This window comes from Microvirga vignae (genome assembly GCF_001017175.1).
Lineage (GTDB): Bacteria > Pseudomonadota > Alphaproteobacteria > Rhizobiales > Beijerinckiaceae > Microvirga > Microvirga vignae.
Window position 1 is genome coordinate 114,431 of the sequence record NZ_LCYG01000037.1, and the last position, 57,671, is coordinate 172,101.

At 61.0% G+C, this 57,671-nt stretch carries 49 protein-coding genes and 2 pseudogenes (2 of these 51 running past the window's edge); 19 read left to right on the forward strand and 32 right to left on the reverse strand.

The annotated features are described in order from the left end of the window. Positions 1–1,408, forward strand: the 3' portion of a protein-coding gene (locus AA309_RS15260) for a bifunctional rhamnulose-1-phosphate aldolase/short-chain dehydrogenase (protein WP_047189876.1). It extends 698 nt beyond the left edge of the window; the window shows 1,408 of its 2,106 coding nt (coding positions 699–2,106); its start codon lies beyond the left edge, outside the window; the stop codon is at positions 1,406–1,408. Between the two features lie 21 nt (positions 1,409–1,429). Further along, positions 1,430–2,725 (forward strand): L-rhamnose catabolism isomerase, encoded by a 1,296-nt coding sequence (gene rhaI, locus AA309_RS15265; protein ID WP_047189877.1) that lies wholly within the window; start codon positions 1,430–1,432, stop codon positions 2,723–2,725. A gap of 25 nt (positions 2,726–2,750) precedes the next feature. Here rhaI and rnk read toward each other — a convergent pair. Continuing rightward, positions 2,751–3,178 (reverse strand): annotated as a pseudogene (gene rnk / locus AA309_RS15270) (nucleoside diphosphate kinase regulator). Positions 3,179–3,217: 39 nt separating this feature from the next. Further along, positions 3,218–3,379: a hypothetical protein gene (locus tag AA309_RS35225; RefSeq protein ID WP_160310471.1), complete on the reverse strand. Its 162-nt coding sequence runs from the start codon at positions 3,377–3,379 to the stop codon at positions 3,218–3,220. A 753-nt stretch (positions 3,380–4,132) separates the two neighbouring features. Here AA309_RS35225 and AA309_RS15275 point away from each other — a divergent pair. Next, the gene (locus tag AA309_RS15275) at positions 4,133–6,484 is read left to right on the forward strand and encodes a 3-hydroxyacyl-CoA dehydrogenase/enoyl-CoA hydratase family protein (protein WP_047189878.1); all 2,352 of its coding nucleotides are present in this window, start codon (positions 4,133–4,135) and stop codon (positions 6,482–6,484) included. 13 nt (positions 6,485–6,497) lie between these two features. Here the strand turns inward: AA309_RS15275 and AA309_RS15280 are convergent, their stop codons facing one another. The 10 genes from AA309_RS15280 to AA309_RS15325 form a co-directional block, all read right to left on the reverse strand. Next, positions 6,498–7,181: a transglutaminase-like domain-containing protein gene (locus AA309_RS15280; protein ID WP_047189879.1), complete on the reverse strand. Its 684-nt coding sequence runs from the start codon at positions 7,179–7,181 to the stop codon at positions 6,498–6,500. A gap of 34 nt (positions 7,182–7,215) precedes the next feature. Next, a complete protein-coding gene (locus tag AA309_RS15285) occupies positions 7,216–7,932 on the reverse strand; it encodes a TetR/AcrR family transcriptional regulator (RefSeq protein ID WP_047189880.1) in 717 nt (238 codons plus the stop codon). Between the two features lie 96 nt (positions 7,933–8,028). Continuing rightward, complete coding sequence (gene bktB, locus AA309_RS15290; RefSeq protein ID WP_047189881.1) at positions 8,029–9,210, reverse strand: beta-ketothiolase BktB; 1,182 nt, start codon at positions 9,208–9,210, stop codon at positions 8,029–8,031. 27 nt (positions 9,211–9,237) lie between these two features. Continuing rightward, positions 9,238–11,070 (reverse strand): AMP-dependent synthetase/ligase, encoded by a 1,833-nt coding sequence (locus tag AA309_RS15295; protein WP_047189882.1) that lies wholly within the window; start codon positions 11,068–11,070, stop codon positions 9,238–9,240. Between the two features lie 8 nt (positions 11,071–11,078). Further along, complete coding sequence (locus tag AA309_RS15300; RefSeq protein ID WP_047189883.1) at positions 11,079–11,888, reverse strand: ABC transporter ATP-binding protein; 810 nt, start codon at positions 11,886–11,888, stop codon at positions 11,079–11,081. Between the two features lie 4 nt (positions 11,889–11,892). After that, positions 11,893–13,074, reverse strand: coding sequence for an ABC transporter substrate-binding protein (locus AA309_RS15305; protein WP_047189884.1), 1,182 nt, complete (start codon positions 13,072–13,074; stop codon positions 11,893–11,895). 21 nt (positions 13,075–13,095) lie between these two features. Further along, positions 13,096–14,136, reverse strand: coding sequence for a branched-chain amino acid ABC transporter permease (locus AA309_RS15310; RefSeq protein ID WP_047189885.1), 1,041 nt, complete (start codon positions 14,134–14,136; stop codon positions 13,096–13,098). Then, complete coding sequence (locus tag AA309_RS15315; protein WP_084731270.1) at positions 14,136–15,014, reverse strand: branched-chain amino acid ABC transporter permease; 879 nt, start codon at positions 15,012–15,014, stop codon at positions 14,136–14,138. Before AA309_RS15315 ends, AA309_RS15310 begins: the two co-directional genes overlap by 1 nt. Continuing rightward, on the reverse strand, positions 15,014–15,853 hold the full coding sequence (locus tag AA309_RS15320) for an ABC transporter ATP-binding protein (protein WP_047189887.1): 840 nt from the start codon (positions 15,851–15,853) through the stop codon (positions 15,014–15,016). Before AA309_RS15320 ends, AA309_RS15315 begins: the two co-directional genes overlap by 1 nt. Before the next feature lie 3 nt (positions 15,854–15,856). Then, positions 15,857–16,645: an enoyl-CoA hydratase/isomerase family protein gene (locus AA309_RS15325; RefSeq protein WP_244470369.1), complete on the reverse strand. Its 789-nt coding sequence runs from the start codon at positions 16,643–16,645 to the stop codon at positions 15,857–15,859. A gap of 472 nt (positions 16,646–17,117) precedes the next feature. Here AA309_RS15325 and AA309_RS15330 point away from each other — a divergent pair, with 472 nt between their 5' ends. Then, positions 17,118–18,266, forward strand: a complete 1,149-nt coding sequence (locus AA309_RS15330; protein ID WP_047189889.1) for an acyl-CoA dehydrogenase family protein — start codon at positions 17,118–17,120, stop codon at positions 18,264–18,266. A 35-nt stretch (positions 18,267–18,301) separates the two neighbouring features. Here AA309_RS15330 and AA309_RS15335 read toward each other — a convergent pair whose 3' ends face one another. Further along, positions 18,302–18,835 (reverse strand): lytic transglycosylase domain-containing protein, encoded by a 534-nt coding sequence (locus AA309_RS15335; RefSeq protein WP_084731272.1) that lies wholly within the window; start codon positions 18,833–18,835, stop codon positions 18,302–18,304. A 228-nt stretch (positions 18,836–19,063) separates the two neighbouring features. On the opposite strand from AA309_RS15335, the gene AA309_RS15340 reads away from it, so the two are divergent. Both AA309_RS15340 and AA309_RS15345 read left to right on the forward strand, forming a co-directional pair. Beyond that, positions 19,064–19,825 carry an SDR family oxidoreductase gene (locus tag AA309_RS15340; RefSeq protein ID WP_047189890.1) on the forward strand — a complete coding sequence of 254 codons (762 nt, stop codon included), beginning with the start codon at positions 19,064–19,066 and terminating at the stop codon, positions 19,823–19,825. Between the two features lie 75 nt (positions 19,826–19,900). Continuing rightward, on the forward strand, positions 19,901–20,440 hold the full coding sequence (locus AA309_RS15345; RefSeq protein WP_047189891.1) for a calcium-binding protein: 540 nt from the start codon (positions 19,901–19,903) through the stop codon (positions 20,438–20,440). On the opposite strand, the gene AA309_RS35230 is transcribed toward AA309_RS15345, so the two are convergent. Continuing rightward, positions 20,437–20,574 (reverse strand): hypothetical protein, encoded by a 138-nt coding sequence (locus tag AA309_RS35230; RefSeq protein WP_160310472.1) that lies wholly within the window; start codon positions 20,572–20,574, stop codon positions 20,437–20,439. The genes AA309_RS15345 and AA309_RS35230 overlap by 4 nt on opposite strands. 330 nt (positions 20,575–20,904) lie before the next feature. Here AA309_RS35230 and ku point away from each other — a divergent pair. From ku to AA309_RS15365, 3 genes and pseudogenes are all read left to right on the forward strand, one after another. Further along, a pseudogene (ku, locus tag AA309_RS15355) lies at positions 20,905–21,797 on the forward strand (non-homologous end joining protein Ku). Between the two features lie 16 nt (positions 21,798–21,813). Continuing rightward, positions 21,814–24,426: a DNA ligase D gene (ligD, locus tag AA309_RS15360; RefSeq protein ID WP_342027951.1), complete on the forward strand. Its 2,613-nt coding sequence runs from the start codon at positions 21,814–21,816 to the stop codon at positions 24,424–24,426. Between the two features lie 180 nt (positions 24,427–24,606). Next, on the forward strand, positions 24,607–24,891 hold the full coding sequence (locus AA309_RS15365; RefSeq protein ID WP_047189893.1) for a DUF6894 family protein: 285 nt from the start codon (positions 24,607–24,609) through the stop codon (positions 24,889–24,891). 116 nt (positions 24,892–25,007) lie between these two features. On the opposite strand, the gene AA309_RS15370 is transcribed toward AA309_RS15365, so the two are convergent. The 9 genes from AA309_RS15370 to bglB form a co-directional block, all read right to left on the reverse strand. Beyond that, positions 25,008–25,235 (reverse strand): hypothetical protein, encoded by a 228-nt coding sequence (locus AA309_RS15370; protein WP_244470370.1) that lies wholly within the window; start codon positions 25,233–25,235, stop codon positions 25,008–25,010. A gap of 461 nt (positions 25,236–25,696) precedes the next feature. Further along, complete coding sequence (gene kduD / locus AA309_RS15375; RefSeq protein ID WP_047189895.1) at positions 25,697–26,455, reverse strand: 2-dehydro-3-deoxy-D-gluconate 5-dehydrogenase KduD; 759 nt, start codon at positions 26,453–26,455, stop codon at positions 25,697–25,699. Between the two features lie 51 nt (positions 26,456–26,506). Next, positions 26,507–27,583, reverse strand: coding sequence for an ABC transporter ATP-binding protein (locus tag AA309_RS15380; RefSeq protein ID WP_047189896.1), 1,077 nt, complete (start codon positions 27,581–27,583; stop codon positions 26,507–26,509). 28 nt (positions 27,584–27,611) lie between these two features. Continuing rightward, the gene (locus AA309_RS15385; protein ID WP_047189897.1) at positions 27,612–28,664 is read right to left on the reverse strand and encodes a carbohydrate ABC transporter permease; all 1,053 of its coding nucleotides are present in this window, start codon (positions 28,662–28,664) and stop codon (positions 27,612–27,614) included. Further along, positions 28,661–29,692, reverse strand: a complete 1,032-nt coding sequence (locus tag AA309_RS15390) for a carbohydrate ABC transporter permease (RefSeq protein ID WP_047189898.1) — start codon at positions 29,690–29,692, stop codon at positions 28,661–28,663. The genes AA309_RS15385 and AA309_RS15390 overlap by 4 nt, the downstream gene beginning before the upstream one ends. 16 nt (positions 29,693–29,708) lie before the next feature. Beyond that, entirely contained in the window at positions 29,709–30,980 is a 1,272-nt protein-coding gene (locus AA309_RS15395) for an ABC transporter substrate-binding protein (protein ID WP_047189899.1), read from the reverse strand. 28 nt (positions 30,981–31,008) lie between these two features. Continuing rightward, on the reverse strand, positions 31,009–33,561 hold the full coding sequence (locus AA309_RS15400; RefSeq protein WP_052954748.1) for a hypothetical protein: 2,553 nt from the start codon (positions 33,559–33,561) through the stop codon (positions 31,009–31,011). Positions 33,562–33,563: 2 nt separating this feature from the next. Further along, positions 33,564–34,397 (reverse strand): 5-dehydro-4-deoxy-D-glucuronate isomerase, encoded by an 834-nt coding sequence (kduI, locus tag AA309_RS15405; protein WP_047189900.1) that lies wholly within the window; start codon positions 34,395–34,397, stop codon positions 33,564–33,566. Further along, positions 34,394–35,497 carry a beta-galactosidase BglB gene (gene bglB / locus AA309_RS15410; RefSeq protein WP_047189901.1) on the reverse strand — a complete coding sequence of 368 codons (1,104 nt, stop codon included), beginning with the start codon at positions 35,495–35,497 and terminating at the stop codon, positions 34,394–34,396. The genes kduI and bglB overlap by 4 nt, the downstream gene beginning before the upstream one ends. 94 nt (positions 35,498–35,591) lie before the next feature. On the opposite strand from bglB, the gene AA309_RS15415 reads away from it, so the two are divergent. Beyond that, on the forward strand, positions 35,592–36,644 hold the full coding sequence (locus tag AA309_RS15415; RefSeq protein WP_047189902.1) for a LacI family DNA-binding transcriptional regulator: 1,053 nt from the start codon (positions 35,592–35,594) through the stop codon (positions 36,642–36,644). 340 nt (positions 36,645–36,984) lie between these two features. Here the strand turns inward: AA309_RS15415 and AA309_RS15420 are convergent, their stop codons facing one another. The 5 genes from AA309_RS15420 to AA309_RS15440 form a co-directional block, all read right to left on the reverse strand. After that, positions 36,985–37,878: an NAD(P)-dependent oxidoreductase gene (locus tag AA309_RS15420; protein ID WP_047189903.1), complete on the reverse strand. Its 894-nt coding sequence runs from the start codon at positions 37,876–37,878 to the stop codon at positions 36,985–36,987. A 54-nt stretch (positions 37,879–37,932) separates the two neighbouring features. After that, entirely contained in the window at positions 37,933–39,447 is a 1,515-nt protein-coding gene (locus tag AA309_RS15425; protein WP_047189904.1) for a tripartite tricarboxylate transporter permease, read from the reverse strand. A gap of 25 nt (positions 39,448–39,472) precedes the next feature. Continuing rightward, a complete protein-coding gene (locus tag AA309_RS15430) occupies positions 39,473–39,952 on the reverse strand; it encodes a tripartite tricarboxylate transporter TctB family protein (RefSeq protein WP_047189905.1) in 480 nt (159 codons plus the stop codon). A gap of 83 nt (positions 39,953–40,035) precedes the next feature. After that, positions 40,036–41,031 (reverse strand): Bug family tripartite tricarboxylate transporter substrate binding protein, encoded by a 996-nt coding sequence (locus tag AA309_RS15435; protein ID WP_084731275.1) that lies wholly within the window; start codon positions 41,029–41,031, stop codon positions 40,036–40,038. A 58-nt stretch (positions 41,032–41,089) separates the two neighbouring features. Next, the gene (locus AA309_RS15440; RefSeq protein ID WP_047189948.1) at positions 41,090–42,112 is read right to left on the reverse strand and encodes a 4-hydroxythreonine-4-phosphate dehydrogenase PdxA; all 1,023 of its coding nucleotides are present in this window, start codon (positions 42,110–42,112) and stop codon (positions 41,090–41,092) included. 208 nt (positions 42,113–42,320) lie between these two features. On the opposite strand from AA309_RS15440, the gene AA309_RS15445 reads away from it, so the two are divergent. The 6 genes from AA309_RS15445 (at position 42,321) to AA309_RS15470 (ending at position 48,347) form a co-directional block, all read left to right on the forward strand. Next, positions 42,321–43,022, forward strand: a complete 702-nt coding sequence (locus AA309_RS15445) for a GntR family transcriptional regulator (RefSeq protein ID WP_047189949.1) — start codon at positions 42,321–42,323, stop codon at positions 43,020–43,022. 58 nt (positions 43,023–43,080) lie between these two features. Next, the gene (gene otnC / locus AA309_RS15450) at positions 43,081–43,794 is read left to right on the forward strand and encodes a 3-oxo-tetronate 4-phosphate decarboxylase (RefSeq protein ID WP_047189906.1); all 714 of its coding nucleotides are present in this window, start codon (positions 43,081–43,083) and stop codon (positions 43,792–43,794) included. Between the two features lie 3 nt (positions 43,795–43,797). Beyond that, a complete protein-coding gene (locus tag AA309_RS15455) occupies positions 43,798–44,607 on the forward strand; it encodes a hydroxypyruvate isomerase family protein (protein WP_047189907.1) in 810 nt (269 codons plus the stop codon). Continuing rightward, a complete protein-coding gene (gene otnK / locus AA309_RS15460; RefSeq protein WP_047189908.1) occupies positions 44,604–45,869 on the forward strand; it encodes a 3-oxo-tetronate kinase in 1,266 nt (421 codons plus the stop codon). The genes AA309_RS15455 and otnK overlap by 4 nt, the downstream gene beginning before the upstream one ends. An 85-nt stretch (positions 45,870–45,954) precedes the next feature. Further along, positions 45,955–47,343: an NAD(P)H-dependent oxidoreductase gene (locus AA309_RS15465; RefSeq protein ID WP_047189909.1), complete on the forward strand. Its 1,389-nt coding sequence runs from the start codon at positions 45,955–45,957 to the stop codon at positions 47,341–47,343. A 29-nt stretch (positions 47,344–47,372) separates the two neighbouring features. Continuing rightward, positions 47,373–48,347 carry a bile acid:sodium symporter family protein gene (locus tag AA309_RS15470; protein WP_047189910.1) on the forward strand — a complete coding sequence of 325 codons (975 nt, stop codon included), beginning with the start codon at positions 47,373–47,375 and terminating at the stop codon, positions 48,345–48,347. Positions 48,348–48,628: 281 nt separating this feature from the next. On the opposite strand, the gene AA309_RS35670 is transcribed toward AA309_RS15470, so the two are convergent. The 3 genes from AA309_RS35670 to AA309_RS33150 form a co-directional block, all read right to left on the reverse strand. Continuing rightward, positions 48,629–50,569, reverse strand: coding sequence for a choice-of-anchor Q domain-containing protein (locus tag AA309_RS35670; RefSeq protein WP_052954749.1), 1,941 nt, complete (start codon positions 50,567–50,569; stop codon positions 48,629–48,631). A 507-nt stretch (positions 50,570–51,076) separates the two neighbouring features. Further along, positions 51,077–51,814, reverse strand: a complete 738-nt coding sequence (locus tag AA309_RS15480) for a Crp/Fnr family transcriptional regulator (protein ID WP_047189911.1) — start codon at positions 51,812–51,814, stop codon at positions 51,077–51,079. 119 nt (positions 51,815–51,933) lie between these two features. Continuing rightward, positions 51,934–52,173 carry a hypothetical protein gene (locus tag AA309_RS33150; RefSeq protein WP_084731291.1) on the reverse strand — a complete coding sequence of 80 codons (240 nt, stop codon included), beginning with the start codon at positions 52,171–52,173 and terminating at the stop codon, positions 51,934–51,936. A 176-nt stretch (positions 52,174–52,349) separates the two neighbouring features. Here AA309_RS33150 and AA309_RS15490 point away from each other — a divergent pair, with 176 nt between their 5' ends. From AA309_RS15490 to AA309_RS15500, 3 genes are all read left to right on the forward strand, one after another. Further along, the gene (locus tag AA309_RS15490; protein WP_047189913.1) at positions 52,350–53,384 is read left to right on the forward strand and encodes a chemotaxis protein CheB; all 1,035 of its coding nucleotides are present in this window, start codon (positions 52,350–52,352) and stop codon (positions 53,382–53,384) included. A gap of 108 nt (positions 53,385–53,492) precedes the next feature. Then, complete coding sequence (locus AA309_RS15495) at positions 53,493–57,113, forward strand: CheR family methyltransferase (RefSeq protein WP_244470375.1); 3,621 nt, start codon at positions 53,493–53,495, stop codon at positions 57,111–57,113. Beyond that, complete coding sequence (locus AA309_RS15500) at positions 57,085–57,480, forward strand: response regulator (RefSeq protein WP_047189914.1); 396 nt, start codon at positions 57,085–57,087, stop codon at positions 57,478–57,480. Before AA309_RS15495 ends, AA309_RS15500 begins: the two co-directional genes overlap by 29 nt. 96 nt (positions 57,481–57,576) lie before the next feature. On the opposite strand, the gene AA309_RS15505 is transcribed toward AA309_RS15500, so the two are convergent. Beyond that, positions 57,577–57,671: the 3' end of a hypothetical protein gene (locus AA309_RS15505; protein WP_047189915.1), read on the reverse strand. Its footprint extends 103 nt past the window's final position; 95 of the gene's 198 nt are visible here — the last part of the coding sequence; the start codon falls outside the window, past its right edge; the stop codon is at positions 57,577–57,579.

A 57,671-nucleotide genomic window follows, 5' to 3' on the forward strand; every position in this document is an offset into this window, starting at 1 on the left:
GACAGCCGGCAAGCCGGCCTTCGGCGGCGCCGTGACCACCAGCCTCTCCCGCGATGAGCGTCGCAAGATCGCGGCACACCTGATGCCTGAAATCCGCGGTAAGATCGGCCAGGCGGAGCGTAAGCTGGGACATTTCGACGATCAGGACGCGGTGCTCGAATTCGTCAACTCGTCCGACCTCAAGCCGCTGGCTCATCTCGGCACCAGCTGCCCGGATCACTTCCTGCGCACCAAGATCCGCCCCCTCGTTCTCGACTTCGACCCTAAGTCGCCGAATATTGACGCCGTGGTCGCCAATCTCGATGCGGCGTTGGAGGCCTATCGCGCCGACTACACGCGCTACTACGAGCAGTGCAGGCATCCGAACAGCCCGAAGATGCGCGATCCGAATCCGGTGATCTTCCTGATCCCTGGCGTCGGCATGCTGTCCTTCGCCCGCGACAAGGCCACAGCCCGCATTGCCAGCGAGTTTTATGTGAATGCCATCAACGTCATGCGCGGCGCTTCCTCGGTCTCCGAGTACCAAGGACTTCCCGAGCAGGAGGCGTTCGACATCGAGTACTGGCTGCTCGAGGAGGCGAAGCTCCAGCGCATGCCCAAGCCGAAGAGCCTTGCGGGCCGCGTGGCCTTCATCACCGGCGGCGCGGGCGGCATCGGACGCGCCACGGCCGAGCGGCTGATGGCCGAGGGCGCCTGCGTGGTTCTGGCCGATATCGATCAGGAATCGCTCGACAGCACGGTCGGCGATTTCGGGAAGCGCTTCAGCAACGACGTGGTGCGTGGTGTGAAGCTCAACGTCACGAGCGAGGACGAGATTCTTTCCTCCTTCATCGAGGCGTCAGTCGAATTCGGCGGCATCGATATTCTTGTGTCCAATGCCGGCATCGCCTCTTCGGCCCCCGTCGAGGACACCGATCTCGCCATGTGGAACAGGAACATCGACATCCTGGCGACCGGCTATTTCCTCGCCTCCCGCGAGGCCTTCCGCCTGTTCCGCCGCCAGAAGCTCGGGGGCAACATCGTCTTCGTGGCGTCCAAGAACGGTCTCGCCTCGTCGCCGAACGCGTCGGCCTATTGCACAGCGAAGGCCGCCGAGATCCACCTCGCCCGCTGCCTCGCACTCGAAGGCGCGGAGGCCGGTATTCGCGTCAACACGGTCAACCCGGATGCGGTGCTGCGCGGATCGAAGATCTGGTCCGGCGAATGGCGCGAGCAGCGTGCAGCCTCGTCCAAGCTCGCTGTCGACGAGCTCGAGGAGCATTACCGCAAGCGCTCCCTGCTGAAGCTGAACGTTTTCCCGGAGGACATCGCGGAAGCCATCTGCTTCCTCGCCTCCGACGCTTCGGCGAAGTCCACCGGCAACATCATCAACGTGGATGCCGGCAACGCCATGTCGTTCACGCGCTAAGATCAGGCCGGGGAGGAAACCATGGCAGAACAGAGAATCCGGGCTGAGATCATTGCCGTCGTCAACGAGAAGCATTCAGTCGCTCTTAAGGCCGATTACGATGCTCTCGGGGCAAAGCTCGCCCGCGAGGGCATCGATATCGATGCGATCACAGAAAAGGTCGGGAAGTTCTTCGTGGCCGTCCCGTCCTGGGGCGTCGGCACGGGCGGAACCCGCTTCGCCCGTTTTCCCGGCATCGGCGAGCCACGCAACATCTTCGACAAGCTCGATGATTGTGCGGTCATTCACCAGCTGACGCAGGCAACACCGTCCGTGTCCCTGCATATTCCATGGGACAAGGTGAACGATCCGCGGCAGCTGAAGACCCATGCGGATGCGCTGGGCCTCGGCTTCGACGCCATGAACTCCAACACCTTCTCCGATGCGCCGGGGCAGGAGCACAGCTACAAGTACGGCTCGCTCAGCCACACGGATGCGGCGACCCGCCAGCAGGCAATCGAGCACAATATCGAGTGCATCGAGATCGGCGAGGCCATTGGATCCAAGGCGCTGACGGTCTGGATCGGCGACGGCTCGAACTTCCCGGGCCAGACGAACTTAACTCGGAGTTTCGAGCGTTATATCGACGCGATGAAGGCAATCTATAAGCGGTTACCCGGGGACTGGCGCATCTTCTCCGAGCACAAGATGTACGAGCCGGCCTTCTACTCGACCGTCGTACAGGATTGGGGCACCAACTACCTGATTGCGACGGAACTCGGCGATAAGGCCTATTGCCTCGTGGACCTCGGCCACCATGCGCCGAACGTCAATATCGAGATGATCGTCGCCCGCCTGATCCAGTTCAAGAAGCTCGGCGGCTTCCACTTCAACGACTCCAAGTATGGTGATGATGATCTCGATGCGGGCTCCATCGATCCCTACCGCCTGTTTCTCGTCTTCAACGAGTTGGTGGACGCCGAGCATCGCGAGGCGGATGACTTCCACCCCGCCCACATGATCGACCAGTCGCACAATGTGACCGATCCCATCGAGAGTCTGATCCGCAGCGCCAACGAGATCCGCCGTGCCTATGCGCAGGCGCTGATCGTGGATCGGAAGGCGTTGGAGAGCTATCAGGAGTCCAACGATGCGCTCATGGCGTCCGAGACGCTAAAGGATGCTTTTCGCACCGATGTGGAGCCGATCCTCGCCATGGCTCGCCTGAAGGCTGGCGGTGCCATCGATCCCATCTCGGCCTATCGGGCGAGCGGCTACCGTGAGAAGGTGGGCAAGGAGCGCCCCGTGGTCGCCGGAGGCGGTGGCGGCATCGTCTGATGCCGCCAGTGTTCACCCTGCCTTCTCAGGCCGGCTGGCGCTCCACGAAAGTAGGCTTGCGTACTTGCAAGACGGTCAGACGCTTTGTCTCTCCCGTGCGTGTGGTCCAATCGATCGATTGGCCCACGGGAAGTCCGATCAGGGCGGTTCCAATGGGAGTGAGGACCGAGATCCTTCCTTTGGCGATGTCGGCTCATTCGGGTAGACGAGAATTACCGTCTGCACACGTCCCGCCACGTCGTCGCGGAATTCAACCTCACTACCCATGGAGACAGCGTCGACAGCATGGCGTCCCTTGGGAAGAACATGTGCCCGGTCGAGTTCTTCGCTGAGTTCGGCGGCGACATCGGGCATCGGGTTTGCAGCAGCTTCGGCAAGCTGCGACAGCCTCTCATGGTCGGTTGCGCTCAGGGTGATCCCAGGCTTTTTTCGGCCTGCAACTCTCAAAGTCATTTCATGTCTCCTGGTCTGTGTTGATGAGGTTGGTTGTTTTCACGCGGCGCTTGGGCCCGGATTGTCATCATCAGGCAATGGCGGCACGTGCGGCGTATCCGGCGCGATGCGTCGTGGGATCAGTCGGACAACCTTCCCGTCCGACTGCTCCGTGCCCTGAGGGATAGGCTCCGGCGAAGACTCGTCCGGTGTCGGGTGCATGGAAGGGCCTCCTTTGCCGCCAGAATGGTTCTGAGCGAGGGCAGATCTGAGGATTTGCGCCAGGAAGGCGGAGGATGGGTGAATTTCTTCAGGGCATGCCCCATTCAATGACCGGCCGAGATCAGGATCTGCTGGTCGAGAAGGGTGGCCCTCCGTCGTGCGGAACATGAGTTTCAAGAATTGTCGAAGCATAGCGCCGCACCGAATGCTGCTGCATCCGGCCTTACAAGATGTCCGAAGATTTCAGGTATCTTGGAGTCCCCGCGCTCTAAGCGCGGGGGCGCGTTGAGCTCGGGGCTAATTGCCCGCGATGAGGTTGCCTGACCGATGCAGGCCGCGACGGAATTGTGCAAAGCTCAACATGATGGTCAATGCTTGTCCATAATGCTGCCTTTGTCAAATCGCCTCGATGCGCCGCGTCGTCATGCCGAACGGAGGGATCGTATGTTCCGCTCGGCTGAATTCCTCGACGAGGGCAGATCACCACCTCGTGCAGCGCTGCGCCCTCACCCTGACTTGGCACGCATGCTCAAGTGCCGACGCGCCCTCTGTTGACAGATCCTACTAGGCAGTAGGAATAATACTGAACTTATAACATGATCAACGAAGGATAGGGGCGATCTCGTTCTCGGTTCGCAACCCGAAGAGGCACCCAAGTTCCTCGGAGCTCTTGGGTGGTCGGCGGCACAGAGATCGGTGCGCCGTCCTGAAGATCAGGGCTCCGATAGGGCCATCCATTTTCTCGGAGACACAATGAACGCCTTCTCCTCGTCCTCTCCTTCCATCATCGGTGCTCGAGGAACCGGCATTGCGCGAGCCGCCGTCATCGGTGCGGGATCCATGGGATCCGGCATCGCCGCGCAATTTGCCAATGCTGGCATCCCTGTGGATCTGCTCGACATTCGAGGGCCGGACTCATCTCCCAATAGTCCAGCCGAGGCAGGGATCGCACGTCAGTTCAAGGCAAACGGCTTCATGCATCCTGATGCTGCCAAACTCGTCCATGCCGGCAATATCGACGATGACCTTCAACGGCTTTCGCAGGCCGATTGGATCATCGAGGCCGTTGTCGAGAAGCTCGACGTGAAACGCGATCTTTACCGCAAGGTCGACAGCGTCAGAAAAAAGGGATCGATCGTTTCCTCCAACACCTCCACGATACGCCGTTCAGACCTGATTGCAGAACTTGGCCCCTCGTTTGAGGCCGACTTCCTGATTACGCATTTCTTCAATCCGCCGCGCATCATGCGCCTCGTCGAGATCGTCAGTTCTCCGGAGAACTCAACCAAGCTGGTGTCGCGCGCAAAGGCGGCATCGGAAGTCATTCTCGGGAAAACCGTCGTCGATTGCCACGATACGCCGGGCTTCATCGCCAATCGCATCGGCTGCTACTGGCTGGCGGTGGCTGCGCTCGAAGCAAAGATCCTAGGTCTCACTGTTGAGGAGGCAGATACGGTGATGGCGGCGCTGGGTATGCCGCGCACCGGCGTTTTCGGACTGCTCGACCTCATCGGCATCGACCTTATCCCGCACGTGTGGGGCAGCCTCATGAGCGCCCTGCCCGCTTCCGACGACATTCACGCCTATGATCTGCCCGCGGATCCGGTCGTCCAGGGCATGATCGCAGCAGGACAGCTGGGTCGAAAAGCCAAGGGCGGCTTCTACAGGATCAATGCCGACAAATCGCGTGAAGTGCTGGATCTCTCTTCAGGTCTGTACCGCCCTGAAGCGCCGGTCGATGCCGCCGCGCTACCAGGTAAGGGCCGCGATCTCGTAGCCCTTCTGCAGGCAGGCGATCCTCGCGGCCTCTATGGCTGGCGCGTGTTGTCCCGCCTCATCGCCTATACTGCCCATGTCGGCCCGGAAATCGCGAGCGACGTTGCCGCCATCGATACGGCCATGGAACTCGGCTATGCCTGGCGCGCAGGTCCGTTCAAGCTTGCCGAACGTTGCGGGATGGCAATGCTTGCGGAACGCTTGCCCCAGGGCGGGCAAGACGTGCCGTCCCTTCTTGCCTCTGCTATCCGAAACGAGGGCTTCTACGACAGGAACACAGGATCGGCACTCCGCACCGATGGCACGCGCGCGCAGCCGACAGACAAGATCGACGTTCTCACATTGTCGGCCCTCAAGTCACGCCAGCCGAAAATTCTTGGGAATGAAGGAGCCACGCTCTGGGATGCGGGCGACGGCATAGCCTGCCTCGAAGTCCATACGAAAATGAACAGCCTGACCCCTGCCGTTTTCGATGCGTTGGAGGAAGGTCTCGATAGGATCGCATCCGGGTTTCGTGGCCTCGTTATCGGCAACGACAACCCGCGCGCCTTCTCGGCGGGCGCCGATCTGTCGTACTTCGTCGATCTCTTGCGCAAGAAAGATTGGGCTGCGCTGGGGACATTTCTCTCGAGGGGTCAGAACCTCTTCCTGCGGGTGAAATATGCGCCCTTTCCTGTCGTTGCTGCCCCGGCCGGTCTCGCGCTCGGCGGCGGTTGCGAGCTGATGCTTCATTGCGATGCCATTGTGGCCCACGCGGATCTGGCGGCAGGACTTCCTGAAACGAAAGTGGGCATCGTGCCTGGCTGGGGAGGATGCACGCAGCTCCTGTGGCGCGGGCAGGAGCGAGCCAGGGACGCGGACGATCCTGTTTCCGTCGCGACAATGACATTCGAGACGATCCTCGCCGGCAATCCCTCGTCCTCGGCTCTCGATGCCTGGGGCAAGGGACTGCTGCGCTCGACCGACAGCATCGTCATGAACCGCGATCATCTGATCGGCAGAGCGATCCAGCGTGCAGCGTCCATGGCGAACGCCGGATACCATGTGCCTGACCGCTCGACGATTGTGCTGGCTGGTCCGTCAGGCAAGCACACGCTCATGGGGCTTATCGAGCAGCGCCGAGAGGCCCTTCGCTTCACTGAAACGGAAATGGCAATCGCCGAGACTCTCGCCTCGGTTCTGACAGGCGCGAACGGCATAAGCTGTGCCGCGTCCGAGGAAGACGTTCTGGCACTGGAGCGCGAGGCGGTGATTGCCCTCGCGAAGATGCCGGCCACGCAAGAGCGCATCGAGCACATGCTGGTGACCGGCAAGCCACTGCGCAATTAAAGCAGGTGTTATCTCACGAAGCCGGAGCAGATTCTCCGGCCTCCTCCTCCATGCTTTGCCCTCGATAGCCTCCGGGCCTGCAGAGGGCCGGATAGAGCCGCGCCATCTCACCCATGAGGAACTTTGCAGGCACGTCAAAGAACGTGCCGTGATTGACGACGTAGTCCATGAACGATCGCCCTTCCCCGTCGAAAGGTTGGAACAAGGCATCGCCAGTGCCGTCGAAGTCGAGCGGTTCGACACCAAGCCTGGCGCAGAGGCTCGCATTGAAGGTCGGCGTCGCCTTCAGCCACCGACCGCCGAGATGAACCTCGACATAGCCGTGATAGGAAAACAGGTCGGTGCCGACCGCCTTCAGCAGGCGGGGCGTCGCGAGATGGTTGCGCACGTCGGATAAGCCGATACGGGCCGGAATTCCGGCGGCGCGGCAGAGCGCGGCATAAAGAGCGGCCTTGCCGACGCAGTAGCCGCGACCCGCCGCCAGAACACTGCTGGCCCGGAAGGATTCAAGGTCGGTGTAGTCCACATACGGATCGTACCGGACGCTGTCGCGCACTGCTTCGTACAGCACCTTCGCGCGTTCTGCATCCCGACCAAGTCCAGCCGTCAGCTTCACGGCATGCTTGCGGATCGCAGAGTGGTCGCTGTCCACGTATTCGGCCGGGCCGAGACAAAGGCGCTGCTCGGTTGGATTCATGGCGCGGTTCCCTCTCCTGCCGGAACAAAGTCCGTCAGGAGGCTCGATTGGCGGATTTCCGGGATTGTTTTGGTGACGTGGGTGCGTTCGCAGCAGCGAGCTTCATCCCGGCCTTACCGTTTGTCTTTCTTTTTGCCTGGCCAGCACCCCCAACGCCGTTGACGAGCAGGTCGATCATCTGGTCCGCGAGTTCCTGCGGATTGAGTGGCCCGCGCGGGTCGTACCAGCGCGCGATCCAGCTCAACGCACCCGCTGCGGCAAAGGCCGCGATCTTCGGATCGCAAGGGCGGATGGAGCCGTCTTCGATACCCTCCGCGATGACGGAGCGGAACCGCTTGTCGATCCGTCCTTTCAGCGCACGCAGTTCCTTGCGCGTGCCAGGCGGAAGCGGATCCTCGCCCACGAGGATCAGGCAGCGGCCGAAATCCTCGGTGACGATCTGCACATAGACGCGCCAGAGAGCAATCAGCTTCGTAAGGCCATTGGCACTGGTTCCCTCGATCTGGGCCGAGGCATCCTCCAGCATCTCCAAACCGATGCGGACGCACTCGAACAGGATCTGATCCTTGTTCTTGACGTAGTAGTAGATCGTCGGCTTCGTGACGTTCAGGCGCTCGGCCACATCGTCCAGGGATGTCTTGTGAAAGCCGTTTTCATTGAATGCTTGAGCGGCGGCACGCAGCACGGCATCGCGCTTGACTTCGCGCTCCTTCTGCCGGTCGGCAGGCTTTTTCCAAGGGGATGCCGTCATGGGGTTCCTGAGTGATAAGGGGGGCGTAACCGCCCGCCCATGTAAGGGCCGCTCGGCAGGGCGTCCAAGGCAGGCACATCCCTCATTGGATTTCCTTTAGGCTCTCTCGATAGCCAGTGCGATGCCCTGGCCGCCGCCGATGCACATGGTGATCAGGCCATAGCGCCCACCTGTTCGTGCGAGTTCGTAAGCCGTCTTGACGGTCAGGATGGTGCCGGTGGCTCCCACAGGATGGCCAAGGGCAATGGCTCCCCCGTTCGGATTGACGCGCTCGGGATCGAGGCCGAGTTCGTTCGCCACGGCGCAGGCTTGGGCGGCGAAGGCCTCATTGGACTCGATGACGTCGAAGTCGCTGATCTTCATTCCTGTCTTCTCAAGCAAGCTCCGAACAGCGGGAACCGGCCCGATACCCATCTCACCGGGCTCCACGCCGGCATGTGCGTAGCCAACGATCCGGGCTAGCACATTCCGCCCTTCGCGCCCGGCCCGACCCTCCTCCATCAGAACGACAGCGGCCGCGCCATCGTTGATGCCGGAAGCGTTGCCAGCCGTCACCGTTCCGTCCTTGCGGAAAACAGGGCGAAGGGACGACAGACTCTCACGGGTCGTTTCGCCCTTGGGGTGTTCATCGGTATCGAAGGAAATGCTCTCCCGCCCTTTTCGCACTTCAACCGGAAGAATCTGGTCCTTGAAGCGCCCTTCCTTGATCGCGATCGCCGCACGACGCTGGCTTTCCGCCGCAAATGAATCCTGGCTGTCACGAGAGATCTGCCACTTGGATGCAACGTTCTCCGCCGTGATGCCCATGATGCCGTTCCCGAATGGATCCGTGAGGATACCGGCCAAGTGATCCACGACCAAGGCGTCTCCCATCCGCTGACCGAAGCGGGCCGTATGCAACAGGTGCGGCGAACGGCTCATCGCCTCCGCGCCACCCGCCACGGCCACCTCCGAATCGCCGAGCATGATGGACTGTGCGGCAGACACGATGGATTGGACACCGCTGCCGCACAGACGATTCACGGTCATGGCCGGCACCTCGATGGGGATACCGCCTTCGATAGCCGCGACGCGGCCGAGATAGGCATCCTTCGGCTCGGTGATGATCACGTTGCCGAACACCACGTGGTCCACATCCGCGCCTTCGAGCTTGGCTCGCTTCAACGCCTCCGCCACGCAGAGCGCGCCGAGCTGGGTGGGCGAATGGTTGGACAACGTGCCACCGAAGGTGCCGATGGCGGTCCTGACTCCCGATGCAATGACGACGCTGCGTGCCATCTTGAAAACTCCTCGAACCTGACTGTCTTATTCCGCCGCCACGGCGGGCGCTTCTCTGTAGAGCCCCTCAATCTCGGCGGCATATTTCCGATAGATATTCGCGCGCCGAACCTTCATGGTGGCCGTGACTTCATCGTCGTCGTGATCCAGCTCCTTCGTAAGGAGATGGAATTTCTTGATCTGCGCTACGGGCGCGAGCTGCCTGTTGGCACGCTCAACCTCCGCATCGATCAGTTCGCGCACGCGCCTGTTCTCCGCGAGGCTCTTGTAGTTCGTGAAGGGCACCCGGTTTTCCTCGGCCCACTTTCCGACGGTTTCCGCATCGATCTGGATCAACGCAGCCGGGTAGCGGCGCCCTTCGGCGATGACGATGCATTCCTTGATGAAGGCGCTGCTCTTGACCGTATTCTCTATCTCGGACGGACTGAGGTTCTTTCCGCCGGCAGTGATCATGATGTCCTTGAGTCGGTCCACGATCTTAACCTGACCGGCTTCGATTCTGGCCACGTCGCCCGTGTGCAGCCATCCGTCACGGATCGATGCGCGGGTCGCCTCCTCGTTGCGGTAATAGCCTTCGAAGACCATGTCGCCCCGTACGAGCAGTTCTCCGTCCGGGCCAATATCCACCTCCGCCCCATGAACCGCTGGACCGACGGCGCCCGGCAGGAGAGCGTCAAGCCGCTGGCCCGTGACCATGCCGGAGGTCTCAGTCAGACCATAGACTTCGATGAGCGGGATCCCGAGCGTGCGGAAGAAGCGAACGATCAGGGGGGAGATGGGCGCTGCACCGGTGAGCGCCACTTTGGCTCGCCGCAGGCCGATGAAATTCTGCAACGCCCGGAAGACCAGGAGATAGCAAATCCCGAATACCATCTTTTCACGTAAGCTGCGGTCGGCGGGCGCCTTCTCGGCGAAGGGCTCGCATAAGGAAACGGCCTTTTCATAGAGCCTGCGGCGAAAGCCCCTGGCCTCGATCATCTTGATATGGATGGCCGAATGCAGCTTTTCCCAGATCCGAGGCACGCCGAGGAACAAGGTTGGCGCGATCTCGCGCAGATCTTCCTGAACTGTTCTGATCGACTCGCCGAAACTGACGCAGGAGCCGGACTGGAGGGGCGCCATCACCGTCAGCATCTGCTCGGCCACGTGGCACAGCGGTAGATACGACAGGTTGGTGGTGACCTCCGTATAACCGAGCCGCTCGATCACAGCGGTGCCCTGAGCACGCATATTGCGATAGCTGAGCATGGCGCCCTTGGGCTTTCCGGTTGAACCAGAAGTGTAGACTATGAGACCGATATCGGTGGGGCTTTGCCCGGCGAGGCATTCGTCGATCAGGGCCGGGTGATCCTTTTCATAAGAGGCTCCCTTCTCAAGTACCTCCTTGAATGTCGAGAGCTTGTCGTTCTCGTAGTGACGCAGGCCTTTCGGATCGATTACCACGATGCGCCTGAGCTTCGGCAGCTCCTCCAGGCATTCGAGCACCTTATCGGTCTGTTCCTGATCTTCGCAGACCACCACCTCCGCATCCGAATGGCCCAGAACATACGATACCTCGTTGGCCGGACTGGTGGCATAGACACCGATGGTTACGCCGCCCACGAGGCCGGCGCCGAGCTGGGCGATCACCCATTCCGCCCGGTTCTCGGACAGAATGGCCACATGCCCGCGCGGCTCCAGACCCAATGACACGAGGCCCAGGCCGAAATGCTTGGCCCGATTGTAGTAATCGGCCCATGTGATCGGCTGCCAGATGCCGAAATCCTTCTGCCTCAGGGCAATGCGGTTGGGCATGCGTCGGGCATTGTCCCGCAGGAGCTGCGGAAGGGTCATGCTGTCGTGGTCGAGAGCTTGCGGCATGATGGTCCTCATGACAGCCAGCGCTTGCGGCGCTTGTAATGCTTCACATCCCGATAGCTCTTGTGGGTGCCGCCTCCTCCGAGACCGAGATAAAACTCCTGCACGTCCTGATCCTTGACCAGCCGCTCCACCGGTCCGTCGATGACGACCTTGCCCATCTCCATGATGTAGCCGTAACTCGCCACGGAGAACGCGACGGCGGCATTCTGTTCCACGAGCAGCATGGAGACGCCCTGCTCCGCGTTGATGCGCGCGATGATGGTGAAGATCTCCTCCACGAGCTTCGGCGACAGGCCGAGGGATGGTTCGTCGAGAAGGATGAGCTTGGGCTTTGAGATCAGTGCCCGGCCGATCGCCAGCATCTGCTGCTCGCCGCCTGAGAGATAACCGGCAAGTCCCTTCCGGCGCTCGTACAGGCGCGGAAAGTAGGAATAGACGAGATCGAAAGGCGTGATCGGCAAGCCGCGTCCGGAAAGCGAAAAGGTGGCGGCGGTGAGGTTCTCCTCCACCGTCAGATCCTCAAAAATGCGGCGGCCCTCCATCACATGAAACAGGCCGCGCCGCACGAGCCCGTGCGGCGTGAGGCTCGCAATATCCGTGCCGTCGAACTCGATCTGGCCTGCGGTAACGGCGCCGTCTTCAAGTTCGAGCAGATTCGAAACGGCCTTGAGCGTGGTGGACTTGCCCGCTCCGTTCGAGCCCAGAAGAGCGACGATCTCGCCCTTCGGAACCCGGAGGGACAGGCCGCGGAGAACCTGGATCGTCCGGTTATAGACGACCTCGACATTGTTGACGTTCAGAAGGATCTCCGCGTCCATGGGTTTACTTTCCGAGCTGGATCCAATCGGAGGCCGGAAGCATCTGCTTCTGCTTGGCATCGAAGCGATAGATGCGGCCGACCGGCACGGAATTGCCGGGGATGGAGATCGGAACGCCGAAGATGCCGCCTGTGTCGAAATCCTTGATGGTGTTGAGCGAGGCCTTCAGATTCGCGCCCGTCAGCTCCTTGCTGGCATCAAGGGTGCGCTTCACCGCTTCCGTCATCAGCATTGCAGTCACGAAGCCCTGCATATAGGCCGTGGACTGATACTCGGGTCGCATCTGCCGGATCTTGTCCAGCATCGGCGCGGTGCCCTCCTTGTCGTAGTAGTAGCGGTAAGGCATCACGCCCATGAAGCCGTCGGCGGCCTCGCCCATCTTCTCCACCATGGAATTGTCCATGGACCAGAAGGTGCCCATGAAGCGGCTCTGCATGCCCATCTGCTTCGCCTGCTGGATGAATTCCGGGATCGGTGCGAGCACGTAGCCATGGAAGATCGTGTAATCGGGGCGCGCACGGCGCAGCTTGAGCACTTCCGTGGACACATCCACGCTGCCCGGCGGCGTCACGATCTTCTCGACAACCTTCAGCCCGAGTTCCGTGGCGAGCTTTTCGCCCGGTGCGATGGGATCACGCCCGAACTCCGTGTCGGAATAGACGAAGGCGATGCTCGCACCCGGCTTTTCCTTGGCGATGTGGCGCATGAGGATGCCGAACATCTCCGTGTAGTCGGGACCTGGCAGGAACTGCAGCGGGAACTTCTTCGGATCGTTCAGCTCCGACGCAAAGGATGCGCCGGCCATGATCATTGTGCCCTTGCGCTCGAGTTCGGGATTGATCGTCTTCGCGAAGCCCGTCGAGTCACCGTAATAGAGCGAGACCTTGTTCTGGCCGGTGATCTTGTTGAAGGCCGCCACGGAGGCGTCCACCTTGTAACCGGTATCCTCGGCCACGTACTTGATCTTGCGGCCTTTGATGCCGCCCGCATCGTTGACGATCTTCAGGTAATCCTGAATGCCCGCGTGTATGCCGACGCCTGCGAAGGCGAAGACGCCGGTGAGGGGGATCGATCCGCCGAGGACGATCTCCTCATTCTGGGCCTGCGCTCTGGCATCGACCGCGCCGAGCGTAAGCCCGGCCATCGCCGCTCCTATGAGACTTCTCCGCGATAACGTGAGTTTCATGTGATTTCCTCCCGATAGTCTTTATGTTCTGAAGGGCCATAGATGGAAGAAACGTCGGATCCTCTGCCAGATCTCGGCAAGGCCCTGTGGTTCGAAGATGAGGAACCCGACGATCAGAGCACCGAACACGATGGTTCGGATTGGAGCGAGGAGGCTGAGCGCATCCGGCATCCAAGGCGTGATCCAGCCGACCACGAGCTTGAGAATCTCCGGCACCAGCGTCATGAAGGTGGCCCCGAGAATGCCGCCTAAGATGGTGCCCATGCCGCCGACGATGATGGCCGCAAGGTAGAAGATCGAGTTGATCAGCGGGAAGCTCTCAGGCGTCACGACGCGGAAGAAGTAAGCCCACATCCCACCCGCGACGCCCGCGTAGAACGACGAGAGAGCAAAGCTTGTCAGCTTGGTCTGGAGCAGCGGAATTCCAAGCACCTCCGCCGAAATGTCCCGGTCGCGGACGGCGATGAACGCACGCCCAACGCGGGTGCGGAAGAGATTGGCTGCCCCCAGCACCATGAGCGCCGTCACCGGGATAATGAGCCAATAGAGTTTCTGGGGCTGGTCGAGCGCGATGCCGAGGAAGCCTGCAGGCGGCATCGAGAGGCCACGGGTTCCGCCGGTTAGCGGCCAATGCGCAAACACGAAGTGCAGGATCATCGACGCCGCGATGGTGGCAATCGCGAGATAGAGCCCCTTCACCCGAAGGCTCGGGATGCCGAACACCACGCCGACCGCCGCGGTCATTCCGCCAGCCAGCAGCAGGTTGATGAAAAACGGTGTGCCGACGCGGGTTTCAAGCACCGCGACCGTGTAGGCCCCGACGCCCATGAAGGCCGCCTGTCCCAGGCTCACGAGCCCAGTATAGCCCGTGAGGATGTTGAGACCCGTGGCGCTTGCCACGTTGATGGCGACCAGACAGGCCAGATAGACCCAGTACGGGCCGGCCACGAAGGGGAAGATCATGAGCCCAAGCGCGAGAAGTCCGAGCCAGACCCATTGCACTCTCGTGTCAAACAAGGCCTCATCGGTCGCGTAGGAGAGTTTTATGGTTCCGATGCGCATCAGAGCCTCTCGATCTCATGGGTACCAAAAATGCCATAGGGCCGGATCATCAGGATCAGGATCAACAGGCTGAATGTCGCGAGCAACTTGTATTCGCCGCCGAGGAAGCTGCCAGCGAGCGCTTCGACCAGTCCAATGAGAAGCCCGCCGACCAGCGCGCCTGCGACGGAGTCGAGGCCGCCGACGATCACGACCACGAGCACGGACAATCCAAAGATGCCCATCGTGGGGGAAATGCCGCCAATGGCACCGACGATCACTCCGGCTCCGGCGGCCGTGGCACAGGCCGCCATCCAGGACAGCGAGAAGACACGCCCGACATCGATCCCCATGGAATAGGCCGCACCCTGGTCACGCGCGGTTGCGCGCAGAGCAACGCCTCCCCGGGAAAATCTGAGCGCCACAACCGCTCCAGCAATGAGAAGAGCGGCTATGATCGCGCCGTAAGCGACCTTCGGAGCGACATAGGCCTCGCCCAAGAAGATCGGCGTGTTGGGAATGAACTCGGGTAAACGCAGCGGGTCGGCGCCCCAGGCGAGTTCGACGATCCCGGCCAGGATGGAACCTAACCCGATCGTCACCATGAAGACCGAAATGGGGCTCTCGCCGAGCATGGGACGGATGAGGGTGCGCTCCACCAGTACGCCCAAGGCGGCACCAGCGAGGATCGTCAGCGGAATGGCGGCCCATATGGACAGGCCAGCTCCCGCGACAAGCCCAAAGAACACATAGCCACCAAGCATGAGGATCTCGCCGATGGCGAGATTGACCACGCGGGTCGCCTTGTAGATCAACACGAAGGCGACACCGGTCAGCGCGTAGAGAGCGCCTGCGCCCAGACCGGCCAGAGCAACTTCCGTCAGATAAAGCCAATCCATCACGCGGCCTCCGTCTTGCGAATGCGCTGCGCGAGATCGCCTGAGCCGAGATAGGCGCTGACGACGGCAGGATCGTTCTGCACGTCAGCTGGACGCCCCTGCGCGATCACTTGACCGAAGTTGAGGACGACCACATGATCGGAGATATCCATCACCATGCCCATATCATGCTCGACCATCAGGATGGTGATGCCCCACTCCTCCTTCACGTCCAGGATGAAGCGGGCCATATCCTCCGTTTCCTCCCGGTTCATCCCCGCGACAGGCTCGTCGAGCATGAGAATGCGAGGGCGCATGGCGAGAGCGCGTGCAAGCTCCACGCGCTTCTGCAAGCCATAAGGAAGCGCCGCTACGGGCGCGTGGCGGATATGCTGGATCTCAAGGAAGTCGATGATGCGCTCCTCGACCTCGGCCCGGAGTTCCATCTCTTCCCGATGCGCCCGCCCCCTGTAGAACAGAGCGTCGAGAACATTGGTCTTGAGATGGGCATGGCGACCCAACTTGATGTTGTCCAGCACCGTCATGCCCCGGAACAGGGCGATATTCTGGAACGTGCGCGCCAGCCCTCTTTTGGCTCTCGCGGGCGGCCGCTCGCGGCTGATATCCTCACCTTCGAAGATGATCCGCCCCTTGGTCGGCCTGTAGAAGCCGGAGATGGAATTGAACATGGATGTCTTGCCGGCACCGTTCGGCCCGATGAGGGCGGTGATCGAGCCTTCCTGCACCTCGAACGAAACGCCGGAGAGTGCGCGCAGGCCGCCGAAGGACAGCGAGAGCACGTCGACTTTCAGGATCGGAGCGGCGGTCTCGCGCGAGGATCGGTTGAGGCCGTCTGACATGCTCTAGTGTCCCTTGAATTGCGCAGGAGCCTTGTTGAGAAAGGCGGAGACGCCCTCCTGGAAATCCTGTGTTCGCGAAAGCGCCTTGAAGGCCTGGCGTTCGGCTTCGAGCTGGGCGTCCAAATCCCTGTTGAAGGATGAGGTCAGCAGATCACGGATGCGGTGATAGGCAGCGGAAGGTCCTGACGCGAGACGTGCGGCAAGCCGAGCACATTCGCTGTCGAGTTCCGCCTCCGGAACCACCCAGTTGACGAGACCGAGCCGAAGGGCTTCGGCCGCGTCGATGGTGTCGGCCAGCAGCGCGAGCTCCTTCGCTTTCCTCAAGCCCACGATACGCGGCAGGTGGTAGGTCGAGGATCCATCAGGGCTTACGCCGATGCGCGCATAAGCAAGCGTGAATTTCGCCGTCTCGGTTGCAATGGCGAAATCACATGCCAACGCGAGGCTGAAGCCCGCCCCCGCCGCAGCACCATGAACGGCGGCAATAGAGGGCTGTGGAAGGCCGTCGAGCAGCCGCAGCGCCTCATGGAACGGAGTGATGATCTCGTTAATAGCCGCCTCGGGATCGCCGTCCCCGAACCGGCCGACGTCCCCTCCGGCACAGAACGCCCGTCCCTCTCCGCGCAGCACGATAGCGCGCACGTCCGAGCGGTCTGCGATGACTTGAAGCGTTTTCAGAAAAGCTCTCGCCGCTCCTGCGTCGATGGCGTTGAGCACCGACGGGCGGTTGAGCTTGATCGTTGCGACGGCGTTGGCAACGGACAAGGTGATCGAGTCAGAACTCTGCACCACCAGCATCTCCTCCCATAGGACGCGCTGGGGATCGCCAACGCTTGACCTGATGGCCGGATATGCTCTTAGGCGGCATTCTCGGCTTCTTGTTGGTGGACCAACAGTGAACTGGCCTACTCTCAAATCGTATTCTTACTCACGAGTAGTAGTCAACACGCCTTCCCTTCTCCGAAAGATGAAGCGTGTAAGGCATGATCCCGGCAACGCAGGCTCCCAAAGCGACTTGCCTGTTGTCGTAAGTGAGGGATGCTTGACGGGAAATAAGCCAGGAGCTTACCTTTTAGTCATAAGACTACCACCAGGTAGATAGAAAATAATTTCGGGAGGATGGACACCGCAGCCCTGTCGGGCAGGCGACCGCGCCGAGTGCATCGGCGGGATTTGCATGGGTGCGCGAAATCATATCGAACGATCACCCTGTCCGGCGCTGCCTACAATTGCCTGTCCCCTCATATGAGGATGGAAGGAACCCATGACCTATCGCTCATCCTGGATGACCGGCGAGCTCGATATCTTTCGAGAGACGTTCCGGCGCTATCTCTCCACCAATCTCTCTCCCCGAGCGGGGCGATGGCGCGCCGACAAGATGATCGACAGGAATGCGTGGCTGGCTCTTGGTGAAATGGGCGCGCTTTGTCCGGATGTTCCGGAAGAATATGGCGGCCTCGGCGGCACCTTCGCCCATGTGGCAGCCGTGATCGAAGACCTCGAGTACGAATTGCCTGAGATGGCTCTGCCCGTAGCGGTGCACAATGCCATCGTGGCGCAATACGTCATGCATTTTGGTTCGCACGAGCAGAAGCAGCGCTGGCTGCCTGGATTGGTGACGGGCCAGCTCATCGGTGCGATCGCCATGACGGAGCCCGCTGGCGGATCCGATCTTCGGGCGCTTCGCACCCGCGCCAGCCGCAAAGGCAATGCCTATGTGCTGAATGGATCGAAGACCTTCATCACGAACGGTCAGGTCGCGGACCTCATCATCGTCGCAGCGAAGACTGATCCGGACCAAGACACGAAGGGCATCTCGCTCCTCATGTTGGAATCCAAAGGCAGCGGCGGCTTCAGGCGGGGCCGAAACCTCGACAAGATCGGGATGCACGCCTCGGATACGTCCGAGCTCTTCTTCGACAACGCCTTCGTTCCCGCCGAAAACCTCCTCGGCAGCGAGGAAGGCCGCGGGTTCTATCAGATGATGGAAATACTGCCTAAAGAACGCCTCGCCATCGCGGTCTCAGCGGTTGCATCCATCGAGCGCATGATCCAGCTGACTACGGACTACGCGAAGGATCGCAAGGCATTCGGAAAACCTATTCTGGAGTTTCAGAACACGGCCTTCGTTCTGGCTGAGCGAAAGAGCGAAGCCCTGATCGCTCGCGTTTTCCTGGACTGGTGCGTCGAACGGGCCATCAAGGGCGAGCTTGATCAGGTGTCCGCGTCAATCGCCAAATACTGGACGACGGACAAGCAGTGCGAAACCGCCGACGAATGCCTGCAGCTTCATGGCGGCTATGGCTACATGAACGAGTTCGAGATTGGTCGGCGTTATCTGGACGCGCGCATTCAGCGCATCTACGGTGGCACGAACGAGATCATGAAGCTTCTGATCGCCCGCTCTCTTTAGGATGAGAGATCACACAGCGACGATAAGTTGAGACATCATCGATCCGCTGCTGTCGTGAAGGATGCGGCTTTCAGAGAGGGCCGGTGCGAAGCGTAATCCGAGATCGATCCTGTCGACACGGGATCGGCCACTCCGGGCGACACAGGATTGCTCAGCGCGGTCCGGAGCTGTCGCAAAAGGCCTTTCCGCTTGGCTTCGTAGTAATATCCGCCAGCATAAAGGGCGACAGCGCGATCCTGATTTCCGCCAGCAACCCTATAGGCATTGGCCAGATACGGGACTGCGTAGGTCAGATTGGTACCGGCGTCGAGCAGCCCTGATGCCGGGCCTGTGTAGCCCATGCCGCGCGCCGTATCGTGGCGGATCTGCATGAGGCCCCAGTAGACTCGATTCCGTGCCCGGGCATTATAGCCGCTCTCTCTTTTGATGACCCGATGTACCAGTGTTTCCGGCACCCCATGGGCCTTGGCGTGTTGCGCGACAAGAGCATCAATGGCGGCACGGTCGGAGGCGAGTGCTGGCTGGACACAAGCGATCACAGCACAGCCCAGAACGAGACGAGCGATCATGGCAACCCCTTTATTTAAGGAGGCCATTGTCTGAGCAAACGTGGCAATTAGGCGTCAGCTTGGCTGTAACGCCTGATATCACCGGATATGAAATAACAGATCGAGCCCTGTCAGCAGTAGCGAACGACGGCTCAAAACTCATTCGGCGTTCCTGCTTGTTTCGAGTGTCGAACCTTATTCGTGTAGAGTACCGGCGCTTCCGCCTGCCCGTCTCTTAGGAATCCAGCCATGAAAATCTTCGACCTCACCGGTCGCCTCGCCCTCGTCACCGGCTCCTCCAAGGGGATTGGTTACGCAATCGCTCGCGGTCTCTCGGAAGCCGGTGCCACCGTCGTCTTGAACGGCCGCGACAGGGAGCAGTTGGAGAAAGCCCGTGCAATGCTGTCAGCAGAGGGGCACAAGGTTCATGCGCGCTCCTTCGATGTCACGGATTTCAGAGCGGTCGAGGCGGCTATCGCCGAAATCGAAGCAGAGATCGGACCGGTCGAGATTCTCTTCAACAATGCGGGGCTTCAGCACCGGGCCCCGCTGGAGGAGTTTCCAGTTGAAGCTTGGGAACGATTGAAGGCCACCAACATCGACAGCGTTTTCTTCGTTGGGCAGGCGGTGGCCAAGCGCATGATTCCCCGCGGCCACGGCAAGATCATCAATGTCGCCTCCGTGCAGGCCGAACTCGCGCGCCCAGGCATTGCGCCCTATACGGCAACCAAGGGTGCGGTGAAGATGCTGACCAAGGGAATGGCGACCGATTGGGCGCGGCACGGCTTGCAGGTCAATGCGCTTGGCCCTGGCTATTTTAAAACCGAACTCAATGCCGCTCTCGTTGCCGATCCTCACTTCAGCGCTTGGCTTGAGAAGCGCACGCCCGCAGGTCGCTGGGGGAATATGGATGAATTGATCGGCGCCGCCGTGTTCCTGGCTTCCGATGCCTCGAGCTTCGTCAACGGCCATATCCTTTATGTCGATGGCGGCATCACTGCCAGCCTGTGACATACAGCCCATTCCAGCGTCAGCCACACGCTCGCTATCTATGTCGAGAATCTTTTTGCAACGGGTTCAGGCCCGGTGCGCCTGACTGGCAATGCGTCGTCCAACACGGTCAAGGGCAATGCCAGCGCCAATACCCTCAGCGGCGGCTTGGGTAGCGACACGCTCCATGGCGGTTCGGGCAAGGCCATCTTCGTGTTCAACACCAAGCCATCATCGAGCAGCATCGACAGTCTCGCCGATTACAAGGTGGCAGACGACACGATCCACCTGGAGAATGGCGTCGTCACCAAGCTCGCAGATGGCAAACTGGCTTCCTCCGCTTTCTGGACAGGCGTGAAGGCGCACGACCGGGACGACCGGATCATCCACGATTCCGCCAAGGGCTACGTGTACCATGATGCGGACGGCACAGGCGCATCCAAGCAGGTACTGACCGCCACCACAGCCAAGGGCCTCAAGATGACCTACGGCGAGTTCCACGTCATCCAAGACAGCTCCCGCGCAAGATCACTGCAGGTTTTCGGAGCTGCCCACGTCAACGCGGTGGTCCCGCACCTGTTCGGCATATTGAAAATGAACACATTCCATATGGATCTGCATCCTGGTGCCACTTAACCGTGGCGGTTGGCATAGCGACGCTTCTTGGTGAGGTTCTTCTGCCCCTCGAGTGTCTTGGCAGGCGCGATTACCTCCCGATAGCGGCGGGTGTGCCTTTTGAACGACGGTCTCATGCGAGCTTTACCGGCCATGAGCTTTACCTCCTGTTTCAATTTCGCGAGTGGAAGCATGAAACCATATTCGCCCGCCACTGGCACCTCCTCCCGAATAGGTACAGAGCGCCTTCGAAACTCAGGCTGCCAAGCTGGGGAGGGATGGCTTACTCCCGCAACACGGCTGCCGTCTCGAACGCAACGGCTCCAGCTTGGCCATTACGCAACAAGTATTGGGGCATTCCTGAGAGTCAAAATTGATTCGGAACGACCCGTCCGAGAGTCGCGTTTGAGTCGAACCCGAATCACTTCGACTCAGCAGAGAATCCAAACGACTCTGCGGGCCAAGTATTTTGTCAGGAGTATACTATGGCACCGCGGGCGAACTGGAAGGGATACTTAAAGTTATCTCTGGTTTCGTGCGCCGTCGCATGTACCCGGCGACGTCTTCATCTGAACGAGTACGCTTTCACACTCTCAACCGGGAGACCGGGAATCGGGTCAAACGTCAGTTCATCGATGCGGAGACTGGCGAGGTCGTCGAATCCGACCAGCAGGTCAAGGGCTATGAGGTCGGCAAGGGTTCCTTCATCCTCATGGAGGACGAGGAACTCGAAGCCATTCGGATCGAGAGCACCCACAACATCGACATCGAAAGCTTTGTCCCGCGAGATCAGGTGGATGAGCGCTATCTCGATATCCCTTACTACATCGCCCCAGACGATAAGGTGGCACAGGAGGCCTTCGCGGTCATCCGCGATGCCATGCAGGAAAAAGAACGAGCCGGCGTCGCCCGCGTCGTCATGGCCCGACGTGAGCGAATGGTTCTCCTGGAACCGCTGGGCAAGGGTATCCTGGCGACGCTGCTACGCTATCCGTACGAGGTGCGTAGCGAAGAGGCGTACTTCGAGGGCATCCCAGAGATGAGGTTGCCGGCAGAAATGAAGGACCTCGCCGGTCATATCATCGAGACGAAAGCTGCCGACTTCGATCCCTCGCGGCTTGAGGACCGCTACGAGAAGGCTGTCGTCGAACTGATCCAGTCGAAGCAAGGCGGCAGAGCTCCGAAAACCCCGGACACCCCCAAGCCGTCCAATGTCGTGAACCTCATGGAGGCCCTGCGTCGCAGCGTTGATGCGGAACGTGCGCCGGGTGGGACGAGGAAATCCGCAGCCAAGGCAAGCACTCGTCGCGCGCCGGCCAAATCCACGGCGAAGAAGAGCCGGTCGGCGGCTCGCGGCCCGGCGCGCAAGGCAAGCTGACGGACAGGACTAGACCGTGGCGCGCTCATCCAAGACGCCAGTGCCCGCCGACGACAAGGCAATGCTGCGCCGGGGCAGTCGCGATGTGGCTCTTCGCTCAGCGCCCCTTGCTGCCTATACGGCGAAGCGGGACTTCGCGGCGACGCCTGAGCCGAAGGGTCAGGCAGGGCGTGCACGAGGAAACCGCTTCTGCGTTCAGAAGCATGATGCCCGCCGGTTGCACTTCGACCTCCGGCTGGAACTCGATGGCGTCTTGAAGAGCTGGGCCGTGACGCGTGGCCCGAGCCTGGTTCCGGGCAACAAGCGGCTGGCAGTCCACACCGAGGACCACCCGCTCGAGTATCTCACCTTCGAAGGCGTGATCCCGAAAGACGAATATGGCGGCGGCACGATGATCCTGTGGGATCAGGGGCGCTGGATGCCGGTCGGCGATCCTCACAAGGCCTATGCGAAAGGACATCTTGAATTTGTGCTTGATGGCCAGCGCCTCAAAGGGCGCTGGCATCTCGTACGCATGCGTGCGAAGCCCCGCGAGACAAAGGAACAATCGCTCCTCATCAAGGCCGAGGACGAGCACGCCCGAGAACCCGGAGATCCGGAGTTGGTCGACACCGGGACGACATCGGTTCTCTCCGGCCGAACGAATGCTGATCTTGCTGCCGTGGGCGACATCCGAAAGGACCACAGAAAGCGGGAGCAAGCAGCTGAAGGAAGCAACAAGCGCACCTTTGAGCTTTCCCGCGTTACGGGGGCGAGGAAGGGTCTCCTTCGGCCCTTTCTGGAGCCGAGCCTTGCCACACTCGCCGACAAAGCCCCAGACGGCGACGAGTGGATCCACGAGATCAAGTTCGACGGCTATCGGCTGCAAGCGCGGATCGAGGGGAGCACGGTTAAGCTCCTCACGCGCAAGGGCCTCGACTGGACCGCGAGGTTAAAGCCCATCGCCGACGCACTCCGAAGCCTGAAACTCGGATCGGCGCTCATCGACGGTGAACTCGTGGTCGAGGACGAGACGGGCGTGTCGAGTTTTGTGGCATTGCAGGCTGACCTGAAGGCAGGCCGTGCCAATCGAATGGCGTTCTATGCCTTCGATCTCCTCTATGCCGATGGTTACGATCTCTCCGAAGCTCCGCTCCTCGAGCGGAAGACGCTGCTCTCTGCTCTCCTTGATGATGCGCCGGCCGGAGGCGTGTTGCGCTATAGCGCTCATATCGAGCGGGACGGCGACGCGATGATACGGCACGCCTGCCGCCTGGGGCTGGAAGGGATCGTCTCGAAGCGCAAAGACAAGCCTTATATCGGCGGACGCAGCCTGCATTGGCAGAAGACCAAGTGCAGCCATCGTCAGGAATTTGTCGTCGCAGGATATGTACCGTCGACGACCGCACAGAAAGCACTTGGTTCGCTCGTTCTGGGGATCCATGAGAAAGGCCGTCTGGTCCATGTCGGCCGCGTCGGCACAGGGTTTTCGGCCGCGCTGGCCCGCGATCTATGGCATGAGCTTGAGCCGTTGAAGCGCCCAACCTCCCCGTTCGGGCATCGGCTATCCCCTGACGCGTCTCGCAACGTGCGCTGGGTGAAGCCGATCCTCGTTGCAGAAGTCGAATTGCGGGGCTGGACGTCGGATGGCTTGCTGCGACATGCCTCATTCAAGGGACTGCGCGAAGATAAGGATCCCAGCGAGGTCGTGCGCGAAACGAAGGCATGGCCTGCTACTGGCGGGAGCAGAAGCCACTCTCATGCCATCACGCTCACGCATCCTGACCGTGTGTTCTGGCCTGATACGGGCCTGACGAAGCTGGGCTTGGCCGATTACTACGCCGATATTGCCGATTGGATCCTGCCTCACATCGCGGCGAGGCCACTCGCACTGGTGCGCTGCCCGTCGGGAACGGACAAGGCCTGCTTTTTTCAGAAACACTCGTGGAACGCCATGAGCAGCTTGGTTCACTGTCAGAGTGTCGCTGGAGACGAGGTACTCTTCGTGGAAGATCTCGATGGGCTCCTTGCACTGGTACAGTCCGGTGTGTTGGAGATCCATCCATGGGGCTCGACCCTGCGAGACATCGAGAGGCCGGATCGCATCACGATGGATCTTGACCCGGCCGAGGATGTGCCCTGGTCGGTTCTCATCGAGGCTGCGTTCGAAGTTCGCGAGCGGCTGCGCCATGTCAGGTTGGAAAGTTTCGTCAAGACGACAGGCGGCAAGGGACTGCACGTCGTGACCCCGCTAAAACCGAAAGCCGGCTGGGATGAGACAAAAGCCTTCGCCCAATCCCTTGCCGAGGACATGGCCGGCGACAGCCCGGACCGTTATGTCGCGACCATGGCCAAGCGAGCCCGCAAGGGCAGGATTTTCATCGACTACCTTCGCAATGGGCGGGGTGCGACGGCAGTCGCCGCCTACTCGACCAGGGCGCGTTCTGGTGCTTCAGTCTCGACGCCCTTGGCCTGGGACGAACTCTCGGCCTCGATCCGTCCGAACCACTTCACGGTCGACAACCTGCCGACCCGCCTTGCGCACATGAAGACCGATCCCTGGGCCGATCTTGGCAGGGCCGATCTTGGCAGGGCCGACCAGGTGCTGCCCGAATCACAGAAACTCCGCCGCAGGCACCGTTCGCGCTAGGCTCACCTGCACCTTCACACGGTTTTCCGCACGCTGAACGGATCCGCTCCCGTGTGAATCCCGTGGAGAACGGGGATAAGGTGGGCAATTGTCATCAGTCCTCGATCCCTAAGGACCAGAACACGTTCTCGACCTGACGATAAAAAACCTAGGCGAATACGGGGGCGCAGGAGCAGATCGATGCGCCATCATTTTCACTGCACGGATGGCTGGGAGTTGATCCTAGACCTCCGCGGACGCTCGATGAGGGCCGACGGCGATATCGGCAAGCAGGCCGAAGCTGTCGCCCGACGTCTCATGACGGAAGTCCTCATCTCCGCCGACTGGTCTCGGTGGCTCGTGTGCGTCCACAATGATCTCGGCGAGCAGATTGCAGTTGTACCCTTTCCGGTTCCACAGCGGATTTCGGCACCTGCCGTGCAATTGCCGATGACGGTATCCGCGTGCAGCAGTGCGTATTGCTGAGGCCTGCGCCACGACCAATCCGCCCGTCGCCCTCCACAGGGCGTCACGCCCCGAAGCTCCCTGCCCTGCAAGTATCTGCGCAGCCTCAGCAAGCCGAGTGACAGGCGTGATTGCTGTCAGCGCCTCAGACGCCTCACATTAGCCCGCACACGTTTGCGGTAGCCCTTGACGACCTTGTGGGCCGATCCACCGGCAGCCATCGTTGCAGAAGCCTCGGCAAAGGCAGCAACCTTCTCCGTTACCATCAACATGGACTCAGCAGGCGTTCCCCGACCAAAAGCGATCTGGGTCAGTCGGGTCCAGATGACGACCTGAGACTCAACTGCCAGCCTGTTCGTCTCCATGGCCAGTTTCATCCATGAAAAAAACATCAGTGCCCCATTCCGATTACCGCGGCTGAACCTGCCGCTCCGTGCTCGTGCCCCAGAAACGACCGAAGATTGCTTGATTGATATAGATCAGTGTCCAGGTATCGTGAGTTAATAGATTGAAGGGGTGCAGGTCTCTGTGACCGTTTGTCTGCCTTCCTGCGGCTTAGGGCTCGGGCCAGCACCGCGCAACATAACCCTCAAACAAGGCATACATCTCGAACAACAGCCGGGGCGAAAAGAACAAATTCGCCCCTCGAGGCGGCTTCGCATATCGTCCTGTCGCTACAAGAGCAAGAATCGCCGGAGCGTCGGGATTCCAACCTTATATGAGATCCTGGTGTTCAGAATTCATCGAGCGCGCTGATGTCCTGGGGCGGCCTCGTAGGCTATCGTGAACGATGAATACCGTCTTCAGGAAGCAGGCATAGCCCTGGCTAGCGCGCGAGCCATCCGCCATCGACGGGCAGGATGATGCCATGAACATAGTTGGCAGCTTGTGAGGCCAGGAAGACCGCGGCACCCCCGATATCCTCAGGGTGGCCCCATCGGCCGGCCGGAATGCGTGACAGGATCTCTGAGCTTCGCTTCTGATCCTGGCGCAAAGCCTCGGTATTATTGGTTTCGATATATCCGGGCGCGATGGCATTCACGTTGATGCCCTTCGCGGCCCATTCATTCGCCAGGAGACGGGTGAGACCGGCGAGCCCGCTTTTGCTCGCCGTGTAGGATGGCACGCGAATGCCACCCTGGAAGGATAAAAGCGAGGCGATGTTGATGATCTTTCCGCCTTTTGCATCCTTCAGCATTCGTCTTGCTGCTGCCTGAGACAGAAAAAATGTGGTCTTGAGATTGACATTCATCACGTCGTCCCAATCGGCCTCTGTGAAATCGACGGCATCACTGCGCCGGATGATCCCGGCATTGTTGACAAGAATATCGATCCGGCCACCAACCCTCTCGGCCGCATCCAGGATCATCTCAATGGGCTCGAGGGTGGAGAGGTCAGCATTAACAGCGTGAAACTTCGCGCCGGCTTCAGTGATTTGCGCCTGTGTCTCGTCCATCGACGATCGACCGACGCCGACGACCGTGGCGCCGGCCATGGCCATAGCAGTGGCGATGGCTTGGCCGATGCCTGTATTGGCTCCGGTCACGATTGCTGTCTTGCCTTGTAGATTAAAGGACGCCGCCATGATGTTTCCACTTTAGAGCAGCCGATATGTTACGGGACTTCCCAAGGGAGGCTAGCCTCGCGGCAGAGCCTGTCCTTCTGCATTGAAGACATGAAGGTCTTCGGGAGGCAGGGCGATACCGATCCGCTCGCCCATTGAGAAGCGACCCTGACCGGGTGCGGATACCGTAAAGATCTCACCGCGATCGGTCTTGCCATGCAGGATCGTTTCTGCCCCGAGCTGCTCGACAAGGGTGAGTTCGAGCGGGATCGTCCCTTGGTCTATCTCCGTAACAGTTGCGGAGTGCGGACGGATACCGAGCACGATCTTGGAGCCGGGGGCAAGGTCGAGATGGGGCAGCCTCTGCTGCTTTCCGTTGACCTGCACTCCGACGCCACCTGCGATCGGAATGGTCTCGGCCTCGATGAAATTCATGCGAGGTGAGCCGATGAACCCGGCCACGAAGCGGTTGGCGGGGTTGTTGTAGAGATCAAGCGGCGTACCCACCTGCTCGATCCGCCCGTCACGCAGCACGACGATACGATCGGCAAGCGTCATCGCCTCCGTCTGATCATGCGTCACGTAGATCATCGTGGCACTGAGCCGCTTGTGGAGAGCAGCGAGCTCGGCACGCATCACCACGCGCAGCTCCGCATCAAGGTTGGACAAGGGCTCATCAAGGAGGAAGATGCCAGGCCGGCGCACGATGGCCCGGCCGATGGCGACGCGCTGACGCTGCCCGCCGGAGAGCTGGCGCGGCTTGCGGTTCAGAAGCGGCTCTATCAGCAGCATCTTGGCCGCCTCCGTCACGCGCCTGTCGATCTCATCCCGCGGCATGCGGCTGTTCTCAAGCCCGAAAGCGAGGTTCTGGCGCACGCTCATATGCGGATAGAGCGCATAGGACTGGAACACCATCGCGAGCCCCCGATCGGCAGCCGAAACATCGTTGACGAGGCGGTCATCAAGTCGAATCTCGCCGGAGCTTGCGCGCTCAAGACCCGCGATGGTGCGCAGCAATGTCGACTTTCCGCAGCCAGACGGGCCGACGAAGACCACGAACTCACCGTTCCCGACTTCAAGATCGATGCAGTGCAACACCCGTACGGCCCCGTATTCCTTGGTGACTTGACGAAGAACAAGATGGCTCATGGCGTGTTCTTTCCAAATGGGATCCGCATCATTTCAGGCCGGTATTCGCGATACCTGCAGTGATGTAGCGCTGAAGAAACAGGAAGATGAGGGCAACCGGCACGATGGAAAGCACGGTCATGGCGAGCACGAAGTGCCATTGCACGTTCAACTCTCCCGAGAAGGCATTGAGCCCGACCTGCAGTGTATAGTGCTCCTTACGTGACAGAACGATCAAGGGCCACAAGAAGTCGTTCCAGCGCCACATGACGGAGAAAATCGCCAAAACTGCCAGAGCCGGTGCCGCAAGCGGCAGCACGATGCGCCAATAGATCTGCCATTCGGACGCCTTGTCCATGCGGGCGGCGTCAATGAGCTCATCGGGTATCGTGAGCATGTATTGGCGCAGAAGGAAGACACCGGTCGGTGTCGCGACCGTAGGCAGGATCACACCCCAGAGCGTGTCGAAGAGGTTCAGCGAATTCACCACCAGATAGAGCGGCACCACTATGACAGACAGGGGCACCATCAACGTTGCCAGAATGATGCCGAGCACCGCCGCGCGGCCCTTGAACTCGTATTTTGACAGAGCGAAAGCCGCCATTGAGTTCACCACGAGCGTGATGAGCGTGGCCATGACCGTGACGAAGATCGAGTTCTGGAAGTAGCGCAGGAAATCGAATTGTTGCAGCGGCTCGGCGTAGTTCTCGGTCGCAAGGTTGACCGCACGCACGGGCGTGCGCTTGTCGATCGGCACACGAATAACGGTGCCCGGGTTCTCCGGATCGACCATCTGGGCCATGATTCCGACACGGCGCACCTGGGCGAGGATCTTTTCGCTGCCATCATCAAGGGTCACACGAAAGAGAGGCAGCGGCTGCTCATAGCCCTGAACCTGCGCCACTTGCGCATCGAGCGGCATGAAGGTCGGTGGGAATTCGGCGAGATTGGCAGGCGTCTTGAAGGATGACACGACAAGCCACAGAACGGGCCCGAACATCAGAAAGAGGCCGAGAGCCAGCCAGATGTAGGACAGCACATCCGTCCAATGCCAGCCTGTGCCGCCGCGGCGGCGCAGAAGGAAGGTGGAGAGTGCGCTCATACCGCCTCCTTTCGGGCTCGCCTGTTCGACACACCGAGCTGCAAGGCTGTCAGGCCGACAAGAACGATCCCCATGAGGATCGAGGCTGCGGATGCGAGCCCCAGATTGCGCAGGACGTGGGCGAAGCCCGTCTCATAGATATACTGCGTGATGAACATGGTGCTGGTGCCCGGGCCGCCGCCCGTCAGCACGAAGGCCTCGTCGAAGATCTGCACGGCCTTGATGAGCGCGAGGATGATCACGACGAGCAGGTTGGGCCATAGAAGCGGCAGAGTGATGCGCCAGAAGGTTCGCATCCGCCCGGTTCCATCCATCATCGCCGCCTCATAAAGATCCCGCGGAATGGCCTGGAGGCCTGCAAGCAGTATCAGGGCATAGAAACCGAGATGGGCCCAGATCGAGACGAAAATGGCCCAGAACATGGCCCAGCTACGCTCGGCCAACCACAAGGTCCGCTCAAAGCCGAAATCCATGAGGATCGCGTTGAGCAGCCCATCACGCTGCAGAATCCATTTCCAGATCAGGCCGACCACGACCGGCGAGAGCAGGACAGGAAAGAAGAAGACGCCACGCCAGAAGCCCCGGGCGCGCATCTCGCGATTCAGAACGAGCGCGGTTCCTAAGGAAACGAGCACGAGCACCGTCACCTGCGCGATTACGAAGAAGGCCGTGTTGTGCACGCTCTGCCAGAAGGCGTCCTGCAGACAGGTGGACGGCGTGGTGTAATCGCTGCAGGTAAGCAACGTTTGATATTGCCCCAGGCCGACGAAATGACGGTCGTCGAAGAAGATCGCGGTTCCGCCGGTCAGGGAATAAGCAAAGTTGATGGCAACGGGGATGAGCACGAACACGCTGAAGATCAGCATGTTCGGAGCCAGGAATACGGCACCCATGCCGCCGATGCCGAACCGGCGCTGAAGGAAGCTCATGGGAGCGTTGAGCACGCCCATGAGGAATCGGAAAGGCAGCGTCAGCATGGAGGACAGGCTGGACGCCTGCCCTCCCCGCTCTCCGGTGATGGTGCTCATCGCGCGTGCCTTTGGCTCAGCGGGAGGCCTCGGCGACCTTCTGCTTGATGTCGTCCTCGATGCGAGCATAGGCATCCGGGATCTGCGCCTCGCCGGCCACCACCTGTCCCAGGCGGCTGATGACGGCGGCGTAGATCGTGCCGGACCACCTGTAGCTCTGCATCTTCAGCGCGAGAGGATCGGCCGTCTGCGTGGCCCTCAGGAAGGTGTCGAGCGACTTCTTGACGTTCGGATCGCTCGACTTGAAGTCGACGCCCTTGGCTGCAACGCCCTGATGAGCCGGCAGGAACAGGGTGCGTTCGGAGAATTCACGCACGACTGGCTCGCTTGCGAGATATTCCACGACGCGGGCCACTTCCTTCGGGTTCTTGGTGTATTTCACCGCAACGAGACCAGCGCCGCCCGGCATGCCGGTGCAGGCAGCCGGGCCACAAGGCTCGGCACCGGCCGACCAGTCGAAGTTGTCCTTGATCTTCTGTGAGAACTGAGCGACCTGCCAGGATCCCGAGAAATAGACGGCAACTTGGCCGTTCACGAACTCCTCGTTCGCACCCTTGTAAGTGGTTCCGGCAACACCACCCCAGATCTCGCGAGGCATGATGCCGTTCTTGTGCCAGTCGGCGATGCGCTGGGCCATGGCCTTGAAGCCTTCGTCCACCACGGCAGGCTTGCCGTCGGGGCCGATCACCTTTGCGCCCATCGAGATCGCGGGGCCCATGAAGCGGTGACCGGAGCGGTCGAAGGCGAGTGCGATTGGAATCTTCTGGCTGTCGGCCACCTTCTTGGCGGCCGCTGCCCATTCATCCCAGGTTGCCTTATCGCCGGGAACAGGCACGCCCGCCTGTTCGAAGAGAGTGGTGTTCACGAGCGGGCCGGTGATGGTGAGCTGCGTCATGAAGCCCGGCAATGCATTGCTGCCGTCCTCCCGCATCCAGTCGAGAGTGTTGCTGAAGTTCTTTTCGAATGTCGCTGCATCCTTCAGATGCGGACGCAGATCAAGCCAATGCTTGGCCTGCGACTTCAGCTCGACCACGCGCACGATGTCGGGACCGCGGCCGGCCTCCAACTGCACAGGCAGCTGATCCTTGATGATGCCGAAGGCGACATTGTCGACTACGACCTTGATGTCGGGGTTCTGAGCCTCGAAGCGCTTGACGAGATCCTGCAGGACCTCGCCTTCGTTGCCGTCGGAGTACCACATGATGCGCACTTCGGTGGCCGCCTGGGCAACGGATGCGCTCAATGCCAGGGCCAGCGCCCCGCCAATCAATCTTTTCAGTCCCTTCATCACTTTCCTCCCATGATGAATTCTTGAATTAGGCAATCTTGAGTTGCTCTTGTCTTTTATGTTGGGAAGGCAGCGTCACACACGCCCCTTCCGGAAAGGTTGTCAGCTCTCCTGACAAAGTCCAACTCTTCGGATCAATGGTTTCCTTAGGCGTGCGCACCACCGCATCGGGACCGCAGGTGACGCTTCCGAAATCAGGATCCTGAACAACGATGACACCGTTGTTACGCTCCTCAGCCGAGAGGCCTGCGAAGCGCTGGCCGAAGGCGGTCAGACTGCCTTCGGCGGCGATATCGGAGAGGCGCACGAGCCAACGGCCCACATGCCCGGGCAAACGAACCTCGCATCCGGCGGTCGGGCCCTTCGTCACTTTTTCAAGCGGGCCGCTCGCGACGAGCAGGCATAAACCCTCGCCGGACCGGACGAGGATCCGGTTGCCTTCATGGATCACCTCATCCATCTCGGCTTCAGGCAACCAGGCATGGGTGAAGTCCGGCTGCGTAGGATGAGCCTTGAAATCCACCACCGCCAGAGAGCGGTACTGGTGAACGCGCGGCACCGTTCCGCAGCCGCCCCAATAAGACGGACGACCATAGCCGCTATGGATCACCTCGCCCGGATGGTTGATCCAGATCTGCGCTTCCGGCTTGTCGCCAAGGCGCAGATGCAGAAGGGTTTCCTGATAACCCCATTCACCCCAGCGATAGGCGGCGATACTGCCCAGCGCGAAATCCTTCGATTTGAAATGATAGAGCGAAGCGATGCCGTTTTCGCCCTGCTTATAGCGCCATTCATAGGCTCCGGCGCCCTTATGATCGGCAATGGCGGCAAGGCTCGGGTCGATTGTCAGGCCGTGCTCAGCAAAGCACAGGGCAAGCTGCGGCAGTGCATGGAAGCGGCGGCCGAGAGATCCCTTACCGAAGGCAAGATAAGACATGCCCGACAATTCGAGCGTGCGCCCCGGACGCAGCGTGTGCTCGTAGCTGCGGCCCTGTGAGGCCGTCATCATGCCGTGATGGCTCGACAGGGCCATGATTTCGAGAAGACGCCGGATGGCGGCACCGGAGCGTTCGCGAATGCTGGCATCGGGCGATAGCGCGTAGAGCGCACAGAGGCCCTTGAGGTCGATCGGGAAATAGGGCGCCGAGTTCCACTCGGCCATCTCGCAGGCTTCGAAGTGCGTCAGCCATTCGAGGAGGCGCTGCCGGCCGATCTCGGCCTGCTCGCGCCCCTTGCGGCCGGAGCGCCTGAAGGTCGTGTCGGGATAGAGCGTTCCGGCAAGGTGGCAGGCTGTGTGGAACAGGAGCGCGTGGTTCTCGCTGAAGTACCACATCACGTCGTTGCCGGGCTCGTCCATCCAGTAGCGGAAGCGGAGGATGACGTCGTCCATGCGCGCCCGCGTCTCGGGCGAAATCCGCTCCGGGCAGGAAATGCGCGACCAGAGGAGTGGAACGAGCAGGAAGTCCGCGCAATCGTGGCAATCGCCGATGATTGGCAGGCAGGATTCGATGATGCGATCCGTCTCCGGTCCGCCGCGATTGAGAGCGAGTCGCGCCAGCACAGTGACCATGTCGCGCTCGCCGTGCTCGGCCACATGGTCGAGCACGGCAAGCGCCCGCGCCTTGATATCGGCGGAAGCGGGAGGCTGCCTGTCGAGGTGGCAGATCTCGACACCCAGCACGCGTGTCGCCACGAAATCGCCGTCGCGCAGGGTGATGTCGAAATGCCGGAAATCGGCGGGGAGCTCGCTCGTGTCGGCGATGGCGATGCGGGTGGCGCCCGCAGGCAGCTTCTTATGGAATTCGAGCCTGCCTTCCGTCGACATGAAGTCGCCGCGCACCTCCACATGGACGTCGAGCGCGCTCGTTGCGGGATTGTCGAAGACGATGGCGACCTCGCCACGGCCATAGGACGGCTTCTCGAAGCGCATACCCTCCAACATCCTCTCGACCGCAGCCGCCCGCGCACCGTCGATGGGGCACGGCATGGCCTCCGACAGCCCCTCGCCCGCGATGAGCTCAAGGCTGAAATAATAGCGCGCATCGCGCTCGCAGAGATCGGCGAACCAGACCCGCAGCTCGTTCTTGCCCGATTTCAGCGGCACCTCGATCTCGGCGCGCTCCTCGAAGTTGCGCTGATAACGGGTGAGTTCCGCCACTCGGCTTCCGTTGACCTCCAGGAAGGCACCGCCGCAGGTGGCAAAGCTGAAACGCGCCACCTGATCACACGGGCTGTCGATGGTCGTGCGCGCCCAGCACTCGACGCGCGTAGCCCGGAACCAGAAGCCCGACAGATCCACGCGCGGCGAGCCGAAAGGCAGCCAGACGCGAGTCGGCTCGAAGCTCGTGACCGGCTTGGGACTCTTTCCGCGATAGACCTCGATGAAATCCGTGCGGCAGGCATATTGATGCGGGATGAAGTTGCGGTCCTTTGTCAGAAAGAAGAAGGCATCCATCTTCCCTTCCATGGTTCGGTCCGGGACGTCGTAGCGCTCCTCGTGCACGTCGCCGAGCTGCCAATGGCCGACCGCCTGGCCGGCTTTGAGAGCATGTGTCAGATACATCGCGTTCGCCATCGCCATTCTTACCGCAGAGTGCTCACCGGCACCGGATCGACATCGGTGTATTCCTGGTTTTCGCCGGTCATGCTCCAGACGAAGGCGTACGGCCCTGTGCCAGCGCCCATATGGATCGACCATGCCGGAGAAAGGATCGCATCGCCGTCCGCCACAATGAGGTGGCGTGTCTCTTCCGGACGTCCCATCAGGTGAATGACACGGTCCTCAGGCGCCATGCCGAAATAGACATACGCCTCCATGCGCCGCTCGTGCAGATGCGGCGGCATGGTGTTCCACACGCTGCCATGAGCAAGATCGGTGATGCCCATGAGAAGAAGTGCAGAGGGCGCGACTTCCGGATGGATGTACATGCGCAGCGAACGCTTGTTCGAACGCTTCTCCTCACCAAGCTCCAGCGGCTTCGCCTCAGCCTTCGTGATCAACCGGTGCGGATAATCCACCTGCGAGGGAACGGAGGTCATGTAGAAGCGTGCGGGATTGGCAGCATCGGCGCTCGACAGGGTCAGGCGCTCTGCGCCGCATCCCACATAGAGAATGTCCCGGTTGTCGAGATCGAAGCTCTTCCCATCCACCTCGATACGGCCCCGCCCGCCGAGATTGGCAATGCCCATCTCACGATACGACAACAGGTGCGGCGTGCCGATGGGAGCGCCCTCACCGAAGGCGACATTTTTTTCCACCGGCACGGAGCCGCCGAGAATCATGCGGTCGATGTGGGTGTAGACGAGACGGACGTTGTCCTTCGGGAACAATCGATCGACGAGAAAGGTCGAGCGCAGGTCTTCCGTCGATAAAGAACCAATTGTGTCAGGCCCCGCTCCATAGCGAACCTCGATCATGCAGAGGACTCCTGTTGAGCATCATTCATATGGCGGACGGCCTCCGCCAGAAGCAGAATGGCGAGAGCCTGGCCGTAAGCCGTCGGCTGGATGGGGATATCGCGGTAGAATTGCAGATCTCGTCCCATGCGCGTGCCGTAGGAGACGTTCTGCAGCGTGCCGTTCTCGTCGATGTTGTCGAGCACGTAGTCCAAGGCGCGAAGTCCCGCCTGGCGTGCATCCTCTCCCAGGACGCCAAGACGTGCAGCTTTCAGGAGGCCGTAGCCGAGACCGGCTGTCGCAGAGGCCTCCAGATAAGAAGACCGATCGTCGATCAGCGTATGCCAAGCGCCGCTGCGATCCTGATGGCGCAGGAGAGACTTGGCCTGGGCGCGCAGGCAACCGAGGAGATAATCCTTCACGCCACCTTCGACACCGCCGAGTTCGATGAAATCGAGAAGCCCGGCCGTGATCCAGGCATTGCCCCGGGCCCAGCGTGCCCGCGCGAAATTGTGCCGCCCGTCGAAGGTCCAGCCATGGAACCACAGGCCGGTTTCCGTATCGGTCAGGTAATGCGCATGCAGCAGGAACTGTCTCACCGATTCCTGAGCGAGATCGTCGCGGCCTGACGCTCGGCCGTAACTCGCCAGGAAGAGACACACCATGAAAAGCGTGTCGTCCCACAACTCCCCCGGGTTCAGGCCATCCGAGACAATATGCTGAAAGCCATCTTCCTCCGTGCGGGGAAGCTCGTTCATCGCGAGATTCGCCCAATGCTCAAGCGGCGCACGCCAGCGCTCCTCGCCGGTCTTGTCCCAGAGCATGGACAGGCCGAGCATGGGGGCAGTGGTGTTCACGTTGAGCTTCGGCAGGCCTTTCCCGAGTTGACGCTCGTACCAGGCCTCGATCAGGCGGCGATGCTCGTCGTTGCCGGTAAACTCCCAATACCGGACCAGACCATAAAGGCCTACGCCCTGGGGCCATTCCCAACCGTCGAAGCTGATGTAATCGCCGGGGGTGCCGTCAAGATTCGGCTCATCGAATGTCCCGTCATGGCGCAAGGCCACCATGCCTGCGACGAGACGATCGAGCTGGCGCGTGAGACGCCCTCTCTCCCTCATTTGCGCTGCCTCCCGGGCATCTGTTGTTGTTGAGAGGATTTTTCATCAGCTGCAAAGATTGCGCAACATGAAAATTTTTTGCAGTATCTCCGCCATGCCCAAGAAATCCGCTCCCCCCTCGAAAATCCTTGCGCGCAACCGGCTGCGTGACATTGCTCTTGCCTGTGATGTCTCCATCAGCAGCGTGTCGCGTGCTTTGGCGGGTCAAAAAGGGGTCCGTGAGGATGTCCGCCAACGGATCTTCGAGGCGGCAAGGAACGCGCGATATCCCCTCCCCAACATGGTGCAGGGGGCGCGGATTGCGGTCTTTGCCAGCAAGGCCGCCATGACGGATTACAGCCGTACTCAGTTCACCTGGCATGTCCTGGAAGGGTTGAAATCTGCCGCTGCGTCACGAGAGATCGAAGTGTCCCTGATCCCGCTACCCGACCCGGAGGAGGGTCAGATCGCGCTGATGGATGCTCTCACTAGCCAAGATATTCTCGGCGTGCTCCTGCTGACGATTGACGACATGCAGGTGATGGCTCGGATTCAGGAGAGCGGCAAAGCTGCGGTTCTCATCAACAGCGACGATCCGCTGATGCGAATCTCAAGTGTCAGCCCATGCAATCGGTCAGCAACACGCATGGCTTGCGATTACCTCATCGGCTTGGGTCACGAGCGCATCGGCTTCGTCATGCGGCCTGGTCGTCCTACCATCCGACGCCGTCTCGAAGGCTGGCGCGACGCCCTGTTGGAACACGGCCTGCCCTGCCCTGATGAGAACGTGATCAGCGTAGAGGACTGGACGCCGGAATGCGCTGAGCGTGCCGTCGGTGAGCGCCTCGACAAAGGCCAGCTCGACGTGACCGCATTGCTTTGTGCGGCCGACAGTCTCGCGCTGGGAGCCCTCTCGGCGTTGAAAGCGCGTCAGATCGCATGCCCGGAAGAGATATCGGTTATGGGAATCGACAATCTGCCGATTTCAGATCTTCTCACCCCGCGCCTGACCACCATGCACATCCCGGCCCGCGAGTTGGGCGAGACCGCTGTTGAGATGTTGATCGAGCTCTCGACCCAGGGGCAACGCGTCGTGCGCCGGACAGAGCTCGCTTGCCGCCTGATTGAACGGGATTCCACCGCGTCAGTAGCTCATGGAATTGCGTGACCCACGCACCACGCTTCAGCGCCTTTCATGAAGGCAGGAGCGTCCAGGCAGCTTCAAGCGTATCTGGTCCACTGAGAGGAAATGGATCAAAAACGCTTTGATCCGGGATTCATAGGAATAAGGCACCTGCACTTCATGAGTGCCCGGTGTTCCCTGGTTGAGCAGACATTCGGACTTCCTTTCGGGGTGTGCCCGAAGGCCTAACGAGCGGACCAGCGCTACTTCTGCTCTGTGACAGAAGCCGACTTTGGCTCAGGGTCCGATTCCAGCTTGGTAACGATGTGCATGTTTCGCGAGGTCCTATCCTCGCGTAGGATCAAAAGGCTTTTCTCCTGGATCGCTATCTCACAGGACGGTCATTCCGGCGCTCAAGTTCGACAAGCAGACCGCTGTGATCGAGATCGCCCGCATTTTCGATGAGCCCCCGAAACAGATCTGCAGTAAGCGCCGTATAAGGCACGTCCTGAAGAGAAAGCCGCTCCGCCGCGTCGAGTGCGTTATCGAGGTCTTTCAGGTGAGTGACCGAGCGTCCCTTGGTGACGAAATCACGCTCGACCATCCGCTGACCGTGAAGATCCAAGATACGGCTCTCGGCGAAGCCTCCCCGGAGAGCTTCGCGAACCTTGGCAGGGTCAGCTCCTCCACGCTCAGCCAGCAGGAGCGCCTCGGCAACGGCTCCGATGGTGACACCAACGATAATTTGATTAGCGAGCTTCGCAAGCTGGCCCGCCCCGTGCGGCCCGACATGAACAGGCCGGCCCATGACCTCCAGGACCGGCTTTACGCGCGAGAAGGCCTCCGCGTCGCCGCCAGCCATGATCGCCAGAGTGCCCTGCTCCGCTCCGACGGTCCCACCTGAAACCGGCGCATCGATGTGGTGGACGCCACGCTCGGCGAGAAGCTTTGCATGATCCTGTGCCTCCGCGGGCTTGATCGAGCTCATGTCGACCAGGATGGTGCCCGGCCGCAAGGCCTCCGCGACTCCCTGCGCGAACAGCACGTCGGTTACGATACCGCCATTCTCCAGCATGAGAACAACGATCTCCACATCTCGGACCGCATCGGGCGCAGCATCCATGACGCGGGCGCCTAAAGGGGCAAGCACCTCGGCTTTTTCCCGCGAACGGTTCCAGACGGTCAAGTCATACCCGGCCTCGAGCAGCCGCCGGGCCTGGCGCGATCCCATAAGGCCAATGCCGAGGAATGCCACGGCAGCTGAACTAGATGGCGTCATCACACACTCCTTCCACCTTGGGCCTGACAGGCAAGTGAGCCCGGAACGTTGCACTCACGCCGCCACGGATGACGTCTTCGGCCGCGCCAGCCTGCTGGCCAGGGTACTCAGAGCGGGACCGAACGCGAGAGCCAAGCCGATTACCATGAGGGTTGCCACGAGGCCATTCGACCAGAAAATCGAAAGTGAGCCCTTCGACATGATCATCGACTGCCGGAAGGCATCCTCAGCCTTGTCGCCGAGCACCATCGCCAGCACGAGTGGGGCGATCGGATAATCCAGTTTCTTGAACAGATAGCCCGCCACACCGAAGAGCAGCGCCAACCACAGATCAAACGGACGTCCCGCGACGGTATAGGCGCCGATAAAGCACACGATCACGATGATCGGGCCAATGATCGCGAACGGAATCCGCAGGATGGATGCAAAGAGCGGAATTGTTGCAAGCACCATGAGCACGGCCACAATGTTGCCCAGATACATGCTGGCGATCAGGCCCCACACGAAATCGGGACGCTCGATGAACAGCATCGGCCCTGGATTGAGCCCCCAGATCATCAGGCCGCCCATCATCACGGCAGCCGTCGCGGAACCAGGAACGCCAAGGGCCAGCATCGGCAGGATGGCGCTGCTGCCCGCCGCGTGGTCCGCCGTTTCCGGAGCCACAACGCCCTCGGGCTCGCCATGCCCGAAGGCATCCTTGCGGCGTGACAGGCGCTTGGCCAGACCATAGCTCATGAACGAGGCAGCAGTCGGCCCGCCTGGGGTGATGCCCATCCAGCAGCCGATGGCACTGCTCCGCAGAAGGGTCATCCAATAACGAGGTAAAGTGGCAATGGTCTTGACGACATCACGGGCCCTGACGCGAACTTTGATACCATCGAAGTGAAGTCCTTCCTCCATGGTGAGCACAAGCTCGCCGATACCGAAGAGGCCGATGACGGCAATGAGGAAGCTGATGCCCGACAGAAGTTCGTTGAACCCGAAAGTCAGGCGTAAGCCCCCCGATACCGTATCCATGCCCACTGCAGCGAAAGCAAAGCCAAGTCCCATGGACACGATGGTCTTGAAGGGAGACGCAGCCCCAAGTCCGACGAAGCTGGCGAATGCCAGGAAGTAGACTGCAAAATATTCCGGCGAACTGAACCGGAGAGCGAACTTGGCCACCCAGCTCGACAGAATGGTGATCAGGATCACGCCCATCAGAGCGCCGAACCCGGCGGACAGGAATGCGAGAGTCAGCGCCTGGGCCGCCTGCCCCTGCCTTGCCATCGGGTAACCGTCGAACGTCGTGGCGACCGATGAAGGCTCACCCGGAATGTTGAAGAGGATCGAGGTGGTCGATCCCCCGAACAGCGCGCCCCAGTACATGCTGGTGAGAAGAATGATGGCGGCAACCGGATCCATCGTGAAGGTCAGCGGCAACAACAGCGAAACGCCATTCGGCGCTCCGAGTCCTGGAAGAACGCCAACGAGGATGCCGAGCAGAACGCCGATCATCATCAACGTGACATGATAAGTCGTCAGCGCGACACCGAAACCATGAAGGAGTGATGCGAAATTTTCCACGGCCTGTCTCCGTCGGGATGGAAGGCTAATAGAGGCCTAGAGCGGCTTCGAGAGGACCCTTCAGCAAAGGCACCTGGAATCCGACTTCGAGAACGAGATAAAAGACCACGGCGGCACCGATGCCCGAAGCGGCCGACGTGATGAGACGGTACTTTCCCTGCACGCGCATGACGAAGGTGAGATAGAGAGCCGCAGCCACATAGAGGCCGAGCAGCCGTGCAATCACCACGAAGGCAACCATAGGAATGAGGAACGAAGCGACACGCACCGCTTGCTCACGATCGAGAAAGACCGACTGCAACCCATGCCGGTGGGTGATGGTCTGAAATAAATTTCCGGCACTTGCCGCAACGACGAGAAGGCCGATGTAGAAAGGAAACGCGCCCGGCTCGGGCCCTGCATCTCCCCAGCCGATACCGAATTCGAGAGCACCGATCACCGCGGTAAGTCCCAAGCCCGCGGTGAGTGTCGCAGTCGCGATTTCAGCCGAAAAACGATTGATCATGGCGTTCGCTCCGCTCCGATGACTGCAGCATGAGGTTGGCCGGTGCAGGTTCGCCTGCACCGGCCCATGGGATGACCGCCCCATCAGCGAACGATCCAGCCTTCCTGCTCGAACACCTTGCGGTTCTTGGCATCGTCCGATGCGATGAACTTCTTCAGCTCTTCGCCTGCCAGGAAACGGTTGGTCTGGGAGGTACGGTCGATGTACTCTTTCCACTCCGGCGTCGCGCTCACTTTCTTGAGCACGTCCGCGTAATACGCGACAGCCTCGGAGGGAACGCCGGCCGGCAGCCACACGGTGCGCGGCATCTGGAACTGGTCGATCGGAATACCGGCTTCCTTACAGGTCGGAATATCGGCCCAGCCCATAGCCGCAGTGACCTTGGGGCCCTCCTGCAGGCGCGTCGGGCTGAACACACAGAGCGGCTTCACCGCTCCGGCCTTCCACTGTCCGGCATTTTCATTCGGGTTGTTGGTGTTCGAGTCGATGTGCCCACCGGCCAGCTGCACGCCCGCGGCACCGCCGCCTTGGAACGGCACATAGATGAACTTCGCACCGGTCGCGGACTGGATCAGGCTGGTGAGCGTTTGATCGGTGTCCTTCGACTGACTGCCGCCCATCTTGAAGCTCTCGGGCTTCGCCTTCACGGCTTCGATATAGCTCTTGGCATCCTGGTATGGGGAGGTCGCATTGACCCAGAGCAGGAACTCGTCGAGAGCCATGGCTGCAACCGGAGTCAGCTCATCCGGCTTGTAGGCGAGCTTCGCGACATAAGGCAGAAGGTATTCGTTATTAGTGCCGAAAGTGAGCTTGTGAGGGTCGCCTGCAGCAACCTTCGCATAGAGATATCCTTCCGCCCCGCTGCCGCCGCCCTTGTTTGTGACGACGATCGACTGGTCCATCAAGTTGTGCTTCGAGATGATCGATTGCACGACACGGGCGAAATTGTCCGTACCGCCCCCGGGGCTCGATGTGACAACGAACTCCACTGGCTTTGTCGGCTTCCAGTCAGCATGTGCCATTCCGCCGAATGTGACTGCGATGGCACTTGCGACCAACCATGACGTCTTCTTGATCATCGTTCTTCCTCCCTTTGGGTTTTACCAACCGATGGCGTCGGCTTTTGGAACTGGAATTTCAGGAATTCACGGCCTTGGCGTATTCCGTGTCGACCTCATTGACCCGGCGCGCGCGCACTTCGGCACCCATCTGGATTGCCAGGGAGAGCGCCGCGTTGCTTGCACCGAGATTTGCAATGCCCCGTCCGGCGATTTCGTATGCCGTTCCGTGAGCGGGAGTGCAGATGGGGAACGGGAAACCGCCGATGAGCGTGACGCCACGGTCGAAGCCCATCAGCTTCATGGCGATCTGCCCCTGATCGTGGTACATGGTCAGAACCGCATCGAAGTCGCCGTTCTTGGCCCGCAGGAAAACCGTATCCGACGGAAATGGCCCATCTACGGCAAAACCTTGAGCAATCGCCTTGCGGACAGCCGGCTCGATCACCTCGATTTCCTCACGACCGAAGTTGCCACCATCGCCCGCATGCGGATTGAGACCCGCCACGGCAATGCGCGGCGGATTGAAGCCGGCCGCACGCATGCATTGATCCGCCAGCGTCAGCGATCTCAGGATCGACTGCTCGGAGACGGCTGATGCCACTTGCGACAGAGGAATATGCGACGTGACGCGGGCATTCCAGAGCTTGCCGAGCACATTGAACTCGCTTGCCGCTTCAGATGTCTTGAGCACATCGCGCACGAAGCGGATCTCGTCGTCGTAACCTTCGTATGCGAGGCGCATGGCCTTCTTGTTGAAGGGCGTGAAGAACACGGCATCGGCACGTCCGGATTGGGCCAGCAGCAGGGCCCGCCGGAAGTTCTCAGTCGCAAACAGGCCACCTTCGAGAGTCGCGGTGGCAGGTGTGACCTGATCCGGGCTGAGGTTCTTCAAGTCGATGAAGACAGGCCTGGAGGCATGCTCCGAAATTTCATCTTCCGAGGAGACGACCTCCACATCGACACCGACGCCTGCAATCTTGGCGCCCTGCTCCAGGATCCGAAGATCGCCAAAGAGCACCAGATTTGCGCCGCGGCGGAATTCGTCGGCCGCGATGAGCTTGGCGGCCAGTTCCGGGCTGATCCCTGCCGGATCTCCCATGGCGAAGGCAATCGTTGGTCTGACTGTCTTTGTCGGGGACGAATAAGCGCTCACAGCAACCTCTTCCTTGATAACGCAAGGACAGTACCAGCCCATAATTCAGCACGCAAGCATGCTGCATGCAGAATTTTGTTTGCGAACACTCAGCACTAAGTCTATAAGGATGCTGGCAGGGAGTTGGGCCTCTGGGCGAATGGACAGCTCGAAAATGGATGAGACCGTGACAATTGGAACATCAGGCCAGCTGATCGAGGAGCTCGACGGGCGCGGTCCCATCGCCCGCCCAAGTCTGCACGACGCGATCGTAACGCGTGTGCGCGATATGATCATCGAAGGCGAACTTCCCGCAGGCAGCCGGATTCACGAGGGCAATCTCGGCAAGACCCTCGGTGTGTCGCGAACGCCCCTGCGGGAGGCTCTGAAGTTTCTCGCCAGCGAGGGGCTGGTCGAGTTGTCTCCCGGCCGAGGGGCGGTGGTCAGGCAATTCACCGCCAAGGACGTCCATGACAGTCTCGTCGTTCTCGCCGACCTTGAGGGGCTGGCGGGGCGCCTTGCCTGCGAGCACGCATCCGACGACGAGATCCGGGAAGTTCGTGAGCTGCACGACCGCATGGTCGACCTGTACGAGAAGCGGGATCGCCTGCCCTACTTCAAGCTCAACCAAAGCATTCACTCGGCCATCCTCCGCCTCTCCAAGAACGAGGCGCTGGGCTATGTGCACGGCATTCTGCAGGCCCGCCTGAGGCGAATCCGCTATATCGGCAACGAAGGCCCGGAAAAATGGGCCGCTGCCGTGGCCGACCACGAAGAGATCATCGGCGCCTTGGAGGCGCGGGATGCCGACCGCCTGTCCGAGGCGCTGACCATTCACATGGAAAGAACCTGGGAGCGCGTGCGACACGCCGTCTGAGAACGACGGCACTCCACTGACCGATCCGCATTCCCCACGCAACTCCAAAGGCCCTGCCGTGAGTGATGAGAGCCACCTTCGCGAGTCGATTTGCCGATTTGGTCGTTCCCTGTTCGAGCGCGGCCTCACGGCAGGATCATCCGGCAACATCTCGGTTCGATTGAGTGATGGAGGCTGGCTGACGACGCCGACCAACAGCTCCCTCGGTTTTCTCGATCCGGCCCGGCTGAGTCGCCTCGATGTGAATGGCCGTCTCGTTTCGGGCGATACACCCACCAAGGAACTGCCGCTCCATACGGCTCTCTATGCAACCCGCCAGGATGCCGGCGCGATTGTCCATCTGCACTCCACCCACTCGGTTGCAGTCTCGATGCTTCCGGACGTGGACCCGGCCAATGCCCTTCCGCCGATGACCGCTTATTATGTAATGCGTGTCGGAAGAACCGCCCTCGTGCCCTACTATCGCCCGGGCGACCCCGCCGTTGCGGATGCTATTCGCGGGCTCGCGGGACGCTACAGCGCAGTCCTTCTCGCCAACCACGGTCCGGTCGTGGCCGGAAAGGACTTGGAAGCGGCCGTCTATGCGACGGAAGAGTTGGAGGAAACCGCGAAGCTCCTCCTTCTTCTGCACGGCCTGAACCCTCGCCTGCTGACCCGTGCACAGGTCAGGGACCTCGTCACGCATTTCAAGCTGGACGAGGCCATCGCCGAGGACGCTCACGATCACGCCTCCTGTTCCGATCCTCATGGCTGCTCCCACACAGGTAAATGATCAATGCCTCGTTTCTCGGCTAATCTCGGTTTTCTGTTTTCCGACCTCCCGGAGCCAGAGCGAATTGCCGCCGCCGCTGCGGCTGGCTTCAAAGCCGTGGAGATGCATTGGCCTTATCAGGTACCTGCCTCGGAGATGCGTGATGCCCTCGCACGAAGCAAGGTGACGATGCTGGGATTGAATACCCCTGTGGGGAATGCGGCCGCAGGCGATTTCGGTCTAGGAGCCCTGCCGGGTCGAGAAAGCGAATTTCAACAGGCCGTGGATCAGGCCCTTTCCTATGGATCCGCGATTGGCGCTTCCGCCGTTCACTGTATGGCCGGAATTGTCCCGGCAGACGAGTTCGCAGCCGAGCGCACATTTATCGGCAATCTGCGTGTCGCGGCCGACAAGGCCGCACAGGCCGGGCTGGCCATCTTGATCGAGCCCATCAATCATCGGGACAAGCCGGGCTATTTCCTTCATCGCGTCGAGCAGGCCGCATCGATCATCGAGCAGGTCGGCCGCGGCAATGTCAGGATCATGTTCGACTGCTATCACACGCAGATCATGCAGGGCGATCTGACGCAGCGGCTGAGGACCTATCTCGAGCTCATCGGACACGTGCAGATCGCAGCGGTGCCAACGCGCGCCGAACCGGACGGAGGTGAAATCAACTATCTCGACATATGCCGAACCCTCGACGGCCTCGGGTACGCCGGCTGGATTGGAGCGGAGTACAAGCCGCGAGGGAGAACAGAGGATGGTCTGAGCTGGCTCTCAGCCTGGTCGGACGATCACGTCACCGTCAATCAGACTGGAACGAAGCCATGAAGCTCGGATGTATTGCGGATGATCTGACCGGGGCAACGGATCTTGCCCTCATGCTGTCTCGCGAGGGCCTCCGCACGGTTCAGACAATCGGCGTCCCGGACCCCGATCTCAATTTGTCGGACGCGGATGCCGTCGTCGTGGCTCTCAAGTCCAGAACCATCCCCGCGCAGGAGGCAATCGAGCAGTCATTGGCAGCCGCCGAAGCCCTGCTGAAAGTCGGCGCACGCAATCTGTTCTTCAAATACTGTTCCACCTTCGACTCCACGGACGAAGGCAATATCGGGCCGGTGACCGAGGCGCTTCTCGCCTTCACGGGCAGCGACTTCACCCTCGCCTGCCCTGCTTTTCCGGCCAATGGCCGCACGGTCTACAAAGGCCACCTGTTCGTCAACGGCGTGCCGCTGCACGAGAGCAGCATGAAGGACCATCCGCTGACGCCGATGCAGGATTCCAATCTCGTCCGGGTTCTTCAACGGCAGACCAAACTTTCGGTCGGTCTCGTGACCTTCGAGGATATCGAGGCAGGTCCGGATGCGATCCGCTCGGCCTTCGAGCGGGAGAAAGCCGCGGGACATCAGATCGTCATCGTCGACGCACTGACCGACGACCACCTGCGGGCGATCGGTCTCGCGGCAGCCGACCTGCCTCTCATCACTGGCGGATCGGGCGTCGCCATGGGCCTTCCTGCCGCTTACCGGGCGAGCGGTGCTTCGGCTCTCTCGCCCCGTGACGAAGGCTTCGATGCTCCTGCCGGGCGTGAAATCATTCTGGCGGGTTCGTGCTCGAGTGCGACGAGACGGCAGGTCGAGATCGCCATCGAACGCGGGATACCGGCCCTCCGCCTCGACCCCATGGACCTGGCGTCGGGCAAGGTCACGTCGCAAACGGCTCTCGCATGGCTGGCCGCCCAGCCTGCGAACGGGCCGGTCCTGATCTATTCCACCGCCTCGCCGGACGATGTGCAGGACGTCCAACGCAGGCTCGGTCGCATGAACGCGGGCGAGATCGTCGAGGCGACTCTTGCCGAGATCGCTCAAGCTCTTCCGGAACTCGGCTTCACACGCCTGATCGTCGCCGGAGGCGAGACGTCGGGAGCCGTCGTCAAGGCTCTCTCCGTTGACGCACTCACGATCGGTCCCGAGATCGATCCGGGCGTTCCATGGACGCGCTCTCTTGCGGGCGCCGATCTCGCGCTCGCACTCAAATCCGGCAATTTCGGAGCTCCGGACTTCTTCCTGAAGGCCTGGTCGATGCTTCGGTGAAGCCCCTCGAGCAACCCTTTCAGGTTTGCCCACACACTAGAACCACGCCGACGGCGCCTTGCGCTTGGGGCAGGAGGAACGCGCCATGAACTATCACACCTATTACTCAAAGGCCGACCAGCCCGTGGAGACCTGCGTCGTCGGCACAGGCGGGTTCGGACAGAGCTTCCTCGCCCAGGCCCAGCGCGTTCCGCTGATGAACGCACGGATTGCCGTCGATCTGACGGCTGAGAGCGCCGCATCAGGTCTGAAAGCTGCAGGTATCGAGCCGCGCAACGTTCAAATCTGCACATCGCAAAGCGACGCAAAAGCCGCCTGGGACCGGGGAGACTACATCGCAGCGGGCGATCTCGCCGTCGTGGTCGAACTCCCGATCGATGTTGTCGTCGAGGCAACCGGACAGCCCATTGCGGCAGCCCGTCACGCCCTCATCGCCATCGAGGCCGGAAAGCATCTTGCGCTCGTGACGAAGGAGCTCGATAGCGTGGTTGGACCGGGGCTCAAGGCGCTTGCGGCAGACCAGAGCAAGATCGTCACGACCGTGGACGGCGATCAGCCGAGCCTGCTCATCGGTCTCGCCACATGGGCGGAGGTGATGGGTTTCGATATCGTCGCCGCAGGAAAATCGAGCGAGTATGACTTCGTCTTCGATCCCACCTTGTGCCAAGTGAGCAGCAACGGGCGCGTCGCGGGAGACATCAACCTCACACCGTATTGGGAGCTGGGGACGCGCGCCGTGGACGATATCTTGAGCGCACGACATGCAGCCCTCGCGGCCTTTCCGCAGCGAGCCGTTCCGGACCTGTGCGAACTCCTGGTTGTCGCGAACGCCACCGGCCTGCAGCCCGACCGCATGGATCTTCATGCTCCGCTCGCCAGAACCAACGAAGTACCGACGATCTTTTCAGAGCGGCGATCGGGCGGCATTCTCACAGGTGCACGGCGCCTTGATGTGTTCCACTGCCTGCGCAGGCCCGATGAGATCAGTTTTGCGGGTGGCGTCTTTGTCGTGATCCGGTGCGAGGATGCCAGGAGCTGGGACATGCTGGCCCAGAAGGGACATATTGTCAGCCGGACCGGGGAAACCGCGATGGCGTATCTGCCCCGTCATCTCCTGGGTCTTGAGGCCGCTACCAGCATTCTCGACGCCACCATTCATCGCGTCTCCGGCTACGGCGACGACTACCAGCCGCGCTACGAATTGATTGCGGTTGCAACGGAAGACCTTCCTGCAGGAACGCTGCTGACCATGGGAGGACACCACCACACGATTTCCGGCGTCACGGCCGAATTCAGGCCCGCTGGGCCGCTGACTTCCGAGGCGCCGGCACCGTTCTATCTAGCTGCAGATTGCAGGTTGGCGACCTCCATCAGGAAGGGGGAGGAAATCCGCGTCGGCCAGTTGGAGCTGCCGGGAGACTCGCCCCTGCTCTCGCTGCGCCGCATTCAGGATGCACGCTTCTTCCGCCGCTGATTTCGGCCACGCCCCAGAGCACAAATTTGATGCGATTTCTCTCCAACCTGCGGCCCGATCATTTCACCATCGCACTGCTCGCCACAGCGGCTGTAGGAACCTCTCTTCCTGCGACCGGGGCGGCTATCCCGCTCCTCAAGATCATCATCTCGTCTTCGATAGCGGTTTTGTTTTTCCTCCAGGGAGCCCGCCTTTCGCGGGACACGATCATCAAAGGCGCCATTCACTGGCGCCTCCATCTGACGGTGTTCGCCGCCACCTTCATTCTGTTCCCAATTCTCGGCTTGGTATTGAGCCGAGGTCTGGAATCGGTCCTGGCACCCGGAATCGCTTTGGGTGTGCTCTATCTGTGCCTCCTGCCGTCCACGATCCAATCCTCGATCACGTTCACATCGCTTGCGAACGGCAACGTGGCTGCTGCCATATGCAGTGCCTCTGCATCGAACATGCTGGGAGTGTTCCTAACGCCTCTGCTCATGAGCTTTTTCATGCATACGGGAGGCACTATCCCATTGAGTTCCATTGGTTCCGTCGTAGCTCAGATACTCGTTCCATTCGTTGCAGGGCACTTTGCGCGATCGTGGATTGGAGGATGGGCCGAGCGTCATCGGAAACTCACCGGCTTCGTGGATCGCGGAGCCATCTTGCTCGTCGTGTACTACGCCTTTGGTGAGGCCGTCGTGAACGGGTTATGGCACCAGCTGAGCCCACGAGATCTGATTATTCTTTTGCTTCTCAGCTGCGTCCTTCTCGCCCTCGTTCTCGTGATCATGACAGGTGCAAGCCGATTGCTGGGTTTTTCGCGCCAGGACGAAATCGCCATCGTGTTCTGTGGATCTAAGAAAAGTCTTGGCAGCGGCGTTCCGATCGCGAGCATTCTCTTTCCGGCCGCCATGGTCGGTGCGATTATCCTGCCGGTTATGCTATTCCACCAGATTCAGCTGATCGTCTGCGCCGTTCTGGCTCGCTGGTATGCAGGGCGTCTTGATCCTGTCTCCCACTAGTCCAACATGTCCGCTCTGGGTCGAAAACAGCCCTTCAGCGTGGCCGTGTAAAGGTCCGCTCACCCTGCAGGTCCGGAGATTCGGTTTACTTCCGCTCAGTGCCGTTACCGGAACTTGCACGGATTGGCAGCGGGTAAGTGATGAACTTTGTGCATCGCTGGACAGACCGTGAGCCTTCAAAGACTTCGGCCTTGGTGCAGTCAACGACTGCCGCCAACGCGAATGCCGATCAGACAGGTGGCTTGGTCCAGAGTGGATCGACGTCGTTCAGGATCGGCGTCTCAATCCCCTATGACTTCGTATGCTCCAATCTCAGGCCCTGCCCCCTGCGGGCGTGAGACCCCTCGTTGGTCGGTCGGCAGCGAGGTGGGAGGGTCGGCCATGTTGGCCGCAGGGCTGTTGCGGAAAATTGCCATGGTCGGCGTCTTGCCCGGGCTATTCAGCTGCAGGGGCTGCAGCTGAGGATCGCTCGTCGTCACCACGCCAGGACAGGCGGAAAACTGCCCCGTCCCGGAGCCATTGCTCATGATCAGGTTGCCGGCGCCTTTCACATGCATGTTGTGGGTGTAGAAACATTCATTGGCACCATTGTTGGAAATGATCGTGTTGTTCAGAATAAATGTGACCGGCGCGCCACCCCCGCCCGGACCGCCTTCGTCTTCCTTGCTCGCATAGACCACGATGGCCGCGCCGGAGCCGGTGCTCTGGTTGCCGCTGAAGGTCGAGTGGGTGACCTCCAGGACATTGTCCAAGGAGAAGATCGCGCCGCCGGCATCGGCCCCGTTAGCGGCCGATCCTCCCCCCGCGTTGCCTCGGGTCACGTAGTTGTTGAAGAAGGTGCTGTTGTTTACCCGGACGGTGCCGTTGTGGTTGAAGATGGCGCCGCCCAGTGCGCCGCCGCCGCCGCCCTCCCACTGACCGGCGCGGCCGCCAAAGGGACCGCCTGTGCCGGGCTCAGCCGAACAGCCCCACAGCACCTGGCAAAACGCTGCAACTCCGCCGCCGCCGCCAAAGCCGCCGTCCCCACCTTCTAAACTGAAATCATCGACGCTCGCGGCGCCACCACCGCCACCGAAACCACCATCACCACCGCCGCTCTTGCCAGCGCCCCCGCCACCGCCATAGCTACCCGGGGCACCATCGCCCCCACAGCTCTGCCAGAAGGAGCAGAAAAAGTAATCTATACCTCCGCCGCCGCCACCACCACCGCCGGGACAGGTTTCGTGGTGGCCGTCGTGCCCAGTACTTCCACCACTTCCGCCGCAGCGATAAGCACCGAGGCCGCCAGTCGCGCCATAGCCGAAGGTGCCATCGCCGCCCCCAAAAACCGTCCCGCCACCGCCACCGCCACTGCCGGCGTATAGGCAGTACCCAGAAATACTGCCACCTTGACCACCATTGCCACGCGAACCGCCACCGCCGCCGCCCGCGTTATAGCATCCGTTACCGCCGTTTCCCGACAGCCCTCCGCCTCCCCCGCCGCCGGATGCGTCCGCATAGCCGCCTCCGTTACCCCCGACCGCTCCGTTGTTCTCGAACGTGCTGCTTTCGACCGTGAGGGAGGAACCCTCACCGACGTAAATCGCTCCACCCGCTCCCAGGCCACCACCCCCACCGCTATTGCCGCCATCTCCGCCTTTGATGTGGAAGCCTTTGACGTAGACGTTTCTGAGGGTCAGATCGCCGGTGCGCCAGGGATCATCGTCAACATAGCGGGCGCCGACCGCGAACAGACGCGAGTTGCCGGGGGAAAAGAGATCCATCCACAGCAGCGTTGAACCATTGCCTTCGATGATGATCTTCGAGGTAATGATCGGGGTGGCTGTCGGGCCATAGGGGTTGTAGGCGTCCCCGTCCCAGAAATGGTCAAACACAAAGACGGCCCCCGGAAGCAACTCAATGGTGTCACTATCCCCACTGCCTGCGACGCACCCGGTGGCGTAGTAAGTGTCCGGGGAAGTTGCGCTGATCGCGATGTTCCAGTTGATCTCTGCCGAGTAGATGGCCTCCTGCAGCGAGCACTGGCCGTTGGTGATCCCTTGCTGGGTTGTCGTGACTTGGATCGTGGCCGCCGTGGCATGCTGGGGACAGCCTACGGTCAGCATCAGAGGGACGGCGAGTGCCGCCCATTGCTGGCCCCGCTTTCGTGATGAGGCAACGTGGTGCGAGAGTGTCAGGAGGGTGCTGAGGCTTCGCTCGCCGGAAGGGATCGTGTGTCGCATGGGGTGACCTCGATCAAGTCGTCACCCCCCGTATGCCCGTCATGATCAATTATCGAAATAAGTATTCGGCTCTGACGAACTGCACACTCAACCAACACACACTATCGTATGCTCGAAGCGCCTTCGCGTGTTCAAACACTGCTGGAACAATCTACTCGAACTGTGCCCGCTGTGTCTCTAACCCTCAAGTGTAGAGGCAAGGCACTAATGCGCAAACGTCTGCATGGGGTCAAACTCGGAAGCTCCCTGCTCTTCACAAACGTCGGCTTACCGCTCACAAGCTGACCAAGATGCAACGTCTGTGATGTGCCACAAGCGGTCTCCTCCCAGGTCTTTGATTACCAAGCTCGGCCCGGGCTACTGGCTGATGTGCGCGGGTTCTGGGAATCCGGCGCAGCCAAGTGCGAAAGCTTCTCAGGTTTCTCTAACAACGCGAAGTCGTGGTGTCGCTCCTATCTGGGGAACCTGCACCTACAAAACCAGGAGGACTGGATCTTTGCCGGCTTCTCACCTCCTCAGGTGAAGATAGGTGGGGTCGAACTCGCCGGCGGCTTGGAGAGCCCCGAAGTCCGGGATCTCCAACGTGCTGCCCCGCAGCACGATCAGGCCGTCCTTCCTGAGATCCTGGAGGACACGGTTCACATGGACTGTCGAAAGCCCCAGGGCATCCGCGAACTCATTCTGGGTCACCGGCACATCACAGCCATTTTCCCTGGCAAGCCTGACGGCCTTCAATCGGATCTGAAGCTCACAAAGGACATGGGCCATGCGCTGATAGGCCGATCGGCGGCCCAACCCGATCATCCACTCGCGGAAGATGGCCGCATCGATCAGAGCATCGCGCCAGAGGATGTCGCCCAGGTTGGGATAGCGCCGCAGCACGTCCCGCAGGTTCTGGTGCGGGATCGATGCTATGCTGCTACCCACTAGGGCTCCGACGCTGTTGTCCATAACGTGCAAATGGAGACTTTGCAGATCCGGAATATCGCCCGGGATGTAGAAGCCCATGATCTGCCGCTTGCCGTCGGGCAGGATCTTGTAGCGGCATACAAAGCCGCTGAGGATCAGGGCACAAACGGAGGGGCGCTCCCCGTCCCGGACGATGTCCGTGTCCGCATCGACCACTTTCACGTTCATGGGCAGGTCCAGGACCGCCTGCTTCTCCTCGTCCGACAGGTCGGCCACGCTGCTCAGCTTCCGAAGCAGCGCGTTTGCCTGAGACTGTTCATGCAGTGAAGATCTCATTGTCCCGCCTCCAGGCCCTTTGGCTTGTTTATGGCCCACCGTCCCCACCAGGACCTAACCACCTTCCAGCAATCCACCTCTGCCGTTCTGATGCCATAGAAGATCGTCATCGCGCTCCATCAACGAGAGCGCAGCGCATTGTGCCGCTCCAGCTCGAGCAGGATTGCCTCCCGGTGTGCCTGCCATGCGGCAAGGGTTTCCCGCAAGGTCCGCAAGAGCTTTTCCGCCTCGGACGTATCGTGGCCGTCCCGACGCATTCTCTCGATGAGAAGCATCTGGCTGGTGATGCGTCTTTCACCTTCAGCGATATCGCACTCAGCCTTGGCAAGGTGCTCTCTCTCAAGGGCAGGATCTGGCATGGCCGCAAGCACCGGGCTTTGGAAGCCACGATCAAGCTCCCGATATCCTGACGCTTTCCGCTTGCCTGAGTTCCCTCCTCAGTCTTTTCAGGAATTGCTGCCGCTGCCTATCATTGAAGGAACCCTCGCCCGAACCTGTTGTTCATTCCATATCCGGAGCATGCCGAGGACCGCTTATGAGCAATCGCGACATTATCGTCATCGGGGGCTCTTCGGGAGCAACAGCTCCTCTCAAGACAATTCTGGGCGCTCTTCCCCCGGATCTGCCGGCAGCCGTATTCATCGTGCTGCACATCCCCGCCCGCAGCATCGGCATTCTCTCGACGGTGGCGTCCGCAGCCGGTCCTCTGCCGGTTCATGCGGCGGCCGATGGAATGCACATCGAACCTGGCAATGTCTACCTGGCGGTTCCCGATCACCATCTCATCCTGACCAAGGGACATATCCGGCTCGGTCGCGGCCCGCGGGAGAACATGGCACGCCCTGCCATCGACCCTCTGTTCCGGTCGGCGGCAGCCGCGTACGGACCCCGGGTCATCGGCGTCGTCCTGAGCGGTCTTCTCAATGACGGTGCCTCCGGCCTTGAGGCGGTCAAGCGCTGCGGAGGAGTTGCAGTCGTGCAGGATCCGGCCGACGCCATTGCGGATGAGATGCCGCGCAGTGCCCTGGAGGCCGTCACGGCCGACCTCTCGGTCCCCAGCGCCCGAATCGGCGACGTCCTGTCGGAACTTGCCCGGGAGGCGGCCGGGCCCGGAGTTCCGGTTCCACCGGACATCCGCCTGGAGGTGGACATCGCCGCCGGAGAGCGCGTGGATAGCGAGGTCGTCCGCAAATTTGCCGATCCGGCAGCCCTGACCTGCCCTTCCTGCGGGGGCAGCCTGTCGATGGTCAAGGAAGCCAAGCCTCTCCGCTTCCGGTGTCAGGTCGGGCATACGTTCACGGCCGATGTTCTAGCCAAGGAGCAGGAGAGCGCCGTCGACGAGGCGCTGCGGGTTGCCTTGCGCGTGATCGAGGAGCGGGCCGAACTTGTTTCCCGCATGGCGGAGGATGGTCGGCGGAGCGGCCGCAGGGCTGTCGCCGAAATATACAAGGAGCGAGCCGTCGAGTACCGGCAATATGCCGACACCCTCCGCAGGGCGGTGCTGCAGTCGATGGAGCCCCTCGGATCGCAGATGGACGAGGGCGGGCAGGATCCAGGCCCGGGTGATTGAGTGCGGTCTTGAGGCCCCTTGGAGAGGTGGTGCAATCTTCTCTCCTGTGGCAAACCGTCTCCTGAATGGGGATTTTCAGCATTGGCCATCAAGAAGAGCAACAAGACGATACCATCCGAGGTTTCTCAGCGGGCCGGTTCGGAAGAGGCTGGTCGGAATCTGATCGTTGCGATTGGTGCCTCCGGGGCTCACGGCCAAACCGCAGAGCACCTCCTGTCCGCCCTGAGTCTGGAGGACGACATGGCTGCCGTCCTGGTCTTCCAGCATCGGGAAGCGTTGGACGACGAGCGCTTCAAGCAAGCTCTGGCGGAGCGGGGGCGAGAACTCACCCTGGCGGCCAGTGGCACGCCCTTAGAGGCGGGCAAGCTCTACTGGTCTGCGCCTAACACGATCCTGACCATGGAAGATGGGCACTTCCGGAGCAGGAATGCCCAGGAGGCTCCTGGTGAGCGTGGAACCATCGACAGCTTTTTCATTTCGGTCGCCCAGAATCAGGAGAAGAACGTCATCGGCGTCATTCTTGCCGGTACGGACGGTGACGGCACTCTGGGCTTCACGGCGATCAAGGAGGCCGGCGGTCTCACCCTTGCGGAAGCAACCGAAGAAGTCTCCCTCGAAGGGCTTGCCGCCAGCGCCCACCCTGCGGCCCTGGCCGACTTCGTGCTCCCTTCCGACCAACTGCCCCACCGCATTCGTCTCTACGCACGGCATCTGGTTCGTTACCAGGAGGCGGCGGACCATGCGGCCGAGACAGCCGAGGTGTCCGCCGCACTGACCAGCATCGCCACGATCCTGCGCAACAAGACCGGTCATGATTTCCACGGCTACAAGCCCAACACGTTCTTCCGGCGTGTCCAGCGCCGCATGCAGGTCGTGCAGGCCGAGACCATCGAGGCCTACGTGGATGTGCTGCGGGCGCAGGCAGACGAGGCGCAAAACCTTTTCAACGACCTTCTGATCGGTGTCACTCAGTTCTTCCGCGACAGGCGTGAGTTCGAGCTTCTCGAGGCCCAGGTCATCCCCAAGCTCTTTGAGGGCAAGACCCGCAGCGACAGTCTTCGGATCTGGGTGCTCGGCTGCTCCACGGGCGAGGAGGCCTATTCCATCGGCATCCTCCTGCGCGAGCATATGGCCAAGCTCGACGCTGTGCCGCATGTCCAGATCTTCGCGACCGACATCGATGGCCGAGCCCTCGCCGCGGCCCGCACCGGCCGGTACACGGAAGCCATCGCGACGGACGTCGCGCCTGAGCGGCTGGCGCGCTGGTTCGCCAAGGAGGGCAACACCTATTGCGTGGTGAAGGAGTTGCGGGAGATGTGCATCTTCTCGCAGCACAGCGTCATCAAGGACGCGCCCTTCTCGCGGCTCGACATGATCTCCTGCCGCAACCTGCTGATCTATCTCAACGCCGATCTCCAGGACCGGGTCATCCCGCTCTTCCATTTCGCCTTGAGACCGGGCGGCTATCTGTTCCTCGGCAACTCCGAGAACATCTCGCGCCATGCAAGGCTCTTCGCCCCGATCGATCGCGGCTTTCGCATCTTCCAGCGCCTTGAAACCGCCATGCGGGTTCTTCCCGATTTTCCGTTCACGTCAGTGGATCGGCGGCCAGCGGAGAGCCCTGCGATCGTGCGGCCTCGCATGGTGGACGGCAGCCTGCCCCAAAAAGCCGAGAGCATCGCTGAGCGCTACGCTCCCGCCTATGTCATCACGGATGGGAATTTCGACGTTCTGCACTTCTCCGGCCAGGCCGGACGTTACATCGAGCCAGCGGGAGGGGCCGCGACGCTCAACCTTCTCAACCTCGTGCATAGCGGCCTTCGTCTCGATCTGCGTGCTGCTCTGGCCAGAGCGGCGGAGGAACACCAGACCGTGCAGGTCGACGGGCTCGTGATGGACACCAACGGCAAGCGCAAGGTGGTCGACATCGTGGTCGAGCCCATGCAGGATCAGCCGACCTCGCCAGCCGGGTTCGTCGTGATCTTCAAGGACAGCGCGGCGCGCCCGCAGGAGGAAGTCCGCGAGACATCGGGCGCCTCATCCCTCCAGAACGAGCACGTGCAGCGGCTCGAAGCGGAACTGAGGATCACCCGGGAGCGGCTTCAGGCTACCATTGAGGAGCTAGAAAGCACGAATGAGGAACTGAAATCCTCGAACGAGGAGTACCAGTCCCTCAACGAAGAGCTCCAATCGGCCAACGAGGAGCTCGAAACCTCCAAGGAGGAATTGCAGTCCGTCAACGAGGAGCTGACTACCGTCAATGGTGAACTCGCCCATCGTGTTCAGGAACTCGGGCGCTCCAACAGCGACCTGAAGAACCTGCTGGAAAGCACTCAGATCGCTACGATCTTCCTCGACAACGACCTGCGGGTGATGAACTACACCCCCGCCGTGGCCGAGATCTTCCACTTGGTCGAGACCGACATCGGCCGCCCGATTGCCCACATCAAGGCGCGCGTCAGCTATGACGAGCTCCAAGAGGATGCCCGGCGTGTGGCCCGGTCCCTGGGGAGCGTCGACCGGGAGGTTACGGACCCGACGACCGGCACGCGGTACATGGTCCGCGTTCTGCCTTATCGCAGCGTCGACAACTACATCGGCGGCACGGTCATCACATTTACCGACATGACCCCGCTCACCCGGGCCCAGCAGGCGCTACGGGAGAGTGAGGAGCGGTTCCGGGCCATCGTCACCCAGGCCACCATCGGTATCGCCGAGACGCGCGACGGTGCCCTTACCTACGTCAATGACCGCTACTGCGCCATAATGGCGCGCGGCTCCGAGGTGCTCATCGGCAGGCCCTTGAGGGAGATCATCCATCCCGAAGATGCCGAACGGAATGCGGCTCTGCTCGAGCGTCTGCATGCCACCGGCGAGCCATTCGTCGTCGATACCCGGTATGTTCGGCCGGATGGATCCATCGTCTGGGCCCTGACCAGCGTCAGCCCGATCCGGGATGCTGGAGGGAGTATCGTGGGCGGCTCGGTCGCCTGCATTGATATCTCCGATCGCAAGCAGGCCGAGGAGGCGCTTCGCGCGAGCGAGCGCAACACCAAGATGCTTCTGGCAGAGTTGCAGCACCGGGTCCGCAACACCTTGGCCGTGGTACGGTCGATCACCAGGCGAACGGCGGCGACAAGCGAGACGGTCGAGGATTATGCCATGCACCTCGAAGGGCGCATCGAAGCCTTTGCCCGCACCCAAGCCATGGCAACCCGAGTTCCCGATGCCGGGGTCGATCTGGAGGAACTCATACGAGAGGAATTGCTCTCCCTTACGGTCCGAGATGACGAAAAGGCTCATGTCGACGGGCCGCCCGTGCGCCTGCGGTCCAAGACGGCCGATTCCATCGGACTGGCCGTCCACGAGTTGGCAACCAATGCTCTCAAATACGGTGCCCTGTCCGAGGACAGCGGCCACATTGACGTGATCTGGAGGATCGACGGAGCCGACGGGAACCGCAGTCTCAAGCTGGAGTGGCGGGAGAGCGGTGTGCGCATTGCAGGCGTGGCACCCCGGCGACGGGGCTTCGGCTCCGAACTTATCGAGCGGATCCTTCGTTATGAACTGGATGCAGAGACGGAGCTGGAGTTCACGCCCGGCGGCGTGCGCTGCATCATCGAGGTGCCTCTCAACGATCAGAACGCCGCGTTCGACGCCGCGCGGCAAAGGCGCCGATCCGGCACGGAGGCCAAGGGTGATGAGCGCAACCAGCGACGTGAGAGCTGACAAGCCTGACCTGACCGGCTGCCGGGTCCTCCTGGTCGAGGACGAATACTATATCGCCGACGATCTCTGCCGGGCTCTCGAAGGATGCGGCGCCGAAGTCGTCGGCCCGGTGCCCAGCCTGGCGAAGGCTTTGCCACTGGCCGATAACGAGAGCCTCACCTGCGCTGTATTGGATATCAATCTGCGTGGCGAGAGCGGCCTCATGGTCGCGGAAGCGCTCCACCGGCGCAACGTGCCGTTCGTCTACTCCACCGGCTACGACAGTTCGACCGTCCCGGATGCTCTCAAGGGAGCAGCGCACCTGGAGAAGCCATTCCGAGAGGAGGAGTTGCTGCGCGCAGTCGGTCAGATCGTCCGCCAGCAATGATGCTTGACGAGCGCGGAGCTTACGGCGCTCCTGTTTCAGGAAAAGCGTGAACCGAACATCGCGGTTTTCAGGCGAGCCTTGGAATGGCAACAAGCCTCAGCCGTACAGCTGTTTGCCCTTCCTGAAGGGCTTCGGGTTCGGGCTTGGCTCGGCAGGTCGCGGGTGCTGTGATGCCACAAGGGCATCGGTTT

What these genes read in the sequence shown, in the direction of transcription:
- AA309_RS15440 (WP_047189948.1), bottom strand. Translation starts at nt 42,112, where the DNA reads ATGGGAGATCCGGCAGGGATCAGCCCGGAACTGGCCGCCAAGCTCATC.
- AA309_RS15395 (WP_047189899.1), bottom strand. Translation starts at nt 30,980, where the DNA reads ATGAAGGGACTGAAAAGATTGATTGGCGGGGCGCTGGCCCTGGCATTG.
- AA309_RS35225 (WP_160310471.1), bottom strand. Translation starts at nt 3,379, where the DNA reads ATGCACCCGACACCGGACGAGTCTTCGCCGGAGCCTATCCCTCAGGGC.
- AA309_RS33150 (WP_084731291.1), bottom strand. Translation starts at nt 52,173, where the DNA reads ATGCCAGATCCTGCCCTTGAGAGAGAGCACCTTGCCAAGGCTGAGTGC.
- AA309_RS35230 (WP_160310472.1), bottom strand. Translation starts at nt 20,574, where the DNA reads ATGGCCGGTAAAGCTCGCATGAGACCGTCGTTCAAAAGGCACACCCGC.
- AA309_RS15275 (WP_047189878.1), top strand. Translation starts at nt 4,133, where the DNA reads ATGAACGCCTTCTCCTCGTCCTCTCCTTCCATCATCGGTGCTCGAGGA.
- AA309_RS15435 (WP_084731275.1), bottom strand. Translation starts at nt 41,031, where the DNA reads ATGATCAAGAAGACGTCATGGTTGGTCGCAAGTGCCATCGCAGTCACA.
- AA309_RS15305 (WP_047189884.1), bottom strand. Translation starts at nt 13,074, where the DNA reads ATGAAACTCACGTTATCGCGGAGAAGTCTCATAGGAGCGGCGATGGCC.
- AA309_RS15335 (WP_084731272.1), bottom strand. Translation starts at nt 18,835, where the DNA reads ATGATCGCTCGTCTCGTTCTGGGCTGTGCTGTGATCGCTTGTGTCCAG.
- AA309_RS15420 (WP_047189903.1), bottom strand. Translation starts at nt 37,878, where the DNA reads ATGACGCCATCTAGTTCAGCTGCCGTGGCATTCCTCGGCATTGGCCTT.
- AA309_RS15480 (WP_047189911.1), bottom strand. Translation starts at nt 51,814, where the DNA reads ATGAGATCTTCACTGCATGAACAGTCTCAGGCAAACGCGCTGCTTCGG.
- AA309_RS15310 (WP_047189885.1), bottom strand. Translation starts at nt 14,136, where the DNA reads ATGCGCATCGGAACCATAAAACTCTCCTACGCGACCGATGAGGCCTTG.
- AA309_RS15470 (WP_047189910.1), top strand. Translation starts at nt 47,373, where the DNA reads ATGCGATTTCTCTCCAACCTGCGGCCCGATCATTTCACCATCGCACTG.
- AA309_RS15300 (WP_047189883.1), bottom strand. Translation starts at nt 11,888, where the DNA reads ATGGACGCGGAGATCCTTCTGAACGTCAACAATGTCGAGGTCGTCTAT.
- AA309_RS15400 (WP_052954748.1), bottom strand. Translation starts at nt 33,561, where the DNA reads ATGGCGATGGCGAACGCGATGTATCTGACACATGCTCTCAAAGCCGGC.
- rhaI (WP_047189877.1), top strand. Translation starts at nt 1,430, where the DNA reads ATGGCAGAACAGAGAATCCGGGCTGAGATCATTGCCGTCGTCAACGAG.
- bktB (WP_047189881.1), bottom strand. Translation starts at nt 9,210, where the DNA reads ATGGCACGCAGCGTCGTCATTGCATCGGGAGTCAGGACCGCCATCGGC.
- AA309_RS15415 (WP_047189902.1), top strand. Translation starts at nt 35,592, where the DNA reads ATGCCCAAGAAATCCGCTCCCCCCTCGAAAATCCTTGCGCGCAACCGG.
- kduD (WP_047189895.1), bottom strand. Translation starts at nt 26,455, where the DNA reads ATGGCGGCGTCCTTTAATCTACAAGGCAAGACAGCAATCGTGACCGGA.
- AA309_RS35670 (WP_052954749.1), bottom strand. Translation starts at nt 50,569, where the DNA reads ATGCGACACACGATCCCTTCCGGCGAGCGAAGCCTCAGCACCCTCCTG.
- AA309_RS15445 (WP_047189949.1), top strand. Translation starts at nt 42,321, where the DNA reads ATGGATGAGACCGTGACAATTGGAACATCAGGCCAGCTGATCGAGGAG.
- AA309_RS15320 (WP_047189887.1), bottom strand. Translation starts at nt 15,853, where the DNA reads ATGTCAGACGGCCTCAACCGATCCTCGCGCGAGACCGCCGCTCCGATC.
- AA309_RS15340 (WP_047189890.1), top strand. Translation starts at nt 19,064, where the DNA reads ATGAAAATCTTCGACCTCACCGGTCGCCTCGCCCTCGTCACCGGCTCC.
- AA309_RS15390 (WP_047189898.1), bottom strand. Translation starts at nt 29,692, where the DNA reads ATGAGCACCATCACCGGAGAGCGGGGAGGGCAGGCGTCCAGCCTGTCC.
- AA309_RS15315 (WP_084731270.1), bottom strand. Translation starts at nt 15,014, where the DNA reads ATGGATTGGCTTTATCTGACGGAAGTTGCTCTGGCCGGTCTGGGCGCA.
- AA309_RS15465 (WP_047189909.1), top strand. Translation starts at nt 45,955, where the DNA reads ATGAACTATCACACCTATTACTCAAAGGCCGACCAGCCCGTGGAGACC.
- AA309_RS15500 (WP_047189914.1), top strand. Translation starts at nt 57,085, where the DNA reads ATGAGCGCAACCAGCGACGTGAGAGCTGACAAGCCTGACCTGACCGGC.
- otnK (WP_047189908.1), top strand. Translation starts at nt 44,604, where the DNA reads ATGAAGCTCGGATGTATTGCGGATGATCTGACCGGGGCAACGGATCTT.
- AA309_RS15330 (WP_047189889.1), top strand. Translation starts at nt 17,118, where the DNA reads ATGACCTATCGCTCATCCTGGATGACCGGCGAGCTCGATATCTTTCGA.
- AA309_RS15295 (WP_047189882.1), bottom strand. Translation starts at nt 11,070, where the DNA reads ATGCCGCAAGCTCTCGACCACGACAGCATGACCCTTCCGCAGCTCCTG.
- bglB (WP_047189901.1), bottom strand. Translation starts at nt 35,497, where the DNA reads ATGAGGGAGAGAGGGCGTCTCACGCGCCAGCTCGATCGTCTCGTCGCA.
- AA309_RS15365 (WP_047189893.1), top strand. Translation starts at nt 24,607, where the DNA reads ATGCGCCATCATTTTCACTGCACGGATGGCTGGGAGTTGATCCTAGAC.
- AA309_RS15430 (WP_047189905.1), bottom strand. Translation starts at nt 39,952, where the DNA reads ATGATCAATCGTTTTTCGGCTGAAATCGCGACTGCGACACTCACCGCG.
- kduI (WP_047189900.1), bottom strand. Translation starts at nt 34,397, where the DNA reads ATGATCGAGGTTCGCTATGGAGCGGGGCCTGACACAATTGGTTCTTTA.
- AA309_RS15285 (WP_047189880.1), bottom strand. Translation starts at nt 7,932, where the DNA reads ATGACGGCATCCCCTTGGAAAAAGCCTGCCGACCGGCAGAAGGAGCGC.
- AA309_RS15370 (WP_244470370.1), bottom strand. Translation starts at nt 25,235, where the DNA reads ATGGAGACGAACAGGCTGGCAGTTGAGTCTCAGGTCGTCATCTGGACC.
- AA309_RS15280 (WP_047189879.1), bottom strand. Translation starts at nt 7,181, where the DNA reads ATGAATCCAACCGAGCAGCGCCTTTGTCTCGGCCCGGCCGAATACGTG.
- AA309_RS15455 (WP_047189907.1), top strand. Translation starts at nt 43,798, where the DNA reads ATGCCTCGTTTCTCGGCTAATCTCGGTTTTCTGTTTTCCGACCTCCCG.
- AA309_RS15380 (WP_047189896.1), bottom strand. Translation starts at nt 27,583, where the DNA reads ATGAGCCATCTTGTTCTTCGTCAAGTCACCAAGGAATACGGGGCCGTA.
- AA309_RS15385 (WP_047189897.1), bottom strand. Translation starts at nt 28,664, where the DNA reads ATGAGCGCACTCTCCACCTTCCTTCTGCGCCGCCGCGGCGGCACAGGC.
- AA309_RS15490 (WP_047189913.1), top strand. Translation starts at nt 52,350, where the DNA reads ATGAGCAATCGCGACATTATCGTCATCGGGGGCTCTTCGGGAGCAACA.